The following is a 55503-nucleotide window of genomic DNA, read 5'->3' on the forward strand; positions in this document are numbered from 1 at the left end:
AACGGGGGCGGACCGGCTCTTCGGCCGTGGCTGCGGCGGCCGATGGCCGACGGCCGATATGCGCGGCGCGGGCGCGGAGCGGTAGCGCGATCCAGCTGCGGTCGAGCACGGTCCGACGGTGCCGCAGTACTCCTGCCTCGAACTCCTCGACCAGCGGCCGGGCCTGTCCAACGCCGAGCTCGACCGCATGGCGGAGGCCCTCGACGGCTGATCCGGCCTCAGTCGGTCGCGGTCGTGGGGAAGTCGGGTGGAGTCAGTCGCGGGGGAGCAGGGTGCCCAGGGGGCCGAGGTCCAGGTTGAGGTCCTCCGGGGTCAGGCCGTGCTGGTCGCACAGCTCCGCCATGCGCTGGTCGAGCAGCATCAGCGTGGTGCCGATGCGCTCGATCTGGTCCTCGCTCAGGCCGCCCGCGTCGATGCGGCGGATGGCCTGGCGCTCCATCAGCTGGCGGAGGAGTTCGACGACCGTCAGCACCAGTGCTACCAGGTCGCGGCCGACCGAGTCGCGGTCGATGTCGACGCGGGACGGGGGCGCGGGGGCGGCGGGGTCCGAGGGGGTCATAGCGGGCCGCTGTCGGTCCATGGGGCCTGGACCCGTTCGTTCACGGAGGAGAGGAGGGCGTGCAGGGAGAGGCGGACGAGGGGGACCTCGGCGATCGCGATGACCAGGTCGCCGGTGATGACGACGCCCGTGGCGAGCACCCGGTCGAGGAGGTCCACCAGGGGCACGCCGAGCGGTCCGAGGGATTCGGCGGGGGTGGTGCCCCAGTCGGGAGCCGCCTTGCGGGCGGTGGCGGCGGGGGCCGCTTCCCACAGCGCTTTTGCCGGGGCGGTTTCCCAGGAGGCTCCGGTCATGGGGTCGTCCCGGCGTCGGCGAAGGAGTAGGGCGCCCATGGGCCGGAGAGCTCGATCTGGATGTCCGTCTCGTCGTGGCGCAGCGATGCGAGGGCGGCGCGCAGTTCGCGCTCCCGGCCCAGGTCGAGGAGGTAGGCCGCGTTCAGCACATGCGTACGGTGCTTCCCGGTCACCTCGACGCCGTGCGGGCGCAGCCGTCGCGCGGCCACGGCCAGGCCCCGGACGGCGGTGTCCACCCGCTCGGCGGCCCGCAGCGTCTGGGTGTGGCGCTGTTCGCGGCTCTGCCGGCGGGTGCGGACCCGGTCCAGATAGGTGCGGCCGCTGCCGGAGCTGTCTGTCGACGGGGCCTCCGGCGCGGGTGGCGGTCCCGTGGGCGCGTAGACCTTGACGCCCCATTCGGCCCGGCCCGCGATCCGGTCCAGGGCGGTCAGGAAGGACGTCTGCCGTTCGTCCAGGGCCTCTTGGACGCGTCGGTCGTCGAGGTAGAGGGTGGCCAGGGGCAGCGGGACGGTGGGGGCGAGCACCGATGCCGCCGTGATCACCGCGTGGTGGGCGCGGGCGCAGCGCTCCAGCTCGGCGCGGTCGGACAGCCGCCGTCGCAGCGCCTCCTCGCCGAACCCGGCCGCGGGCACGTCCTGGACCACGGCGGTGAGCGGGCCCGCCGGGAGCGTACGGACGGGGGTGCCGGTGCCGAGCCCGGGGAGTTCCGCCAAACCTTCTGCCAGCCTTTCCGCAGGCCGTTCGGCCGATTCGGTGGGCCCGCCGCCGCGGCAGACCGCGAAGACGTAGCTGAGGGTGGGGACTTGGGACGGGGTCATCGGTCGCTCCGCTCCTGCGCGGTGGCGCCGACCGCGCTCAGCTCCTCTGAGCCGATGCGCGACTCCAGGGCGTGGAGCCGCTCGCGCAGTTCCGCGTTCTCCTGGGTGAGGGCGTCCCGCGCGGCGCGCGAGGAGAGCGCTGGGTCGGTTTCCCACCAGTCGATTCCGGCCTTGCGGGCGGTGTCCACGGAGGAGACGAACAACCGCAGCCGGATGGTGAGCAGTTCGATGTCCAGCAGGTCGATCTTGATGTCCCCGGCGATCACGATGCCCTTGTCCAGCACACGCTCCAGGACCTCGGCGAGGTCGGAGGGGTGCCGCTCGGCGACCGGGGGAGCGGGGTACGCCAGCTCGCGTTCAATCACGGTGTCTCACCCTTGCCTTCCCTTCTCGGCCGCCGGATCGCTCCAGCAGGTCCAGCAGCCGGTCCTCCTCCCGGTCGAACTCTTCGGGGCCGATCGCCCCCGACTCCAGCGCCTCGTTCAGCGCGGCGAGCCGGGCGCGCAGCACCGACGGATGGCACAGCTCCTCCTCGGCGACGTCCCTCATGCGCTCCGCGATCCACGCCACCCCTCGCACCGGCGCCAGCGGGAAGAGCACGACCTGGCTCAGCACGCCCATGTCAGATTCGGCCTTCCGTGAAGCTGTAGCAGGGCAGCGGGCCGGTGAGCAGCAGCTCCACCCGGTCGCGGTGGCCGGTCGCGAAGCGCTCCACCACACCGTGGAACCGCCGCTCCTCGCGCCGGTGCAGCAGGAAGGAGACGTTCAGCACGCACCCCTCGACCTCCGGGCCGCGCACCTCGGCGTCCGCCACGGCGGAGAGCTCCGCGAGCACCGTGGCCGCGGCGGCCGCCGCTCTGCGCTCGAGCCCGCGCGCCACGGCCTCGCCCAGCCGCACGCTCGCCTCGTACCCCGGGGCCCGGCGGGCGGCGCTGCGCAACCGGCTCACCTCGGGGTCCTCCCGTACCAGCGAGCCCAGGCCGGTCTCGGTGGGCATGGCCTTGAGGTTCATCTCGACCCGGCCGTCGACGCGTTCGAGCGCGGCCAGGCAGTCGTGCTGCGCGGACAGCAGCTGCTGCCGCACCGACTCCTCGTCGGGGGCGACCATCCCGAAGCGCGTCGGCAGCACCGGTCCGTCCTTCCCCAGCGTCAGGGCGAGGTCCTGGTGGGCGAGGAGGTCGCGGCGCTTGGCGCGCAGCCGGGCCGGGGCGTCGCTGATCACCGCGGCCAGCGCTCCGGCCCGGAGGGTACGGACCGGGGCGGGCCGCTCGCCCACGCCGGTATGGCCGGGCGACACCGTGTGGGAGGCGCGGACGACGCCGTAGACGTACACGCTCCGGGGCGCGGTCATGGATCAGTCCTCCTCGGAAGCGGAGCCGGAGGGCGGAGCGGAACGGCGGCGGGGGCGGGCGGCGGTGGACGCGGTACCCCGCCGGGAGCGGCCCTCCCGCGCCTCCTGCTCCTCTTCCTCCTCCTCGTCGTCGTCACCGGCCCCGACGGCCCTCTTGACCTTCTCTCCCACCCCTGCCACCGCCTTCTTGGCCTTCTTCTTGCCGAGGCCGGCGGCCATCTGCCCGGCCGGGCTCCCGCCGCCGCCCGCGACCCCGCCCAGCAGTTCGGGAACGGTCTTGCTGCGGTCGAATTCGAGGTCCATGCGGTTGCAGGCTTCGGCGAAGCGGAGGTAGGTGTCCACGCTGGCCACCACGATGCGGGCGTCGATCTTCAAGATCTCGATGCCCACGAGGGAGACCCGGATGAAGACGTCGATCACCATGCCCCGGTCGAGGATGAGTTCCAGGCAGTCGTAGAGGGTGCCGGTCCGCTGGATGCGGACGACCTCTTCCGTATAGGTGCCAGTGGGCATCGCGGGGCGTCCTTTCGGCAGTCGTCTCAGCAGTCGTCGGCCGCACCGCGCCGGTAGCGGCGGACCCTCCGGTATTCCTGGAGTTCGCCCCGCTGGTCGATGTGCACCTCGTACGTGGCCAGCAGGCTGGTGGTGTCGGGGATCCGGGCGACCTCGAGGACGTCCACGCTGACGACCCAGCCGTCCTCGTGACGGGTCACGCCGCTGACGCCCTCGGTCTCATGGACGAGCAGCGAGTCGAGCTGTTCACACGCGCGCCGGGCGGCCTCGGCCGGCTTGGGCGGCCGGGGCCGGGTACTCGTCCTGGTGGCCGACGGGCGCGGTTCTCGCTCTGCCATGTGCATCAGGTGATCACAGGACGTGTCCGGCCGCCCGCCGGGATGGGCCGGACGCGGGACCGCCAGGCGGCTGCCGCCGGGGATCGGAGGCGCCCTGAAGGGGCGCGGGGCCGTGTCGAAATGCGGCTCCGCCGCGCGGGCGCGACCGGCCACGACGGTGCCGCGGACGATCGACGGCAGCTCGGAGAGGTTCCGGCGAGCTCAGCGCACTTCCGGCGGAGCGCTCAGGCCCCCTCCGCCTCATCCCGCTCCTCCGTGCTCAGCGAGGACCACAGCCGCTCGCTCGCACAGTGCATATGCTCCGCCATGGCCCGCTCGGCGGCCTCCGGGTCGCGGTCGCGGATGGCCTGGAGGATCGCGGCGTGTTCCTTGAGCGTGCCCGCCACCGTGCCCTCGATGTCGCCAGCGCGCTCCATCCAGACCTGGAGGAGCGAGCGGATGCTGTGCAGGATGTCGCTGAGCACGGAGTTGCGGGCGATGGTCGCCGTCTCCAGGTGGAAGGCGATGTCGGCGTCGATGAAGGACGTGACGTCGCCGCCCGCCTCGCGCATGTGCTCCAGATGGGCCTCGAGGCGGTCCACGTCCGCTGGTTCGGCGCGTTCGGCGGCGAGGCGGGCGGACATGCCCTCCATGAAGGTGCGCACCTCGACCAGGTCATGGGTGCGGCGCTGCCCCAGCATCAGGCCCCAGTTGATGGCGCGGGGCAGGAACTCGGAGGTGCCGGCCCGGACGTACGACCCGGAGCCGGGGCGGATCTCGATGATGCCGAGGACGTCGAGGGCGGACAGCGCGCCACGGACGCTGGACCGGGCCACGTTCAGCGCCTCGGCGAGCTGGCGCTCCGCGGGGAGCCGCATACCGGGCTGTAGATGACCTTCGGAGAGATGGTCGAGCAGCCGCTTGGCCACCTCGCTCACCGACGACTCCCGGACGACGGGGCGCAGCAGGGCGGTGAAGTTCGGCTGGTCGGACTCAGCGCTCACGTGGCGTTCCCCTCAGCGGTCTGGGCTGGACACACCAGTACATCACCAGTGGCCGGAGTGGAAATCCCCGGCTATCGCTTAAGCGCTCGGCGGGAGTCTGTCAAGAGGCCATTGGCCTGCGATAAAAGCGACGCTCATCACTTTGGTTAATTGGTGACCAATTTTCGACGAGTGGCTAGCGTGAGGCTCACTCCACCGGACAACGCCGTCCCGCCCCGTGAGGAGCCGCCATGGGCACCCCTGTTGTCACCCCGGTCACGACGGACGTCGAAAGATCGGCGATCAGGAAGATCTCGATCCGACTCGTCCCGTTCGTCGCCCTGATGTTCTTCGTGAACTTCCTCGACCGAACCGCGGTCTCTTTCGCGGAGCCCAACGGCATGGGCGAGGACCTGGGCCTCAGCGCCGCTCAGTTCGGGCTCGCCTCGGGCGTCTTCTTCATCGGCTACATCCTGCTGGAAGTGCCCAGCAACATGGCGCTGCACCGGTTCGGCGCCCGCCGCTGGCTGGCTCGGATCATGGTCACCTGGGGAATCGTTTCTCTGCTTTTCACCTGGGTGAACTCCACCGAGCAGCTGTATGCGCTGCGCTTCCTGCTGGGTGTCGCCGAGGCCGGGTTCTTCCCCGGTGCGATCCTCTTCCTCAGCCAGTGGGTGCCGGCCCGCCACCGCACCCGGATCCTGGCGCTGTTCTACCTCGCCCAGCCGCTCACCACGGTGATCGGGGCGCCGCTGGCCGGGCTGCTGATCAACCAGCACGGCTCGTTCCTCGGCCTCGACGGCTGGCGCTTCATGTTCCTCGGCGTCTCGGTGCCCGCGATCCTGCTCGGCGTCATCGCCTGGTTCTATCTGATCGACCGCCCGGCCGACGCCAAGTGGCTCACCGGCGAGGAGAAGAACTGGCTGACCGGCGCGCTGGCACGGGAGGAGAGCGAGAAGACGGCCGGCCACGGCGGGCATGAGGGGCTGAAGGCCGCGTTCGCCAGCGGCCGGGTGTGGGTCCTCGCCCTCATCTACTTCGGCTTCATCTACGGCCTGTACGCCCTGGCGTTCTTCCTGCCCACCATCATCAGCGGCTTCGAGGACCAGTTCGGGACCCACTTCAGCGTGATGGACAAGGGGCTGATCACCGCCATCCCCTATCTGCCCGCCGCGATCGTCCTGTTCTTCTGGTCCCGGCACGCCACCCGGCACGGGGTGCGCGCCTGGCATGTGGCCGGGCCCGCGGTGGTCGGCGGCGTCAGCATCCCGCTGGCCCTGTCCATGGGCTCGCCGACCGCGACCGTCGCCGTGATCACCGTCACCGCCTGCTCGATCTTCGCGGCGCTGCCCGCCTTCTGGTCGCTGCCCTCGCGGTTCCTCACCGGAGGCGCCGCGGCCGCCGGTATCGCCCTGATCAACACCGCCGGGAACGTGGCGGGCTTCGCCGCGAGCTACATCACCGGCTGGCTGCGGGACCTCAGTGGCTCCTACTACGCGCCGCTGTTCCTCGTCGGCGGCTTCATGCTCCTGTCCGCCGTGCTGATGGTGCTGCTCGCCGCCCGCCGCGGACCCACGGCCCCCGCCCCCGAACAGGAGCTGATCACCGCCGGGCACTGACCCCCCGCCCGCCGTCCAGCCCCAGCACCGAGCACCCCCCGCGGCCCCGGGAGACCGCCAGTCATGACACGACTCTTCAACAACCCAGCCGCCTTCGCGGACGAGGCCCTGGAGGGCTTCGCCGCCGCCCACCGGCGCCTGGTCCGGCGCGTCCCCGGTGGCGTCGTCCGGGCCACCGCCACCGCCCCCGGCCAGGTGGCCGTGGTCGTCGGCGGCGGTTCCGGCCACTACCCGGCCTTCTCCGGTCTGGTGGGGCAGGGCCTGGCGCACGGTGCCGCCGTCGGCAATGTCTTCGCCTCGCCCTCGGCCCAGCAGGTGCACCAGGTGGCCAGGGCGGCGCAGTCCGGCGGCGGGGTGCTGCTGGCCTTCGGCAACTACGCGGGCGATGTCCTGCACTTCGGCCAGGCCGCGGAGCGCCTCACCGCCGAGGGCGTCCCCTGCGCGACGCTCGCCGTGACCGACGACGTCTCCAGCGCCGCGGCCGGGGAGTCGCAGAAGCGGCGCGGGGTCGCGGGCGACCTCGCGGTGTTCAAGACCGCCGCCGCGGCGGCCGAGGCGGGGCTGCCCCTGGCGGAGGTGGTCCGGCTCGCGAGGCTGGCCAACGCCAGGACCCGCTCGTTCGGCATCGCCTTCTCCGGCTGCACCCTGCCCGGTGCGGACGCCCCGCTGTTCACGGTCCCGGCGGGCCGGATGGCGGTGGGCCTGGGCATCCACGGCGAACCGGGGCTGGCCGAGCGCCCGGTGCCCAGCGCCGACGAGGCCGCCGAGCTGCTGGTCTCCACCCTGCTCCACGAGCTGCCGGAGGGGGTGGAAAGCCCCCGCGGACAGCGGGCGGGCGTGATCCTCAACGGTCTGGGCTCGGTCAAGTACGAGGAGTTGTTCGTCGTCTACCGCCAGGTGGCGCGGCTGCTCGCCGAGGCGGGGGTCGAAACGGTCGACCCCGAGGTGGGCGAGCTGGTCACCAGCTTCGACATGGCGGGCGTCTCGCTCACCCTCTTCTGGCTGACCGATGAGCTGGAGCCGCTGTGGACGGCCCCGGCCGACGCCCCCGCGTACCGCAAGGGGACGGTCGCACCGGTCGCGGCCGACGAACCGTCCACGACCGGCGAAGCACCCGAGGCCGCGGACCCGGACCCCGTTGAGAACACCGCAGTCCCCGAGGCGAGCGAGCCCTCCCGCGCCGCGGCCCGCACCGCGCTGGCGGCGCTCGGCGCCATCGAGGCGACCGTCCGGGCCCACGCCGATGAGCTCGGCCGCATCGACGCGGTCGCGGGCGACGGCGACCACGGCATCGGCATGCGGCGCGGCTCCGAGGCCGCGCACGCGGCCGGACGCGGGGCCCTGGAGCGGGGCGCGGGCGCGGGCACCCTGCTGCACCACGCCGCCGACGCCTGGGCCGACCGGGCCGGTGGCACCTCCGGGGCGCTGTGGGGGGTCATCCTGCGGGCGCTCGGCACGGCACTCGGCGACACCGAACGGCCCGACGCGCACGCCGTCAGCGTCGGCGTGGACGCCGCCGCCGACGGGGTGATGCGGCTCGGCAAGGCGGAGACCGGCGACAAGACGATGGTCGACGCCCTGGTCCCGTTCGCCGACGCGCTGAGCGACGCGGTCGGCGGGGGAGCGCCGCTGGCCGCCGCCTGGGACACCGCGGCCACCGCCGCCGACGCCGCCGCCGAGGCCACCGCCGGGCTCCTGCCCCGGCTGGGCCGTGCCCGGCCGCACGCCGAGAAGTCGCTGGGCACCCCCGACGCCGGTGCGGTGTCCCTCGCCCTGATCGTCCGCGCCGTGCACGGCGCCCTCTCCGGTTCCACCGCCTGAGCGCTCCGCCGGAAGTGCCCCTGACCCGCCGTCGATCGTCCGCGGCGCAGCCCACCGCCAAGAAAGGCTGAGATGAACGACAAGCTCCGTATCGTCGTCGGATCCGATGACGCCGGATACGACTACAAGGAGGTTCTGAAGCGGGACCTGGAGGCCAGCGAGCTCGTCGCGGCCGTGACGGACGTGGGCGTGGACGCCGATGGGCACACCGCCTACCCGAAGGTCGCGATCGCCGCCGCCGAACTCGTGGCCGCGGGCGAGGCCGACCGGGCGCTGCTGGTGTGCGGCACCGGACTCGGGGTCGCCATCGCGGCCAACAAGGTCAAGGGCATCAGGGCCGTCACCGCCCACGACAGCTTCTCCGTCGAACGCGCCATCCTCAGCAACAACGCGCAGGTGCTCACCTTCGGCCAGCGCGTCGTGGGGCTCGAACTCGCCCGCCGCCTCGCCCGGGAGTGGCTCACCTACCGCTTCGACACCTCCTCGGCCTCGGCCGCCAAGGTCGAGCTGATGTGTGCCTACGAAGAGGGCACGGCCGCCTGATGTCCGCCCCGCATCTCCCGTCCGTCACCATCGGCGTCAGCCTGAAGATGTACTTCGGGCACCATCGGACGCTCAACTGGTGCCGTCGCATCGCGGCGATCGCCGAGCGGCACCCGGCCGTCACCGGCGGCCTCGCCGAGACGTTCGTCCTGCCCTCCTTCCCGACGCTGGTCCCGGCCGCCGGGCTGCTCGCCGGGACCGGGGTCCGGATCGGCGCACAGGACCTGAGCGCCGAGGAACCCGGCGCGTTCACCGGCGAGGTGAGCGGCGCCCAGCTCAAGGAGATCGGCTGTGCCTACGCCGAGGTGGGCCATGCCGAGCGGCGCCGGCTCTTCCACGAGGACGAGACGATCGTCGCGGCCAAGACCGCCGCCGCGCTGCGCCACGGCCTCACCCCCGTGCTGTGCGTCGGTGAGCCGGAGCGCACCGACGCCGGGCGGGCGGCCGAGCGCTGCGCCGCCGAGGTCGAGTCCGCCCTCGCGGCGGCCGGACGGGCCGGGGTGCTCGGCCCGGTGGTCGTGGCGTACGAGCCGCAGTGGGCCATCGGCGCCCCCGAGCCCGCCTCGCCCGAGCACATCCGCGCCGTGTGCACCGCTCTGAGCACCCGGCTGGTGGAGCGGGCGGAACTCGCGGGCAGCCGGGTGGTCTACGGCGGCAGCGCCGGACCGGGGCTGCTCACCCGGCTCGGCCCCGAGGTCGGCGGGCTCTTCCTGGGCCGTTTCGCCCATGACCCGGGCGCGTTCGAGGCGGTCCTGGACGAGGCCGTGGCCCTGCACGGGACGACTGTGGCGGGGGTGGGGTGAGATGGCCCTGGGACTGAGCACCTACGCCTTCTTCTGGCAGATCTCCTCCGGGGCGCCCCGGCCGCTGACGCTGGCGGACATGCTCCGGCGCACCCATGAGCTGGACGCCGACGTCTTCCAGATCTGCGACTACCCGCTGATCGAGACCTTCTCCGACGAACTGCTCGCGGAGGTGCGCGCCACCGCCGACTCCCTCGGCATCCGGCTGGAGCTGGGCACGCGCGGGGTCCGCCCCGCGCATCTGCTGACCTATCTGGACCTCGCGGAGAAGCTGGGCGCCCGCTTCGTCCGATCCATGCTGAACACCGCCGACCACCGGCCGGCCGTCCGCGAGGCGGTCGGGCTGCTGCGCGAGGCGGTGCCCGCCTACGCCGAGCGCGGCGTCACCCTCGGTCTCGAGACGTATGAACAAGTCTCGACGGACGACCTGCTGGCGGTCGTCACCGGCGTGGACAGCCCGCACCTCGGCGTCTGCCTGGACCCGGGCAACAGCGTGGCCCGCCTGGAGCGGCCGGCCGATGTGATCGGCCGCACCGCCCCGTACGTGGTCAACATCCACGTCAAGGACTTCGCCTTCACCCGCCGGGACGGCTGGGTCGGCTTCACCCTCGCCGGCTGCCCGCTCGGCGAGGGGCTGCTCGACTACGACGGCATGATCGCCGCGGTCGGCCCGGAGGAGAAGGGCGTCAGCCAGATCGTGGAGCACTGGCTCCCGTGGCAGGGCGGCTTCGAGGAGACCGCCCGGCTCGAGGACCAGTGGACACAGCACAGTGTCCGCACCCTGAACACCCTGATGAGGAGCACCTGATGGCCACCCCCGCCACAAAGCCCACGACCGTCGCCGTCATCGGCGCCGCCGGAAAGATGGGCCTGCGCGTCTCGGCGAACCTGGAGCAGAGCGACTTCCGCGTCCTGTTCAGCGAGAACTCCCCCAAGGGCCAGGAGGTCCTGGCCGAGCTGGGCCGCGAGGTCATCGACTCCGCCAAGGCGGCGGCCGAGGCGGACGTGGTCGTCCTCGCCGTCCCCGACCGCGTCCTCGGCGCGGTGTCCGAGGCGCTGGTGCCGGTGATGAAGCCCGGCTCGGTCGTCCTCACCCTGGACCCGGCCGCCGCGTACGCGGGGCTGCTCGCCCGGCGCGACGACGTCGCCAACGCCTGTGCGCACCCCTGCCACCCGTCGGTCTTCCTGGAGCGCACCACCAAGGAGGAGTGGGCCGACACCTTCGGCGGGATCGCCGCGCCGCAGGAGGTCGTCGCCGCGTTCGAGTCCGCGGACGCGGCGGCGCGCGAGCTGACCGAGACCGTGATCCGCACGATGTACGCCCCGGTCGTGGACGTCCACTGGGTGACCGTGAAGCAGCTGGCCGTGCTGGAGCCCACCCTCGTGGAGACCATCGCCTGCATGGTCGGCGCGCTGCTGACGGAGGCCCTGCACGAGACCGTCCACACGGTGGGCGTCCCGGAGCCGGCCGCCCGTGCGATGCTCCTCGGCCACACCCAGGTAGCCCTCGCCAACACCCTCAAGGGCGACAACCCGTTCTCCGACGCCTGCCTGATCGCGATGGACTACGGACGGGAGTCGATCGTGCGGGACGACTGGAAGAAGGTCTTCCAGGACGAGGAGCTCGACAAGGTCATCACCCGCATGCTCAAGATCAAGGAGATCCGCCGCACGGCGTGACGCCGAACGCTGTGCGGTACGCCCCCGGTCACGGTGCGCTCACGGGGGAGCGCACCGCGATCGGGGGCTTCGTCGGCTCGGCCCGCCGTGGCGTCCGGGATGCGTTCGGGATGAGTGAGGCCCGAGGGCGTACTCACGCGGTGGACGCATGGAGGGCGGGCGCGTGAGGTGTGGGGGCCTTCGGGTGTCCCGGGCGGCGCTTTTCGGTGTCCCGGCCGGACCCGGCGCGGGCTGTCGGCGGGTGGCCGTACTCTGGAAGACCCCCGGCCCGTGACACGTGTCGGGTCGTTCGCGTTGTCCGCCTCCGGGATGGAATACCCCTTTATGAGCCTCACCGGTCTGCTCGACGTCGTCGTAAGGGACCCCGCGCTCGCCGAGGCGGTGCGCGGTGCCGCCGACGGCCGTCGTCCCCACGTCGATCTGGTCGGCCCGCCGGCCGCCCGCCCGTTCGCCATCGCCGCGCTGGCGCGCTCCGCGGGCCGTCCCGTGCTCGCCGTGACCGCCACCGGCCGGGAGGCGGAGGATCTGGCGGCGGCGCTGCGCTCGCTGCTGCCCCCGGACGGGATCGTGGAGTACCCGTCCTGGGAGACGCTGCCGCATGAGCGGCTCTCGCCGCGCTCGGACACGGTCGGGCGGCGCCTCGCGGTGCTGCGCAGGCTGGCCCATCCGCGCCAGGACGATCCGGCGGCCGGCCCCGTCTCGGTTGTGGTCGCGCCCGTGCGGTCCGTGCTCCAGCCGCAGGTCAAGGGGCTCGGGGACCTGGAGCCTGTGAGTCTGCGGGCCGGGCGGACCGCCGATCTGGAGGAGATCGTGGACGGGCTCGCGGCCGCCGCGTACTCCCGGGTCGAGCTGGTCGAGAAGCGCGGCGAGTTCGCCGTGCGCGGCGGCATCCTGGACGTCTTCCCGCCCACCGAGGAGCATCCGCTCCGGATCGAGTTCTGGGGCGACGACGTCGAGGAGATCCGCTACTTCAAGGTGGCCGACCAGCGCTCCCTGGAGGTCGCCGAGCACGGGCTGTGGGCGCCGCCCTGCCGGGAGCTGCTGCTGACCGACGAGGTGCGGGAGCGGGCCGCGGCCCTCGCCGAGGCCCACCCCGAGCTGGGCGAACTGCTCGGCAAGATCGCCGAGGGGATCGCGGTCGAGGGCATGGAGTCCCTGGCCCCGGTGCTGGTGGACGACATGGAGCTGCTGCTTGACGTCCTCCCGGCGGGCAGTATGACGGTCGTCTGCGAGCCGGAGCGGGTGCGTACCCGGGCGGCGGACCTGGTGGCCACCAGCCAGGAGTTCCTCCGGGCGTCCTGGGCGGCCACCGCCGGGGGAGGGGAGGCCCCGATCGACGTCGGCGCGGCCTCCCTGTGGAGCATCGCGGACGTTCGCGACCGCGCCCGTGAGCTGGGCATGATGTGGTGGTCGGTGAGCCCCTTCGCGGCCGATGAGGAGCTCGCCGAGGACACCGTCAAGCTGGGGATGCACGCCACCGAGAGCTACCGTGGCGACACCGCCCGGGCGCTGGCCGACACCAAGGGCTGGCTCGCCGAGGGCTGGCGCACGGTCTATGTGACCGAGGGCCACGGCCCCGCCTCCCGCACCGTCGAGGTGCTCGGCGGCGAGGGGATCGCGGCCCGGCTGGACGGCGACCTCACCGAGATCAAGCCGTCCGTGGTGCATGTGGCCTGCGGTTCGATCGACTACGGCTTCGTCGACTCGGGCCTGAAGCTGGCCGTGCTGACCGAGACGGATCTGTCCGGGCAGAAGGCCGCGGGCAAGGACGGGGCGCGGATGCCCGCGCGCCGCCGTAAGACCATCGATCCGCTCACCCTCGAGGCGGGCGACTTCATCGTCCATGAGCAGCACGGCGTCGGGCGCTACATCGAGATGGTGCAGCGCACCGTCCAGGGCGCCACCCGCGAGTATCTGGTGGTCGAGTACGCCCCGGCCAAGCGCGGCCAGCCCGGCGACCGGCTCTTCGTCCCCACCGACCAGCTGGAGCAGGTCACCAAGTACGTGGGCGGGGAGGCGCCGACCCTGCACCGGCTCGGCGGGGCCGACTGGACCAAGACCAAGGCGCGCGCCAAGAAGGCCGTCAAGGAGATCGCCGCCGACCTGATCAAGCTCTACTCGGCGCGGATGGCGGCGCCCGGCCATGCCTTCGGCGCGGACACCCCCTGGCAGCGGGAGCTGGAGGACGCCTTCCCGTATGTGGAGACCCCCGACCAGCTCACCACCATCGCCGAGGTCAAGGAGGACATGGAGAAGTCGGTTCCGATGGACCGGCTGATCTGCGGCGACGTCGGCTACGGCAAGACCGAGATCGCGGTCCGCGCGGCCTTCAAGGCGGTCCAGGACGGCAAGCAGGTCGCGGTGCTCGTGCCCACGACCCTGCTGGTGCAGCAGCACTTCGGCACCTTCGGCGAGCGGTACGGCCAGTTCCCGGTCAACGTCAAGGCGCTCTCCCGCTTCCAGACCGACACCGAGGCCAAGGCGGTGCTGGAGGGGCTGCGGGACGGGGCCGTCGACATCGTCATCGGCACCCACCGGCTCTTCTCCTCCGAAACCAAGTTCAAGGACCTGGGCCTGGTCATCGTGGACGAGGAGCAGCGCTTCGGCGTCGAGCACAAGGAGCAGCTGAAGAAGCTCCGCGCCAATGTGGACGTGCTGACCATGTCCGCCACCCCCATCCCGCGCACCCTGGAGATGGCGGTCACCGGCATCCGCGAGATGTCCACCATCACCACCCCGCCGGAGGAGCGCCATCCGGTGCTGACCTTCGTCGGGCCGTACGAGCAGAAGCAGATCGGCGCCGCCATCCGGCGTGAGCTGCTCCGCGAGGGCCAGGTCTTCTACATCCACAACCGGGTGGAGTCCATCGACCGGGCGGCCGCCCGGCTGCGCGAGATCGTCCCCGAGGCACGGATCGCCACCGCCCACGGACAGATGTCGGAGAGCGCCCTGGAGCAGGTCGTGGTCGACTTCTGGGAGAAGAAGTTCGACGTCCTGGTCTCCACGACCATCGTCGAATCCGGTATCGACATCTCCAACGCCAACACCCTGATCGTCGAGCGCGGCGACAACTTCGGCCTCTCCCAGCTGCACCAGCTGCGCGGCCGGGTCGGCCGTGGCCGCGAGCGCGGTTACGCGTACTTCCTCTACCCGCCCGAGAAGCCGCTTACGGAGACCGCCCATGAGCGGCTGGCCACGATCGCCCAGCACACCGAGATGGGCGCGGGCATGTATGTGGCGATGAAGGACCTGGAGATCCGCGGCGCGGGCAATCTGCTCGGCGGTGAGCAGTCCGGCCATATCGCGGGCGTCGGCTTCGACCTCTACGTACGGATGGTCGGCGAGGCCGTCGCCGACTACCGCGCCTCGATCGAGGCGGGCGACGGCGAGGTCGCGGAGGCGCCGCTGGAGGTCAAGATCGAGCTTCCGGTCGACGCGCACGTCCCGCACGACTACGCCCCGGGCGAGCGTCTGCGCCTCCAGGCGTACCGCGCCATCGCCACCGCCACCAGCGAGGACGACATCCGCGCCGTCCGCGAGGAGCTCACCGACCGCTACGGCAAGCTCCCCGAACCCGTGGAGAACCTCCTCCTGGTCGCCGGGCTGCGCCTGCTGGCCCGCGCCTGCGGCGTCACCGACATCACCCTCCAGGGCGCCAACATCCGCTTCTCCCCGGTGGAGCTCCGCGAATCCCAGGAGCTGCGCCTCAAGCGCCTCTACCAGCGTTCGGTGATCAAGCCGGCCACCAAGCAGGTCCTGGTACCCCGCCCCGCCACCGCCAGAATCGGCGGAAAGCCGCTGGTGGGACGGGAGCTGCTGGCCTGGACCGGGGAGTTCCTGACGACGATCCTGGGGTCGTGACCGACGGCGATCCCGGGCGGCGTTCTCAATCGGCTTGTCTTTGCAGCCGCCGTGCATGGAAAATGCATGCATGGTGGCTCTTCAGATTCGGGATGTGCCGGACGAGGTACGCGACATACTGGCCGAACGGGCGAGACAGCTGGGCCAGTCCCTCCAGGGGTATCTGCTGGACCTGGTCAGGAGTGAGGCCGAGCGGGCGGGCAATATCGCGCTCTTGCAGCGGTTCGAGGGGCGATCGGACGGCGCCGGGACCTCCATGGGCGAGACGGTGCGCGAGCTCGACGCGGACCGCGCGGACCGCGCCGCCGAATTCGGCCTCTCGCCAGGAGAACCGGGGGCGACCGCGTGATCATTGTGGATGCGAGCGTCCTCATCGAAGCGCTCACCGGGGACGCCGCCGCCGGGAAGGTGGCCCGTGCGCGCCTCGCCCAGGACCCGCATTGGGCAGCGCCCGGCCATCTCGTCGTCGAGACCTTCCACGCGGTACGCGGTCGGCTCCTCGGCGGGAAGATCACCCAAGCTCGTGCCGAGGACGCTGTTGCAGCGTTGACCGGTGCGTCGATCGAGGTGATCGCCATCCAGCCGCTCCTGATACGCATGTGGGAGCTGCGAGGCCAGGTGACGGGCTACGACGCGGCGTACATCGCGGCGGCGGAGGTGTACCGGGCTCCGCTGATCACCGGTGACGCCAGGCTGAGTCGCTGCACCCTGGCGCGCTGTGCGATCGAGGTCATCGGCTGACCACTCGGGGCAGGGGACAGGGGCGGGCCGCGCGCAACACCCCCGTCGTCGCGCGGCGGCCTACCCCGGCTCGTCAAGGACATTAGGCGGGCGGGGCCGCGGCGGCGAGGAACGATATGCACAGTGAGGGCGCCGCGTGGTTCCCGTTCGAACGGTGAATGCTCTGGTGAACGGTGAGTACGGAAGCGAATGGTGGGTGCAGCGGCGGGACCGTTGAGCGCACCCCTTCGGCCGCGGGGCTTCCGGTCTCAGAGCGAGCCCAGCGCCCGCATCGCCAGCCACAGCTCGTACTTCGCGCTCGGCGCGGTCAGCAGGGAGCGTCCCAGTACGTCCTCCGCCCTGGTCAGCCGCTTGCGGGCACCCGGTAGCGAGATCCCCAGGGCGGCGGCCGCGGCGGGCAGCCGGGCGTCGGCGCGCAGCCAGGTCCGTACGGTCTCCAGGGCGGCCGTCGGTCTGGCCTGCTCCAGCGGGCGCAGCTGGACGCGTGCCCAGGTCCCGGCGGCGGAGGTGCCCAGCACCGCGTCCAGCGTGGCGGTGCGCCCCGGCGGGGCCAGGGCGCGGGCGGCCGCGGCCTGGGGTGCCGTGTGCAGCCGCAGTGCGAGCCAGGCGGCCGACTGCGCGGGCAGGCTGCGGCTGACCTCCACGCCCAGCAGCTCATCGAGATGGCGTATCCGCGCGGCGAGCGTATTGCGGTGGATCTTCAGATGGCGGCTGGCCGCCCCGCCGAAGCTGAGCCATGAGCCGAGGGTGCCCAGCAGCTCCTGCGGGCCGGGGTCGGCGCGGCGGGCCGGTGCGTACCGCAGACAGGGCGCCAGGAGTTCGCTCGCCCACAGATAGCCCTCGGGGCCCGCCAGGACGGTCACATCCACGTCGCCGCCGAAGCCGGCGCGGTGCTCGGGCGCGTTACGGGCCACCGCCAGCGCGTGGATGGCCTGCTCATAGGCGGTCGGAGTGTCCCGCAGCGCGACCGCCGCGCTCACCCCGACCCGGCACTCGGGCACCAGCCGGACGATCAGCAGGTCCAGTGGCTCCTGGGACGGGCCCGTTCCGGTAACCGGCCCGGCGACGGCGGCCGGGGCCGTGCCGGGTGGCGAGGCGGTTCCGGGTGGCGGGGCCGTTCCGGGTGGTACGAGCGCTATGAGGTGGTTGGGGCGTACCGGACACGGCACGATCCACGCCCCGCCCCCGGCCTCACGGTCGATCCGCTGGGCGATCTCGCGCCGCCGGGGCTGCGGACACTCGATCACATACACCTGGATCACCGAGGGCAGCGCCGCCCGCAGCGCCCCGGCGATCCGCTGCGCCGCCGGCACGCTGCCCACCATCAGCAGATGCAGCACCGCTTCCCGGCTGTGGCCCTCGGCCGACTCGATCCGCCGCCGCTCCCGCTCGGCCCGCTCCAGCCGCCAGCACAGGCCGAGGGTGCGGGCGGCGTCGGCGAGCAGCATTCCGCAGCGCGGATCGTCGGGACCGACGACGACCAGATACGTCCTCGGGTCGGCGTCGAGCGCGATCAGATGCACCGGCGGCCCCTCGCCCCCGCCCAGCACCGCGGACGGCGCCCCGCGCCGGTGCAGCTCCACGGCGGCCTCGGCGGCGAGCCGCGCGACCGAGGGGTCGCTCTCCCCGCCCGGCCTGGCCAGCACCCGGCCCGTGTCCCCGACCAGCGCGGCCGGGCCGCCGGTGCGCCAGGTCAGCCAGCCGAGTATGTCCCGTATCGCCCCGCGCCTGGTGGCCAGCCGGGCGAGGGCGAGAACGTCGTCAGCGCGGTCCGCGCGGTCGGCGCGCACATCGGATGGCGAGGCGGGCATGAAACAGCACATTAGTTCCGATCGCATGGGTTTCCGAAGTGCGCGGCCCGGCCTGTGGAAACCTGTGGAAAAGGCGGAGATCACAGGAGGGCGGGCACGGGCGGACGCGGCTCAGCGGATCGGCGGACGTCGGCTGCGGTTCGAGGCGCCGCAAAGGGGCGCGGGGCCGGGCCGATGTGCGGCTCCGCCGCGGCTGTGTCGATATGCGGCTCCGCCGCGTGGGACCGGCCACGACGGCGCCGCGGACGATCGACGGCAGCTCAGCCCACTTCCAGCGGAGCGCTTAGGCTCGGCCGGTGTCCACCGTCATAGCCGCCATGATCACCGCCGTCGTCGGCATCCTCGGGACCCTCTTCGCGCCCCTCCTCCAGCAGCGCATGACGGCACGTCAACGGGTCGAGGACGCGCTGACCGAGGACCGGCGGCGCCGCTTCGAGGAGCGCCGGGCCGCGTACACCGCGATGAACCGCGCCTCCCGGCAGTTCCACACGCTCCTCAAGGACGCGCTGCACCGGATCCGCGACGATGTGTACACCGACGAGGACCGCGTCCGGCTGGAGGAGGCCCGCCGCGACTACCGGGACCGCTACGCCGAGGCGCAGATGATCGTCCCCGAGCGGGTCCTGGAGGCGTCCCGTGAGCTCAATACGGTGCTCGCCGGGATCGACGCCCTGGCCAAGCGGATCGACCGGGGCCTCCAGAACGACGGCAAGACGGCGGCGGACGCGCTGCTGGAGCTGAAGGAGGCCGAGCCCCGGCTGTCGGCGATGCGCCGGATCATGCGGGAGGACCTGGGCATCTTCGACTGAGGCCCGGGGCCGCGCGGCCATGACCTCACAGGTAATCGACGGCCTGGGCAGGGCCCGGCAGGCTGATCCGTGTCCGCCGATCTGCCCGGAGCACCTGGAGGAGCCATGCCCGCCGCCTATGCGCTCGCGCATCTGTACGGCCGCAGTCCGCACCCCGACGTCATCGAGTACCTGGAGCGGATCCAGGCCACCCTCGACCCCTTCCACGGCCGCTTCGTCATCCATGGCGACGGGCTGGAGGTGGTCGAGGGGGAGTGGCCGGGCAGCGTGGTGCTGATCGAGTTCCCGGGCGGGATGGCGGACGCCCGCGCCTGGTACGCGTCGCCCGCCTATCAGGACATCCTGCCGCTGCGCACCGATCACATCCAGGGCGATGTGATCCTGGCTGACGGCGTCGGCCCCGGGTACGACCCGCTGAAGCGAGCCGAGAAGCTACGGTCCGCGGACCCCAGCGGCTACGCCCACTAGCGCCCGCCGCCCGGCGGATCTGTCCCCTCCCCGCCCCTTCCCGAAACTGGGGCCCCGCCCCAGACCCGGAGGGGTGACGGGTTGGCCGTCGTTGTTGTGAGCACTTGGATCGGTGGGCTGATCGTGGGCGGGACGTTGGTGTGGTGGATGGCTTGGCGGGCTGGTCCTCTTCCCGCTGCCAAGGGCTTCGCCTCTGGGCCCCGGGGGTGGTGAGTTGGCCGTCGCTGTTGTGAGCACTTGGATCGGCGGGCTGATCGTGGGTGGGACGTTGGTGTGGTGGATGGCTGGGTGGGCTGGTCCTCTTCCCGCTGCCAAGGGCTTCGCCTCTGGGCCCCGGGGGTGGTGAGTTGGCCGTCGCTGTTGTGAGCACTTGGATCGGTGGGCTGATCGTGGGTGGGACGTCGGCGCGGTGGATGGCTTGGCGGGCGACCGCGCACATTCGGGGCGTCCGGTCGGGGTCTGGGGCGGAGCACCAGTTGTGGGAAGGGGCGGGGAGGGGAGTAGCTCGCCGCAGGCGTCACGATCCGTCGGGCACCCTTGGCCGGCCGGCGCGCCCGCCACCCCGCAGCGGTCACCGCCCCACCGCGTACCCCTGCGCGCCCCGCGGATTCGCGGCGGCCAGTAGCACGCCCGTCTCCGGGTCGCGGGCGACCGCGCACAGGCGTCCCTCCGACCAGGGGGCGCCGATCACCACATCGTGGCCGCGGCGGCGCAGTTCCGCGATGGCGGCCTCGCCGATCCGGGACTCCACGACTACCCGTCCCGCCGTCATCGCCCGTGGGTGGAAGGAGCCGGGGAAGGACTCCTGGTGCCAGTTGGGGGCGTCGATGGCGCCCTGGAGGTCCAGCCCGGAGCGCACCGGGGCCCGCAGCGCGACCCCGAGGAAGAAGTGCGTGCTCCACTGGTCCTGCTGATCGCCGCCCGGGGTGCCGAACGCCATGACGGGGGTGTCGCCGCGCAGCGCGAGCGAGGGGGTGAGCGTGGTGCGGGGACGGCGGCCGGGGGTGAGGGAGTTCGGCAGCCCGGGGTCCAGCCAGGTCATCTGGAGCCGGGTGCCGAGCGGGAAGCCCAGCGCGGGGATGGCGGGGTTGGACTGGAGCCAGCCGCCGCTGGGCGTGGCCGCGATCATGTTGCCCCAGCGGTCCACGACGTCGAGATGGCAGGTGTCGCCCCGCGTCACCCCGTCCCGCCCGACGTCCGGTTCCCCGGCGGCCGGTCCGCCGACCGTCGGCTCCCCGCCGCCCGGCCCGGCGGCCGGTCCGCTCTCCCCGGAGGCCGCGCGGGCCACGGCGGCCAGCGCCTGCTTGCTCAACCGCGGTGTACGGCCCCCGGGTTGCCCGGGGCGCAGCTCGTACGAGGCGCGTTCGCCGATCAGCGTCCGCCGCTCATCGTTGTACGGGCGGGAGAGCAACTCCGTCAGCGGTACGTCGGCGGCGTCCCCGTACCACGCCTCGCGGTCGGCCATGGCCAGCTTGCCGCCCTCGACGAGGGTGTGCAGGAACTCGGGTGTGCCCAGGTCGTCCTCGCCCAGTCCGTCCGGCAGCAGCGCGAGTTGCTGGAGCAGCACCGGCCCCTGGCTCCAGGGCCCGGCCTTGCACACGGTCCAGCCGTTCCAGGAGTGGCGGACCGGCGGTTCGTACGTGGCCTCGAAGGCGGCCAGATCGTCCCCGGTGAGCGTCCCGGCGTTGCGCTGCCCGGACGAGTCCATCGCGGGCCGGGCCGCCGCGTCGGCCAGCTCCTGCGCGATGAAGCCCTCGCGCCAGACCCGGCGGGCCGCCTCGATCTGGGTCTCGCGCCCCGGCCCGGCCGCCTCCGCCTCGGCGACCAGCCGCCGCCAGGTGGCGGCCAGCGCGGGGTTGGTGAGCAGCCGTCCGGCGACGGGGGACTTCCCGTCCGGCAGATACAGCTCGGCCGAGGTCGTCCACTCGGTCTCGAACAGCTCCCGCACCGTCTCGACCGTCTCGCCGATCCGTTCGACCGCGGGATGGCCGTGCTCGGCGTAGCCGATCGCGTACCGCAGCACCTCGGCGAGCGGCTTGGTCCCGTGGTCGCGCAGCAGCACCATCCAGGCGTCGAACGCGCCGGGCACCGCCGCCGCGAGCGGGCCGGTGCCGGGGACGAGGTCGAGGCCGAGCGAGGTGTAGTGGTTGATCGTGGCCCCGGCGGGGGCCGGGCCCTGTCCGCACAGCACGGTGGGTTCGCCGCCCGCCGGGGCGAGGATGATCGGCACCTCGCCGCCGGGCCCGTTGAGATGGGGTTCGACCACATGCAGGACGAACCCGGCAGCCACGGCCGCGTCGAAGGCGTTGCCGCCGTCCTCCAGGACGGCCATGGCGGATTGTGAGGCCAGCCAGTGGGTTGAGGACACCATGCCATGGGTGCCCTGAAGGGTGGGCCGGGTGGTGAACATGCGGCGGGCTCCTGGTCTCGTACGGGGTGCGGGCGGGTGCGGGCGGGTGTCTCGGGAGGGCGGCCTCAAGGAGCGTCTCGGGAGGGCGCCCTCAAGGAAGGCCGAGGGAGCCTCAGGGCCGATTGATCGTCACGGGGCAGGGCGCCGCGGCGTCCGGCGCGGTGCCGTCGTCCGCCACCAGATGGCAGGACACCTGCCGCCCGCCGCCCTCCGCAAGCCGCCGCAGCGCGGGCGGCTCCGTGCGACAGCGGTCGACGGCGAGCGGACAGCGGGTGTGGAAGCGGCAGCCCCCGGGCGGATCCAGCGGGCTGGGCAGCTCCCCGCTGAGCACGATCCTGGCGCGCGACCGCTGCGCGGCCGGGTTCGGCACCGGGGCCGCGGACAGCAGCGCCTGGGTGTACGGATGCTTGGGGTCGGCGAACAGCTCGGCGGCCGGGGCCTGCTCCACCAGCTGTCCCAGATACATCACGGCGATCCGGTCGGCGAGGTATTCGACGGCGGCCAGGTCATGGGTGATGAACAGACAGCCGAAGTGCCGCTCCCGCTGGAGGTCCACCAGCAGATTGAGCACGGACGCCTGGACGGAGACGTCCAGCGCCGACGTCGGTTCGTCGGCCACCAGCAGTTGGGGATCGACCGACAGCGCGCGGGCGATCGAGACCCGCTGCCGCTGCCCGCCGGAGAGTTCATGGGGCCGCCGCCGCGCCAGTTCGGGCCGCAGCCCCACCTGGGCCAGCAGCGTGGCCACCCGGTCGCGCAGCGCGTCGCCGGACGCCAGGCGGTGCAGCCGCAGCGGCTGGGCGACGATGGCGCCCACGGTCATCCGGGGGTCGAGCGAGGAGGACGGGTCCTGGAAGACCAGGTGGAAGTCCTTGCGCAGCGGACGCAGCGCCCGCTTCGAAAGACGGGTCACATCGCGGCCGTTGATCGTCACACTGCCCGCGGTCGGCCGGTCCAGCCGTACGGCGCACCGCCCCACCGTGGACTTGCCGCTGCCGGACTCCCCGACCAGGCCGACGATCTCGCCGCGGCCGATGCTGAGGCTGACCCCGTCGACCGCCCTGACGGTGCCGGCGGGCCCGGTGAAGTGGCGGACCAGGCCGCTGATGTCGAGCACGGTGTCATCCCGGGACGCCTCCGGGGGCGCGATGGCGGCGGTCATGAGCGGGCCTCCTGTCCGGGACGTTCGGGTTGTCGGGGGTGGACCGGCACCGGATACCAGCATGCGGCCTCGTGCCGCTCGTGCCCTGCACCCCGCTCGTGCCCTTCACCCCGTCCACGCGGCTCGCCTCGCGCACCCGGTTCACCCTGCTCGGCACGTTCGCCCCGCTCCCGCAACGGCCGTTCCCGCAACGGCCGTTCCCGCAACGGCCCCAGCGCGGGCCGCTGCGCGCCGCACCGTTCGTCGGCGTAGGAGCAGCGGGGCTGGAAGGTGCAGCGGTCGGGCTGTTCGGTGAGGCTCGGCACCAGTCCGGGGATCTCCCGGAGCCGCCCCCGCTCGCCCTCCGCCCGCCGCCGGCCGGGCACCGGCACCGCGCCGAGCAGCCCGTGGGTCGGCGCACGAAACCGGAGGCGGCGAAGACCGGGACGGCGATGGCGAAGGCGAGGACGAGCACGATGCCGAGCCAGAAGGCGGGCACCGAGAGCCCCAGCAGCGCCACCGCGTTGACCAGCCACTCCTCGGGCCTGCCGCGCCGGACCGCCGCCACCACCCCGGCGCCCACGCCGACCACGACCGCGAGCAGCAGGGCCAGCGCGGACAGTTCGAGGGTGACGGGCAGCGCCTCCAGGACCGAGTCGAGGACGGGCAGCCCGGTGCGGGAGGAGACGCCGAGGTCGCCGGTGGCGGCGTGCCGCACATAGCGCACGTACTGCACCACGATGTTGTCGTCGAGCCCGTAGCTCTCACGGATCTGGGCGATCGCCTCGGGGGTGGGCTCCTCCCCGGCCAGTGCGGTGGCGGTGTCGCCGGGCAGGGCCCGTACGCCGGCGAAGACCACGACGCTGACCAGGAAGAGGGTGATCAGCGATTCGCCGAGACGGCGGATCGGATACGACATCAGCTCCCTCCCTTCGCGTACCCGGCGTCCTTCACCCGGATCAGCCCGTCGCCGAAGACCTTCAGCCCGGCGACCTTCTTCGTCACGGACACGTAGTTCGTGGGCTGGATCAGATAGAGCACGGTGTGCTGGGCGCGGACGCGCTCGACGAGCTCTGCGTAGATCTTCTTGCGGGCGGCCTTGTCCGCGGTGGCGCCGCCCTCGGCGATCAGCCGGTCGATGGCGGGGTCGGAGAGGCCGCCGTAGTTCTGGGCGCCGCCGGTGCCGGCGAACACGTCGATGTTGCCCGCCGGGTCCAGCCGTCCGGACCAGTTGGTGGTCGCGGCCTGGAAGTCGCCCGCGCGGGAGTGCTCCAGGCCGGTGGCGAACTCGGTCGGCGCCAGGCTCACCGCGAACCCCGCCTCCTTGGCCATGGCCTGGATGACCTGGCCCAGCCGGTTGTCCTCCGGAGTGGTGCTGATCTGGAGCCGCACCCGGACCGGGGTGGCCACCTTGGCGGCCTTGAGCAGCCGCCTGGCCCTGGCCGGATCGCGGGCCGGGCAGTGGGCCCCGGTGGCGTACGGGGTGCCGGAGGGGAGCGGACCGCAGGTGGGCCGGTAGCGGTCCTGGAAGACGATGGTGTTGATGAGGTCGCGGTCCAGGGACAGGTCGAACGCCTCGCGCACCCGCACCTCCCGCGCGATCGGGGTGTCGATCCGGCCCGGCGGCGCCCCGGCGCCCTTGGTGTTGCCGATGTTGAGGGTCAGTCCGTAGTAGCCCAGCGAGGGGGAGTTGAACAGCTGGAGCCCGGGTTCGGTGAGCGCCCTGCCCACCTGCACCGGGTCCATCTGGTCGCCCACCTGGATGTCACCGGACTGGAGATTCGCCAGCCGTACGTTGCCGTCGGTGATGGTGCGGTAGATCACGCGCCGCAGATGGACGGCGTCGGCGTCGTAGTAGTTCGGGTCCTTGTCCAGCACGATGCGGTCGCCCACCACACGCTCGGCGTAGCGGAACGGGCCGACGCAGGTGGGGTGGCTCGCGAAGCCGTTGCCGTAGCGCTTCAGCGCCGTCGGGGACATCACCATGCCCGCGCGGTCGGCGAGCAGCGCGAGCAGCGGGACGTACGGCTTCTTCAGCCGCAGCCGCACCGTGTCGTCGCCGACCGCCTCCACGGCCGTGACGGGCTTCAGCTCGCTCGCGCGGACGGATCCGGTCAGCGTGCGGTGCCGGTCGAGGGAGGTCTTGACCGCCTTCGCGTCCATCCGGGTGCCGTCGGCGAACCGGACGCCGTGCCGCAGCCTGATGGTCACGGTGCGGCCCCCGTCGCTCGTCGTGGGCGGGGCGGCGGCGAGCTGCGGTACGAACCGGTTCCGGGCGTCGACGTCGTAGAGCTTCTCGCACATCGCGGCGAACACCGTCCGGCCCACGGCGGTGCTGGCCAGGGTGGGGTCCAGCTTGTCCGGGTCCGATTTGAGGGCGATGGAGAGCGTTCCGCCGTCGCGGACGGCCCGGGGGTCGGTCATCCGGTCGGCGCCCACCTCGGCCGCGGGGGAGGCCAGGGAGGCGCAGCCGGCGGTGGCACCGGCGATCAGCACGCACAGCCCCCGGGCGGCGAGGGCCGCGGCGCGCGGTCGGTGGCGGGTGGGTGGTGGGGGCCGGTCGCTGGGTCCGCTCGTTCTTTGGCGCATGGCGGGATGCCTCACTGCTGGGGACGTGGTGCGCGCGCTGCGGTGCGGCCAGGATGGCGCAGGGGACAGCGATTGGTCCACTGGTCGGACCAACTTGATGTCGGCAGCCGCTAGTGGGAGGAGCCCGCGGCTCTGGTTGCCCGCCCGTCACCACCTGGTTAAATCCGGTCGCGCCGGCGGCCGGGAGTACGGCGGGGGAGCCGCTCGGCGGATATGAGACTCTGGACCACCGGCGGGAACGGAAAAGGCCACAGGAAAGCCCGGGAAGCTCGGGAAAGTCTGGGAAAGGCCCGGGAAAGCTGAAGAAGGCGGAGGAAAGCCAGGAGATGGACTGGCGGCAACTGCGGCACTCCACCCTGTCGAGGCCGGACGCCCTGGCCGTCGGCCTGGAGCGGCTGATCCTGAGCGGAGAGCTGGCACCCGGTTCCCGCGTCCCGCCGGAGCGGGAGCTCGCGGAGAGCCTCGGCGTCTCCCGGGGCTCGGTCCGAGAGGCGCTGCGCGCCCTCGCCGCACGCGGACTGGTCGCCCGGCGCCCCGGCTCCGGCACCGTCGTGCTCGACCCGGGGGCCACACCGCGCGGCGACATCCTGGCCTCGGGGCTCGACGCCACGGCGGAACTGCTTCAGGTCATGGAGGTGCGCGCGTGCATCGAGCCCTCGGTGACCGCGCGGGCCGCCCGGCGCGCCACCCCCTCCGACATCGTCCAACTGCACGCCCTGCTGGACGCGATGCGACGGGAGCCCACGCGCCAGGAGTTCACCGAGCTGGACCGCACCTTCCACCGGGCCATCGCCCAGTACACCCGCAACCCGCTGCTGCTGCGGCTGCTGGACCGGGTCTACGAGATCGGCGAGCCGGGGCGGCGCAAGACCTCGCTGTCCGCCGCCCGCCGCCGCGCCACGATCGAGGAGCACCAGGCCATCCTGCGGGCGATCGAGGCCCGCGACCCGGAGGCGGCCCGCGCGGCCTCCGAGGCACATCTGGACTCGGTGCTGCACCGGATCGAGGAGCAGCGGCGGCGTACGGAGGCGCGGGGCGGGGAGGGTTGAGCCCGGCCGTCCGGGCGGGGCTCGGGGCGGACGTACGGGGCGGGCCCAGGGGCGGACGTGGCGATTGGCCCAGGGGCGGACGTAGCGGTCCGGTCAGGGGCGGACGTGCCGGTCGGCCTACGGGCGGACGTAGCGGTCGGGCTTGCCCTGGGGCCAGTTGACGGTGAGGCGCTGTCCGCCGTCGCTGACCACGGCCTGGCCGCCGGAGATCGTCTCGCCCTGGCAGGTCATGGTGACGGCCATGCCGGCGCTGATGGTCCCGGGGCAGGACTTGCCCTGGTACCCCACGGTCAGGGAACCGCCGGTCACGGTCATGACGAGCGCGTTGCCGTTCGGGTCACGCACCTCGGAGTACCACGTGCCCTGAACGCTGGCCGGGGCGCCCGCGCGGGTCGGCGCGGGGGCCTGCGTCCTGGGGGCCGTGCGGCGGGGGGCCGGGGTGGTGCCGTCGGCGGTGCGGGTGGCCCGGGGGCTGCTCGGGCTCGCACCGGGGCTCTTCTCGGCGGGCTTCGTACGGCTCGGGCCGGGGCTCGCACTGGTGGGGGTGGCGGACGGGGTGCCGCGTTCCGCGTCGTCGGCCTGCTTGGCGGCCGCGGTCCTGTCGGAGGTGCCGGACGACTGGTCGCCCTTGTCGTCGTCCTTGCCGCAGCCGGTCAGCGCCAGAGCCAGCACCGCGACGGCCACGGTGGCGGCCGCATTTATTTTCCGCACGAGAATCCCTGATATTCCTGAGTGAACGGGGAAGGCATGAGGGAAGATCTTGACAGGCGGGTCTGATGCATTTCCATGGGTTCAGGCAATGTTCTCCAGGAAATGTGAACTGGAATCCGGATCAGTTTCCGCCGTGCCCCGGCGCGTTCCCCTGCCCCGATCCCGGCTCCGCTGCCGCCGATGTTCTCCCCGATGCCGAAACGGGCCGCGCCCGAGGCGAGAAACACGATGACTTCGGCGACCTCCCTCATCGCCTCCGGGCGGGCGTTGGCCATCTCACCGGCCCGGCGCCGAGCGCGCCGGTGGCGTCGGCCACTCGGTGAACAAAGAGTTAAGCACCTCAAAAGACGGGGTTGCCGAGTTGGTCGTTTTCTATGTGAAACTACGTTCGATCAAGGCGATGACCTGTGGTTGCCGGAAACTAGGGAAATCTCGGCGCAACCGCTCATCAGGAATCACGGTCTACCGGGGCGATCGGAAACACCAATTCGCCGATGGCCGGTACCCGGTGACTGAAACCGCGTTTTTCCACCGGCCCGATCGGCACTGATCGCACGAAGGGCAATACCCCTATGCGCATGTACCGGACCATGGCCGCCAGCGCGACGGCGAGCCCTCCGGCGATGACCGTCCACGGAAGGCTGACGAGCACGAACGCGGGCACCCATGCGCCTACGGCGGAGAAGAGACCGAGAACAAGCGCGATGGGACCGAGCGCGACACCAGGCGAATCACTCCGACCGGCCGCGGACCCGGCCGCGGAAACGGACCTGGACACGGTCGACTCAGCCATGACCTGCTCCCCGTGGGACGAATTCCCGTTCTGTACTGATCGTACCGACCGGCGCGCCACCGCTCGATGGGGACGTCCGCCTAGACGCTTCGGAACGGCGGCATGATGCGGACGACCACGATCAGTTTGTCTCGCGGCGTCACCAGAAAGAAGAACCATCCCCCTGCCGCGTCCATGCGACGCAGACCGCCCGGCCGGGGGCCATTGCCTACGGTGCCGATATCGACCCCCATTCCGGCCAGGTCGACCAACTGTCCTGCGAGACGCTCCACTTCGGCCACCACGTGAGCGGGGATGCCGCCTGTTACGTGAGCGTGATCGGGGTCGTACTCCCAGCGCCAGTCGGAGCTCACCGCGGCGCGAGGCCGAGCGCGGCATGCGCGTCGTCCAGGATCCGGCCGATGGCGGAAGCGGCGCGCCGGCCCTGTGCCGCGTCACCGGTCTCGGCGGCATCCTCCCAGCGGCGGAACTCTTTCGCGAGATTCGGCTGCCGCTGGATGTGGACGTGGACAGCCCACTGGGCGATGAACCGCTGGAGGGGGGCAAGATCGGAAGCCTGACGGGACTGATCGGCGGCCAGATCCAGTTCCCGTGTGAAGGCGGGCAGGGCGGCAGGGGTGATCTGCGCGACGGCTTGGCGGAGGGCCGTGACGGTGGCAGGAGGCTGAGGGATGAGTGGCTGCCCGTCGCCGGAGGTGGTCATTGGTGCTCCCATGGGCGAGATTCTGATCCCTGGGAGCAGCGTATCGAGTCCAGGATCGATCACATCGCCCGAATGAGTGAGGCGGCCCGGCCTTCGCCGGGCCGGGGGCGCGAGAAACCGTTGCCGCTGAGGGCATCGGACGGTGCCGCGAGGCCGGGGACCACCGCGGATGTGACCATCCCCGGCAGGCGGCGTCCCCGGATGGTCAACACCAAGGGTCCGCGGATGACCTCTCAGTCTTTCAGGATCCCGGCGGAGCGGGCGGCGGTGAGCCACTGTGGGAACTCTTGGAGCAGCTGGTCGTAGAGGGCGGCGTCGGAGAGGGCCTTCGGGGTCGGTCCGGCGGCGAAGAATCCGGCGTTGTCGACGATGCGCCGGTCCGGGACCGGCAGGTCGTCGAGCCGGTGCAGAAAGCGGAACTCGTCGTCGCCGAACCCTACGAACTGCCAGAAGATGGGCAGGCTCGCGGCCGTGCACAGCACATGCTCAGCCGCGGCCTTGGACGTGGGGGAGCCATCGGTCTGGAAGACGACGAACGCCGGGTCGTCGGCCCCGGACGACTGGTAGTGGTCGATGACGGCCTGCATGGCGACGTGGTAGTCGGTGCGGCCCATGTGCCCCATCGAGTCGTGCAGGGGGTTGATCCGGTCCCGGTAGGCATCGAGGCCGATCTCGGCGGTGCCGTCGATACCCGTGGAGAAGAAGACGACCGGCACGACCCCGTCGTCATCGAGGTTCGCCGCGAGGGCGAGCGTCTGCTCCGCCAAGTGCTGCACGGAGCCGTTCCGGTAGTACCTGCGCATGCTTCCGGAGCGGTCCAGGACCAGATACACCGCGGCCCGCTGCCCACCGGCATTGTGTTTGGCCAGGGAGACCGCAGCGGTCTTGTAGAGGCTGACCAGCTCGGGAGCCTGGGCGGCGACCTTTTCCAGACTGATCGCGGGAGCGGGTGCCTTGGGGCGCTTACGGTAATCGATGGCCATAGCCGGTGATTCTCTCCCAGCCGATGCATCTCGTCATGGTCTTGGCGGATGCCTCCGATGAACCTCTGGCTACTGGCGGGAGAGCACCCGGGTGACGCCCGCGGCGAGGGCCGTGGCCAGCAGCCACCCGGCGCCGATCAGGAGCCAGGCGACCCACTGGGGCGGCCCCATCGGCTGGAACGCCCGCTCCTGGCCGAAGTCGACCACGGGGAGGAGCAGGTCCAGGCTGTACATGACGGGATGGAACACCGGATGGGGCGTACCGCCCAGCGGGTGGGGCCGGTACAGGCCGAAGACGGTGGCGCCCGTGGCGAGCAGGGCCAGCAGCCACACCGCGGCACGTTCCGGCAGATAGCCGTATCCGACGGTGGCATCCTGCACATACCCCCAGGCACGGGCGTACCAGGGGAGGGTCGTACGGCGGCGACGCTGGCGGGTCAGAAGCACGGTCCGGGCGTCCCGGTCCTGGCCGATGGACTGATGGACGGTGGCGAGTTGCTGGTACGGCTGGGGCCGGTACCCGTCGGGATCACGGCTCAGCAGCTCGAGGTGGTGGTCGACGGGGTGGTGCGGTTCCAGCGAACGGTAGACCAGCCCGTCGAGTCGCAGAGGCGGCTGCTCATGAGGGTCGTCATGGAGCCGGAGCACACCGATGGCGGCATGCCGCAGATCCACACCTCCCGAGGCCGGCGCCGGTCGCAGAAGCAGCTCTCCGGCCTGGAGATGAGCGCAGGAGAGGGCGTTTCCCCGGGTGGGGGTGAGGGACGCCGTGTCGAAGCTGACCGTCCCGCCGACGGTGGCGCTGGTCAGCGTTATGGCTCCGGCCGCGCGGAACCCCTCGCCGCAGTCGATGTCCGTGGGGACCTGGATGCCCGTGGCGGAGAGGGCCTCACCGCCAGGATGACGCAGCGTGGCCCCGCGCAGGTGCAGCCCTTCACCGAGGCGCGCCTGGAACAGCCGCAACTCCCCGTCGGCGCGGAACCCCTCGGTTCCGACGATGCCCTTCGTCTCGACACGGGTCGCGTTCAGCGCCACACCGTCGGCATGGGAGAGGTGCGCGCCCTGGAGGAGCAGACTCCCGCTGATACGGGCGTCGTGCACGCTGACCCCGCCCTGGACACGGCAGTTCATGAGGTCGAGGTTCCCGTCGACCGTCGTGGCGCCCATCCCGAGCCCCGGTAAGTACGAGCCGCCGAAGCTGGTCACCCGCAGTTTGGCCCCGTACAGCTGGGGCGCCTCCTCGAACCAGCACTTCTCCAGCCACAGCACACAGCACACCTCGGCGAAGACCAGGCGCAGCTTTCCCAAGACCCGGGCGCCCACCAGGTGGACCATGGGCGTTTCACCGCTGACGGAGTCGGCGGCGCCCAGCAGCAACGAGCGGATCACCGAGGCCCGCACCTGCCGCTCCGGGCCCCAACCGCGGCCGTTCATCACGGGCCCGCCGTCAGCGCCGCCGTCCGTTTCGCCGTCAGCGCCGCCGTCAGCGCCGCCGTCCGTTTCGCCGTCAGCGCCGCCGTCAGCGCCGCCGTCCGTGTCGCCCGGACGCAGGTCGACTTCGTCCCCCGCGGCGAACGCCTCCCAGAGCCGGAGTTCCGGGCCGGTGAGGTCATCAGGGCGCATCCGGGGTCCTCCGGGGGTCGGGAGGTCGTAGAGCCAGATCTTCCGCGACGGCGGTCCACGCTGTCCATGGCCGCGCGCCCGCATCGGCCGTCGCCACGGCGACGGGGGAGCGCGTGGCGCGGAGGAGGCCCAACTCATCGAGCCCAGGCGTGGACGGCCGCACGGGACGTACTACCGGCGGGGGCTCGCCCGGACGCCGCTCAGGGCCGTGGCTCCGGCCGCCATCAGGTGCTTCAACCTGGCCTCATCCGCACTGCCGGGCGCGGCGCTCAGGATTACGATCTTGAAGTATGAAGCGGCACACAGTCGCACTCCAGCCGTCTCCACGCCGACGAGCCTCTATGACCGGGTCGTGTCGAGCGGGAGAGCGACGAGGGCCCCGGTGCCATCGGCACCGGGGTTCGTGATCGATGCCAGGGATGCGCGACCCGGCCGGAGGACTTGAAGCGGCAGCTCAAGCAGACCGTCTTTGCCAGGATGTAGACCGCACCCCGGTGCGGGACCGACCCGCCAGCCATCTGACGCCCTACTCACTCGGCCCCTTACCCGTCTGAGCCGGTCCGTCGCTCTCGCACTCGCCCGGTCCAGGAAGACGCCCGCCGCGACTCTCGGCGATCCGGAGCGCGTCTTGCAGCGCTTCGATCAGGCGGTTCGAGAGGTAGCGGAGCTCTTGGGCAGCCGCCTTCCGGTCGTGGAGCAGTAGGCGGGCGTGGCCGATGAGTTCGGAGCCCATCTGGAGCTGAACGGCTTCCATGTCGTCGGCCAGCCGCGACAGGTACCCCGCACCGTCCGTATCCGACACCAGGTAGCACGGCTTCCCGGCAGGGCCGGGCCATGGCAGCAAGCGCGGTTGCGCACTCACCTGACCATCACCATCCCGTGCGGCGCGCACAACAGCTCCACGCGAGACACGTCCTTCCTGCGTCGTTCCCGCCGCCGATCCGACCCCTGATGTACACGCGGAAGTCGCAGGGTCGGTGCGTTCGCACAGGGCACCGAAGCGCATGTCTCATCGGCGCGATGACGACCGGCGCCGGGCGCCAGTAGTCGCCACAGCCGGCGCACGAATCGAGGGATATGGTCTGGCACGTTGACGCTCCTATGCGGCGTTGATCACGCCCCCGGGCCGCTCGCATCGGTCGCGAGGGTCTCTTGTGTCTGCCAACTGTGCTGCGGAGGAACGACGGTGGCTTCCCGCCGGTGGCTATCCCCATCGTGGGTAGCCTCCGCGGCGCGCGTCTCCGAGTGGCTGAGCTGGAAGACGGCGAGCGCCGGGTCGTCGGAGCGGTCACCTGCATCCCGCGCCGGGTACACTCGGTGCGGGATGATCAACGCTCAGTAAGATCGCAACACTGGGGGTGCCTCTTTGGCCGGGTCCGTCGCACCCAACGTCCTCCCGGAACGACTGTTCGCTCGCGAGGACGTGCGCGCGGCGCTGATGCGGCACGACTTCGGCGCTTTCTTCGCGCTCGCTCGCAAATGGTCTGGCATCAGCTACATGCGGATCGCCGATGCCTGTGACATGAAGCCTGAGCGCGTCGGCAAGCTGGCACGCGGCGAAGGTCGGGTGACGAGCGTGGAGAAGATGGAGCAGATCGCAGATGGGCTGCGTGTCCCTGGTGGGTTGATGCGGCTGGCTCCCCGTCCTTGGGAGGGCCGCGCAGTACGGCGTGTTGTGGCCGCTCGGGAAGGGCGCAGCCAGCCCATGCCGTGCTCGAAAGCAAACCCTGACGTGGCGGCGGTGGAATCCTTTCGGGCGGCGGATCGGCAACTGGGCGGTGGCCATCTGTACGCCTCCGTCCTCCACTACCTCCACCACACGCTGGGGCCACGGGTCTTCGGCGGCGAGACCGGCCGTGACTCCGCTCGGACGTTCCAGGCGGCCGCCGCGCTCACGGAAATGGCCGGATGGATGGCTCATGACACCGGGCAAAACCGGCGGGCCGGCGACCACTTCACCAAGGCTCTTTCGCTGGCGAAGGCCGGAGAGGATCAGGCCCTGGGTGCGAACATCATGGCCAGCATGAGTCATCTCGCCTTACAGATGGGGCACCTGGACAAGGCCGTATCCATGGCGAGGGCGGGACGCGACCACGTAACCGGTGGGTCCCGCGTCCCTACGCTGATCGCGAGACTCCATGCCATGGAGGCGCGAGCGCTCGCCCAGCTCGGGGAAGGCGAAACGGCCCGCCGCGCACTGACTGTGGCGCAGAAGGAGATCGCCAAGATGTCGGATATCCCGTCATCTCCATGGGTCAGCTCCTTCGACATGCCCGCATTGGCGAGTGAGACGGCGCTGTCCTTGCAGGACGCGGGCGACTTGCCCGCTGCTGTGGAAGCGGCCGAAGAAGCGATCGCCCTCCGCTCCGGCGACCGTGCGAGGAGCCGGGTGTTCAGCCAGATCACCTTGGCACTGATCCGTACGCGACGCGGCGAGCCGGAGGCCGCGTGTGAGGTCGGGCGTGCGCTCCTCGGTGAGTGTGTGACGCTCGGATCGTTGCGCATCACTCAGCAACTCGACCTTTTGGGACACGCCTTGGCTCGCTACCGCGCCGAACCGATCGTGCGGGACTTCCTGGACTGCCTGGCCGAGACGAGGCGGCAACGGGCACTCCTCCTGGCCGGGATCGCCACGCCCATCGCCGCGGGAGGTGCCGTCATATGACCACCCACCCCCGGCCGGGCACAGCCGAATGGGACGCCTACCTGGCGGAGGGCAACGCCAAGCAGGCACGCAAACGTGTATCGGCCGACGTTCTCCTGCGCGATGCCGCCGGGCGCCTGCTGGTGGTCAAGCCGACGTACAAGGAGGCGTGGGATCTGCCCGGCGGGATGGCCGAAGCGAACGAGTCACCCGAGGACGCGGCGCGACGCGAACTGAGCGAAGAGCTGGGCCTTGCCGTCGCTCTACGAGGACTCCTGTGCGTCGACTGGGTCGCACCTCATGGCCCCTGGGACGACCAACTCGCGTTCATCTTCGATGGCGGAACCCTCTCACCTGGCCAGATCAGCGGCTTGTACCCGCACGATCACGAGCTCTCGGCCTGCGAGTTCTCCCCATCGGACGAGGCCCTGACCATGCTCCCGCCCCGCACCCGCCAACGGGCCGCCCATGCGCTCCGAGCCCTGGCCGAGCAGCGGCCCGTGTACCTGGAGAACGGTGAACGCTCCGTTCCATAGCCTCGATCGCCGCTGAGGGGTGTCATACGGCAACTGACGCCCGTGCCGCGGGCGTGTGTTGCCATGCGGTCCCTCGAAGGGGTGTGTGCCGTTCCGGTGGCGGATCGGGCAGCTTCTCGGGTCCGGCGCGGGCTGCCGGGAGTGAGCGGATTCAGAGGAAGTTCAGAACTTCGCGTGGCAGTCTGGCGCGCCGCACAGGCCGGCACACGGGGCGCCCGTGCGCGCGCCGACTTCTCATGGTCACTTCTGGAGGAAAACCTGATGAGCGTCACCGTTGTGAACGGCCTGCCCGTACATGTCCTGGTCGTGCACTTCGTCATCGTGCTCGTTCCGCTGAGCGCCCTGGCGGTGGTGGTCGGCGCGATATGGCCGAGTGCCGCCCGGCGGATGGGGATTGCGCTTCCGCTGCTGGCCCTTGTGACGCTGGCGAGCGTGCCCGTGGCGACGAACGCCGGTGAGTGGCTGGAGGGGCACGTCGACAGCGACGCCTTGGTGCGCAGGCACGCTGAACTGGGCGATGGGTTGCTTCCCTGGGCCGCGGGTCTGTTCGTGCTGGCGACGGCGGTGTGGTGGACGACCCGCAGGTCGGCGTCGGTGGAGGCGGCCCCCGGGGAGCGGACCCGGGCGGGCATGCCCCGGTCCGCGCTGGTGGTCCGTGTCGCTGCGGTGGTGCTCTCCGTCGTGGTGGCCGCGGGCGCCGTCGTGGACGTGTACCGGATCGGCGACTCCGGAGCGAAGGCCGCCTGGCACGACGGCTTCTCCAAGACCGCCGATGGCGGCGGCCATGGCGACAACGACTGACCCGCGTCGGCCGGTCGCCCTCGCTGTAGCCCGGTCGATGAAGGCGTCGCGCAGTCGCATCCGTGTTGTCGGCCAGGGCTGGTAGGCGAGGGCGTCAAGCGGCGTGCGGCACGAATGAGACGTGATAGCTGGACTGCGGCGGCGTGCGATCCCTCGCATTCCTTCTGGACTCAGAGCCGCTGGACCTGTCGATCTTCGCGCATCCGAGTTTTGCGGAAGACAGTCAAGAACTCGATACGGCGGCCCGGTGCGAGCCAGTAGGAAGGCGTACCGCCCCGTCGCCCAGGTGAAAGCGAAGCTCGCGGGCGGGCCCGCTCAATGGCGCACATTCGGTTCGCCGATTGTCGTCCGCTCTTGCGCCAAGCCGTCGGCGCGACGCTCCACCGCGCCCCAAGTTCCGCGAGTTACTTGTAGCAGGTCAGGGCGGCGGCCATGGCCTGGCCTCGGCTCTGCCGGTCGTTGCGGACCACGTACCGGATCTTGAGACCACGAGCAGCCCATGGCAGGCTCATTCCGCATGATCGATGAATTCGCGAAAGACAACTTGCACGGGAGACTGCGGCGGGACCGCAAGGCGCTGCTCTGGAAACTCGACGGCTTGTCCGAATACGACGCCCGCCGACCTTTGACAGCGACCGGGACCAACCTCCTCGGCCTGGTCAAACATGTGGCCACCGTGGAGGCCAGGTACTTCGGCGAGGTCTTCGACCGCCCTTCTCCGGAACCACTGTGCCGGTGGCAGGACTCCGACGGCAGCGATCAGTGGGCGGCCGAGGACGAGACCCGCGATCAGATCATCGGGTTCTACCGGCGCACGTGGGAGCACTCGGACGCGACGATCAACGAGCTTCCCCTCGACGCCCCCGGCCACGTGCCATGGTGGTCGGAGCCTTCTCCCAACACGAACCTGTTCGCCGTCATGCTCCATGTCCTCAGCGAGACCATCCGGCATGCCGGGCACGCCGATATCCTGCGCGAGGGCCTCGACGGCCGGACCGGGTTGCGCGCCGAACACGAGAAGCGGATCGACGAGGAAGCCCGTGCGGCCTACTGCGCGAAGATCGAGCAGGCCGCCAGGACGGCCGCACCGATCAAGGCGGGCGGGGGCCGCGCCGAACAGATGCAGCGCCTCCAGCATGCGGAAGGGCCGTTCGCGAGTTCTCAGCCCTCCGCCTTGGCCACCCCGATCGGGCAGGAGACGCCCGTGCCGCCGATGCCGCAGTAGCCGGCTGGGTTTTTGTCCAGGTACTGCTGGTGGTATGCCTCGGCCGCGTAGAAGGGGCCGGCGGGGAGGATTTCGGTGGTGATCTCGCCGTAGCCGGAGCCGGTCAGGACGGACTGGTAGGCGGCGCGGGAGGACTCGGCCTCGGACTGCTGCTCGGGGGAGTGGGTGTAGATCGCCGAGCGGTACTGGGTGCCGACGTCGTTGCCCTGGCGGAAGCCCTGGGTGGGGTCGTGGGACTCCCAGAAGAGCTTCAGGAGGGCGGCGTAGGAGGTGACGGCCGGGTCGAAGACGACGCGGACGGCCTCGGTGTGGCCGGTGAGGCCGCTGCACACCTCTTCGTAGGTGGGGTTCTCGGTGTGGCCGCCCTGGTAGCCGACGAGCGTGGTCCACACGCCCGGGGCCTGCCAGAACTTCCGCTCCGCGCCCCAGAAGCAGCCCAGGCCGAAGTCGGCGACGACCAGGCCCTCCGGGTACGGGCCGGTCAGGGGGTTGCCGAGGACCGTGTGGCGGTCGGGGACGGCGAAACCCGGTTCGGGGCGGCCCTTCAGCGCCTCCTCGGGGGTGGGGAGGTGGGTCCTGTGGCGGCTGAACAGCATTTTCGGGCTCCTCGCGTAACGGGTACGGCGGCTGCGGCATTCGTCGTATACGGGTGCGCGGCGCTATCACGACAACGGATACGGGGCGGAGGGAATTCCGGCCCCGCCGGCGCGGGGGCCGTTCAGCGCGGCAGGCGTTCAGCGCGGCAGCGTCGCCGGGGTGCCGCCGCCGCCCTCCCAGCCCGCCACCGCGAGCGCCCGGTAGACCGTGTACTCGGCCGCCGGATCCACTCCGTACGACCACGGGACCGCGCCCACATGGCCGTCCACATGGCGCAGCTGCTCCAGCGCCTCCGCGTACCGCTCCGACCGGACCAGGAAGAAGACCAGCAGGTGGCGGACGTGCGGCAGTACCGGGTGGTCGGCGGGGGCCTGGCGAACGGCGTAGAGGGCGCCCTCGACGGCCTTCGTGATCACCTCGCTGCGGTAGAGGGTGCGCACGAGATTGGCCTCCGGCAGGTGCTCGAAGACGCCGAAGAGGGGCAGGGCGGGCAGCAGGCTCTTCTCGGGGGCGGAGGCGGCGGCCGCGTGGGTGAAGGCGTCGGCGAGGTCCTGGGAGCCGTGCCACTTCTCGCACCAGTAGTGGAGGGCGGCCAGGTGGGCGCCCATATGGTGCGGGGCGAGCTGGGTGACCTTGGTCCACAGCTCCTCGAAGTCGGCCTGCCGGTAGGCCATACCGCGGGCCACGCCGAGCTCGATGATGTGCGGCACCGGGTCCTTCGGGGCCAGCCGGGCCGCCTCGTGGCAGACGTCCCGGGCCTCCTCCAGGATCATCCGGAAGTCCTGCGAGGATGGGTCGAGCAGCGCCTGCCGGACCAGGAACTCCGCCTGTACCGCCGCCGCGCCCGGGTCCTCCGGGGCCGCCACCCGCCAGGTGCGCAGCCACATTCCGCCCTGGCCGGGCGCCTGGGCGAGCTCGAATGCCGCCGCCCCGGCCAGCGTCTGCACCCGCTGCCAGCGCAGCTCCGAGGTGGCCTCGGTGAGCGCGAGCAGACGGGCGGCCGGCTGCCAGTCCTGCCGGGCCTGGACTTCCTCCAGCGTGTCGATCAGCTGCCGGTCCGGTCCGGGCAGCCGTACGTCCAGCCGTTCGCGCGGTACGAAGCCGTACTCCTGCGGATCCGAGGCGCGCATCGCGCCCTGTACGGCCCCGCGGCCTCCGCGCAACCGCCGCAGGGCCGGTACGACGATCAGCCCGCCGATCATGACGATGGCGATGAGGAAGATCAGAAGCTCCATGAGGTGTCCCCGTGTGGAAGTCCCGTAACGGCTTGTGGTCCAGAACGGCTTGTGGTCCAGCCTATGCGCCCCGGCGGTCGTTCCCATGCGCCCCGGCGGTCGGTGAATCCAGCAGGGCCGTGCCGGGCGTTACGCTCGGCCCCATGAGCCACCAGCACCCCCAGGGGCATCCTCAGAGTTTCGAGACGCTCGCGATCCACGCGGGCCAGGAGGCGGACTCCCTCACCGGCGCCGTCGTCCCCCCGATCTACCAGGTCTCCACCTATAAGCAGGACGGTGTCGGCGGTCTGCGGGGCGGCTATGAGTACAGCCGTTCCGCCAACCCCACCCGCACCGCGCTTGAGGAGAACCTGGCGGCGCTGGAGGGCGGCCGCCGCGGCCTCGCCTTCGCCTCCGGCCTCGCCGCCGAGGACTGCCTGCTGCGCACGCTTCTGGTGCCGGGCGACCACGTCGTCATCCCGGACGACGCCTACGGCGGTACGTTCCGCCTGTTCGCCAAGGTCGTGGAGCGCTGGGGGGTGGAGTGGTCGGTCGCCGACACCTCCGACCCGGCGGCGGTACGGGCCGCGCTCCGCCCCCGTACGAAGGTGATCTGGGTCGAGACCCCGAGCAACCCGCTGCTCGGCATCACCGACATCGCCGCCGTCGCCGACATCGCCCGCACCGCGGGGGCCCGGCTGGTGGTGGACAACACCTTCGCCAGCCCCTACCTCCAGCAGCCGCTCGCGCTCGGCGCGGACGTCGTGGTGCACTCCACCACCAAGTACATGGGCGGGCACTCGGACGTCGTCGGCGGTGCGCTGATCGTCTCCGACACCGGCCTCGGGGACGAACTCGCCTTCCACCAGAACGCGATGGGCGCCATCGCCGGGCCCTTCGACGCCTGGCTGGTGATGCGCGGCATCAAGACCCTCGCCGTGCGCATGGACCGGCACAGTGCCAACGCCACGCGGATCGCGGAGATGCTCATCGCCCACCCCAAGGTGACCCAGGTCTACTACCCGGGGCTGCCGGAGCACGCGGGGCACGAGATCGCGGCCAAGCAGATGCGGGCCTTCGGCGGCATGGTGTCCTTCCAGGTCGCGGGCGGTGAGGAGGCGGCGGTCGAGGTGTGCGACCGGGCGCGGCTGTTCACGCTCGGGGAGTCCCTCGGCGGCGTCGAGTCGCTGATCGAGCACCCGGGGCGGATGACGCACGCCTCGGCGGCGGGCTCGGCGCTCGAGGTGCCGGCCGATCTCGTACGGCTGTCGGTCGGCATCGAGTCGGTCGACGATCTGCTGATGGATCTGGGCCAGGCGCTGGGCTGACGCGGCGCTGGGGCAGGCTCTGGGCTGGTGCCTTGGGTTGGGCGTTGGGCTCGTGCGGCGCTGGGGCAGGCTCTGGGCTGGTGCCTTGGGTTGGGCGTTGGGCTCGTGCGGCGCTGGGGCAGGCTCTGGGCTGGTGCCTTGGGTTGGGCGTTGGGCTCGTGCGGCGCTGGGGCAGGCTCTGGGCTGGTGCCTTGGGTTGGGCGTTGGGCTCGTGCCGCTCTGGGCCAGGTTCTGGGTTGACGCCGTGGGTCAGGCTCCGGGCTGGCGCCCGGATCGCCGGTCCGGTCCGGGGTTTTGAGGGGCGTCACCATCCTTCGAGGGGAGGGGTGGTGTCGGTGGGCGGCGGTGCGGTCCACGGTTCGACGATCGCCGCCCAGACGGCGAAGGCGACGACCGCGGCGAGCAGCAGCAGCCAGCCGACGGTGCGCACCACCTGGTGGCGGCGGAGCATCCGCCGCCCCCGCTCGGCCGCCCGGCCCGCCAGATCCGGCGGCAGCGCCGGATGCGGGCCCTCCAGCATCCGGCGGACCTCGGTCTCCTTGCGGTCCGGGAAGCTCATGGTGCGACCCCGGCTCCGGCTTCGGCTCCTGATCCGGTTCCGGCCGCGGCTCCGGTTCCGGCCGCGCCGGTGGCCGCCGGGCGACCGGTGGACGAAGGCGTTCCAGCGGATGGGGACGTTCCGGCGGACGGTGGCGTTCCGGCGGACGGTGGCGTTCCGGTGGCGCCGCGCCGGGGTGCGGCGCTCCGCATCGCCGTGACCGCGCGGGTGCAGATCGCCCGGACCCGCTCGGCCGGGAGCCCGAGTGCCGCCGCCGTCTGCTCCTCCGCGACCCCCTCGTACAGCCGCAGCACCAGCACCAGCCGCTCCTGCGGGGTGAGCCGGGCCAGGGTGCCGCCGCGCGGGTGCCGGTAGCGGTGGCCCCGGTGGGCGAAGAGGGCGGCCAGCGTCCGGCGGGTGTGGTCGTACGGATCCTCGCCGCGCAGCCGGTCCCAGCGGGCGTACGTGCGCGCGAGCGCGGCGGTCAGCAGGCGCTCGGCGGCTTCGGTGTCCCCCGTCGGCTCCCCCGTGAGCAGTGCGGCGGCATGCAGCAAACGGCCACCCGCGCCCGCGACGAATGCCTCGAACTCCCGGGCCCGGCGGCCATCCCGTGCTGCCCGCCGATCTCGCACCACGCCCTCCGCCTCCCGTTCCTTTAGGACACGGCAGGCACAGGCGAGTGGTCAAGAGGTCTGCAACGGGGTCAGGTGGCGGGCGCCGCCTGGGGCACCGTGGCGTGCGCGGCGGAGAGTGCGACGTTGAAACGGGTCAGCAGATCGCAGAAGATGTCACGCTCCTCCGCTGTCCAGTCCCCAGTCACGCGGGCCATCAGGTCGCGCCGTGAGGAGCGCACCTCCTCCAGGCGGGCCTTGCCGCGCGGGGAGAGCTGGAGCACGACCGCACGGCCGTCCTCGGGGTGCGAGGTCCGCTTGACCATGCCGGAGTCGACCAGCGGGGCGACCTGGCGGGTCACGGTGGACGAGTCGATGCCCATGCTCCCCGCAAGCGCTTTGACCCCCATCGGGCCTTCTTGGTCGAGCCGGTTGAGCAGCAGATACGCGGCTCGGTCCATGGAGTTGCGGGCCTGGCCGACGCCGCCGAGCCGGGTCTGTTCCGCACGGCGGGCGAAGACGGCGACCTGATGCTGGAGCGTGTCCAGTACGCCGGTGTCGAGTTGAGTCGTCATGTCCGATTGGGTGGGCATGGCCTAGGGCTCACTTCATGCGGTGGTCTGTGGGATGTGGCACAGAGTACGCGGCTGGGGCCCCGCCCGTACGGGGGCTGTAAAAACCTGACGGGCCCCGAGCCACAACCTGCCGTTCTGAGTCGTTTCCTGTTGCCATAGCCGGGCCGGTGGGCTCCACGCCCGGAACCCACCCGACCACGCCCGGAACCGACTCGGACCACGTCCGGAACCGACCCGACCACGTCCGGAACCCACCCGGGCCTCGCCCGGGCCCCGGCCGGCCCTCGCTCGTGCACCGGCACCGGCACCGGCACCGGCACCGCGTCGGCTCGGCCCGCGGCGGCCCGCGGCGGCCTACCAGGGGTGAGCTGCCAGACTGGGGACCATGGCTGCACGACTCGGCGACGAGGACGGGCCCGGCTCCGGATCCGGCCCGGCCTCGCACCTCACCTCCTCCCCTGCCCCTGCTTCCGCTGCCGGGGGCGCGGTCTCCGAAGGCTCCGTTTCCGATTCCGCTTCGGAGGGTTCCGGCCCCGTTGCTCCCGCCCCGAAGGGTTCCGCCCTGGAGGATTCCGCCTCCGAGGGAGCGCGGACGGTCACTCTCGACGATGTCCGCAGCGCGCAGAAGACGCTCTCGGGGATCTCCCGGCTCACCGCCCTGGAGGGCAGCCGCTATCTGTCCGGTCTGGTCGGCTCTCCGGTCCACTTCAAATGCGAGAACCTCCAGCGCACCGGGTCGTTCAAGCTGCGCGGCGGCTATGTGCGGATCGCGGGGCTCAGCCCCGAGGAGCGGGCGGCCGGGGTGGTCGCGGCCAGCGCCGGGAACCACGCCCAGGGCGTCGCCCTCGCGGCCTCGCTGCTGGGGGTGCGTTCGACGGTCTTCATGCCCGAGGGCGCACCGCTGCCGAAGATCGCGGCCACCCGGGACTACGGCGCCGAGGTGCGGCTGTGCGGTCAGATCGTGGACGAGACGATGCGGGCGGCGCAGGAGTACGCCGAGCGCACGGGCGCGGTCTTCATCCACCCCTTCGACCACCCGGACATCATCGCCGGGCAGGGCACGGTGGGGCTGGAGATCCTGGAGCAGTGCCCCGAGGTGCGCACCGTGGTGGTGGGCATCGGCGGGGGCGGGCTGGCCGCCGGGATCGCGGTGGCGGTGAAGGCGCTGCGGCCGGATGTGCGGGTGGTGGGGGTGCAGGCGGAGGGTGCCGCGGCGTATCCGCCGTCGCTGGCGGCCGGGCGGCCGGTCACGATCGACGCGCCCGTGACGATGGCGGACGGCATCAAGGTGGGGCGGCCGGGCGAGGTGCCGTTCCGGATCATCGAGGAACTCGTCGACGAGGTCCGTACGGTCACCGAGGACGAGCTGTCCAGCGCGTTGCTGCTGTGCCTGGAGCGGGCGAAGCTGGTGGTGGAGCCGGCGGGCGCGAGCCCGGTGGCGGCGCTGCTGTCGGATCCGAAGTCCTTCGAGGGGCCGGTGGTCGCGGTGCTCTCGGGCGGCAACGTCGATCCGCTGCTGATGCAGCGCATCCTGCGGCACGGCATGGCCGCGGCGGGGCGCTATCTGTCGCTGCGGCTGCGGCTCACCGACCGACCGGGGGCGCTGGCCACGCTGCTGGGCGTGCTGTCGACGCTGGACGCCAATGTGCTCGACGTCAGCCATGTACGCACCAATCCGCGGCTCGGGCTGAGCGAGGCCGAGGTGGAGCTGCACCTGGAGACGAAGGGGACGGACCACTGCGAGGACGTACGGGAGGCGCTGCGCGGGGCTGGATACACGGTGATGGCCGACGTGATGGTCTGACGTGGTGGCCCGCGTAACGGGCTGACGACGGGAGGGGCCCGCACCTCGGCGCTTGGCGCTCGGGGCTCAGCGCTCGGCGCTCGTAGCTGACGCCATGCCCACCCGGGGCCGACGGCCGCTCGGGGGCCGACGTGTGCCCAGGAATCGACGGCAGGCCACCCTTTCTTTGGTTCACATATATCGCGATGTATCGCGTCCCCGATACCTTTGCCGTCCAGTTGCTGCCGTGCGCTGCCTATTTGGGCGGACTTATGCCTTGATTGAGTGGAACCGACCCAACCCCGGGGAGTGCCAACATGCCAGGCGCTATTCACGCCGAGGGTCTGGTGAAGACCTTCGGCGACGTAAGGGCTCTGGACGGCGTCGATCTCGACGTACCGGAAGGAACCGTTCTAGGACTGCTCGGCCCCAATGGCGCCGGCAAGACCACAGCGGTGCGCGTGCTCACCACGCTGCTGCGCCCGGACAGCGGGAGGGCGGTGGTCGCGGGTGTGGACGTACTGAAGAACCCCGACGAGGTCCGTCGTTCCATCGGGCTGTCCGGCCAATTCGCCGCCGTGGACGAGTACTTGACCGGCCGTGAGAACCTCCGGATGGTCGGCCAGCTCTACCAGATGGGAGCGCGGGCGGCCAGGGCCCGCGCGAGTGAGCTGCTGGAGCGGTTCAGCCTCGCCGAGGCGGCCGACCGCACCGCCAAGACGTACTCCGGCGGAATGCGGCGGAGGCTGGACCTCGCCGCGGCGCTGGTGGTCAGGCCGCCTGTGATGTTCATGGACGAGCCGACCACCGGTCTGGACCCGCGCAACCGGCAGGCGCTGTGGGAGGTCATCCAGGAGCTGGTGGCCGGCGGTACGACGCTGCTGCTGACCACGCAGTATCTGGAGGAGGCGGACCATCTGGCGCATGACATCTGCGTGATCGACCGCGGCCGGGTCATCGCCCGCGGCACCTCCGACCAGCTCAAGGCCCGTACGGGCGGGGAGCGCGTGGAGGTCGTGGTGCATGAGCGCGAGCACATCGCGGCCGCCGATGAGGTGCTGCGGGTCCTGGGCAAGGGCGAGACGACCGTGCAGGAGCACACCCGTAAGGTCACCGTCCCGGTCGTGGGCGGCGCCAAGCTGCTCGCCGAGGTGATCCGCGAACTGGACAGCCGCGGTGTCGAGATCGACGACATCGGGCTGCGCAGACCGACCCTGGACGATGTGTTCATCTCGCTCACCGGCCGTGGGACCGAGGACGGACTCCGGGGTGGCGGCGGGACCGAGGACGGACTCCGGGGTGGCGGCGGGGCCGAGGGCGGGGGAGGCGAGTGATGGCGGTTGTCGAGGAGACCGGTGCCGCCGTCGCCGCGGCGCCCCGGCCGCGCGGCGGACCGCTGCGGTCCGTCCGGGATTCGCTGGTGGTCGCCAAGCGCAATCTGATCCGGATGATGCGCATTCCGGAGATGGTGGTGTTCGGCCTGGTGCAGCCGATCATGTTCGTGGTGCTGTTCAGCTATGTGTTCGGCGGCGCGATCATGGTTCCGGGGCAGTCCGGCGCGGATGCCACGGTGTATCGCGAGTTCCTGATGGCCGGGATCTTCGCGCAGACCGTGACCTTCGCCACGGCGGGCGCGGGCGCGGGGATCGCCGACGATATGCACAAGGGGCTGATCGACCGCTTCCGCTCGCTGCCGATGGCGCGCGGTGCGGTGCTCACCGGCCGTACGCTCGCGGATCTCGTCCAGACGGCGCTGACGCTGGTGGTGCTGGCGATCGTCGCGGTCATCGTGGGCTGGCGGATCCATGACGGTGTGCCGAAGGCGCTGGCCGCGTTCGGGCTGCTGCTTCTGCTCGGCTACGCCTTCTCGTGGATCGGCGCGCTGATCGGTCTCTCGGTGCGGACGCCGGAGGCGGCCACCTCGGGCGGGCTGATCTGGCTGTTCCCGCTGACGTTCATCTCGAACGCCTTCGTGCCGTCCAGCAAGATGCCCGCCGCGCTGGGCCATATCGCCGACTGGAACCCCTTCAGCGCGACGGTGCAGGCGTCCCGGCAGCTGTTCGGCAATCCGGAGGGCGTGGTCTCGGACGCCTGGCCGATGCGGCATCCGGCGCTGGCGTCGATCCTCTGGTCGCTGCTGATCATCCTGGTCTTCCGGACGCTGGCGGTGCGCAAGTACCGCTCGGCGACCGCCTGAGCGGCCCTTCCGGGAGCACGGAGATCGAGGGGGAGCCCCGGCCGTCCGGCCGGGGCTCCCCACCAGGCGTTCGGCTCAGCCCTGGTACGGCTTGGCCTCGAGGATCCGCACCGAGGCGGTACGGCCGTTGGGCAGCTCGTACTCCGCGTCCTGGCCCACCTTCTTGCCGTTCACACCCGAGCCCAGCGGGGACTGCGGCGAGTAGGTCTCGACGCCCGCGCTCGCGTACTCACGAGAGGCGAGCAGGAAGGTCAGGGTGTCGTCCGGGTCGCCGTCGAAGGCGATGGTGACGACCATGCCGGGGGCGACCACGCCGGTGTCCGCGGGGGCCTCGCCGACCTTCGCGTGCTGGAGGAGCTGCGTCAGCTGGCGGACGCGGAGCTCCTGCTTGCCCTGCTCTTCCTTGGCGGCGTGGTAACCCCCGTTCTCCCGGAGGTCACCCTCCTCCCGGGCAGCCTCGATCTTCTTCGCGATCTCGACACGTGCGGGACCCGACAGGTACTCCAGCTCGGCCTTGAGCTGGTCGTACGCCTCCTGGGTCAGCCAGGTGACGTTCTCGCTGGTCTGGGTCACAGGTGCTCCTCGTCGGTGCTGGGAATACAAATGAACGCCCTACTCAGAAGGGTGCGCCTTCGAAGCCGGGCGAAACCACGAGCCTAACAATTCCGGCAAGAAACGGGGAGGAGGGAACTGGGCGTAATGCGTAGGAAACCCGTCAGCGCTGGTCAGATCGGGTCCGTTGCTCCGACACGTCCAGTTCGATTATCGAACAGGTTCGCAGCCGATCAGCTCGGCGCTGGTCGCCCGGGCCGTGGTGCGCACCGTCACCACCTTGACCAGGTCGTCCTGGCGCTGGTCGAAGGTGAAGTCCTTCCGGCCCACCTCGGCGTGGTACTGGTCCAGGGTGCGCACCGTGCAGACACCGGTGGCGCCCTTGTCCTTGGTGACCTCCAGCCGCACATCGACGGCGTCGTCGGCGACCACCTTGAAACCGGTCAACCGGCCGCTGACGTCCTGACCGGTGATGTAGTCGTACCCGAACCACGAGATCAGGGCCAGCAGCCCGGCACCGAGCACCGCGCCGACGATCTTCAGCGTACGGTCCGCACGCGCGTCCGCGGACCGGCCGTAACGCCCGTCGGGCAGACCCTCGCGCACCGCGGCCATGGGCGTTCCTCCTGCTGGGGGAGAGATCGGAATTATTCGTCCCCGGTTTAGGTCACTATAGAAGCCGTCTCCCACGACGAATCACTGAGGATCGAACTTGACTGAGCAGCTGCGTTTGATGGCCGTGCACGCGCATCCCGATGACGAGTCGAGCAAGGGCGCGGCCACCATGGCCAAGTACGTGTCCGAGGGGGTGGACGTGCTGGTCGCCACCTGCACAGGCGGGGAGCGCGGCTCCATCCTGAACCCCAAGCTCCAGGGTGATCCCTACATCGAGGAGCACATCCACGAGGTCCGCGCCAAGGAGATGGACGAGGCGCGCCAGATCCTCGGCGTCAAGCAGGAGTGGCTGGGCTTCGTGGACTCCGGACTGCCCGAGGGCGATCCGCTGCCGCCACTGCCCGAGGGCTGCTTCGCGCTCCAGGACGTCGAGGCGGCCGCGGAGCCGCTGGTGAGGCTGATCCGCTCGTTCAAGCCGCAGGTGATCACCACCTATGACGAGAACGGCGGTTATCCGCACCCCGACCACATCATGACCCACAAGATCACGATGGTGGCCTTCGAGGCGGCTGGTGACCCCGGGAAGTACCCGGAGGCGGGGGAGCCCTGGCAGCCGCAGAAGGTCTACTACAACCAGGGCTTCAACCGGGCGCGCACCGTCGCGCTGCACGAGGCGCTGCTGGCCCGCGGGATGGACTCGCCGTACGGGGAGTGGCTGGAGCGCTGGAAGACGTTCGACCGGCCCGAGCGCACGCTGACCACCTATGTGCCCTGCGCCGACTTCTTCGAGATCCGCGACAAGGCGCTGATCGCGCACCGTACGCAGATCGACCCCGACGGCGGCTGGTTCCGGGTGCCGATGGACATCCAGAAGGAGATCTGGCCCACCGAGGAGTACGAGCTCGCCAAGTCGCTCGTGGACACCTCCCTCCCCGAGGACGACCTCTTCGCGGGCATCCGCAACAATTGAGCCCATGATGAGCCCCACCAGCACCCTCGCCATGACTCATCTCGTCCCGCTCGCCAAGGACCTGGACGAGAACAAGGTGACCCCGGGCGTCCTCGGTTTCATCGTCTTCGCCGTGATCGGCGCGGCGGTGTGGCTGCTGATGAAGTCCATGAACAAGCACATGAAGCGGGTGAACTTCGAGGAGGCGCCGGAGCCGGGCAAAGCTCCGGCGGCGGCTTCCGCCGAAGGCACCAAGAGCGAGGAGCGCACGGCCTGAGCCCTGACCGCGTGCCCCGCAGCACGAGCGGGACCCCGACGGCGTCTCGGCGCACTCCCTGCGGAGCGCTCAGGCGCGGGGCCGGTCCGGCAGCACGGCCATGACCTCGCGCGAGTGGCGGCTCGGCACCATGCCGAGCTGCCATGCCTGCCACCCCGTCTCCGGCTCGACGCCGCGCGCCAGCACCAGCGCGAACGCCTCCGCGCACCCCTCCAGCCGGGAATCCCCCGCCGTGCCGTCCTCGCGCATCTCCCGCATCAGCTCCGCCAGCTCCTCCTGGGCCACCGCCGTGCCGATGACCGAGCCGCCCGCGGAGGCGAACGGCAGCAGGGTGCAGCGCAGGAACCGGGCCCAGGAGCGGCCGCGCCGGTCCCCGTACCCGGCGAACAGCACCGCCGCCTCGTCCACCAGCTCCAGGGCCTGCGCCGCCTTGCCGTTTCCCGCGTCGATCACCGCCAGCTCGATACAGGACCATGCCTCGCCATGGGCCACGCCCACCCGGCGGAAGTCCTGCCGCGCGTCCTGGAGCAGCTGCCTCGCGAAGCCGCTGTTGCGCAGCGAACCGGTCTGCGCCGCCCGCAGATCGCGGGTGACCCGCGCGGAGTGGTGACGGGCACACGCCAGCCCGTACACATCCCGCATCCGGCTGAACATCGTGCGGGCCCGCTCCAGCTCACGCACCGCCGAGTCGTGGTCGCCGCGCTCCTCCAGCGCCTGGCCCAGGTAGTACAGCGTCCATGCCTCACCGCGCGCGTCCTCGTTCTCCCGGTGGCGGGCGAGGGCCTGGCGCAGCTGGTCGGCGGCCGTCGACGCCTCCCCGGCCACCAGCTGGGCCCGGGCCAGCTGGGTGAGCGCCCATGCCTCGCCGCGCTGGTCATGGGTGCGGCTATAGGCGTCCAGCGCGCCCCGCAGCTCGGCCTCGGCGCGCGGCACATCGCCCATCCGCAGACATGCCTGGCCCAGCTGGAAGTGGGCCCACGCCTGGCCGTGCAGGCTCTCGCTCTCCTGATGCAGCTCCAGGGCCTCGCCCAGCAGCTCCAGCGCCTCCGCCAGCCCGCCGCGGTCGCGCTCCACCGCCGCCAGGGCGTGCATCGTCCAGGCCCGGTCGCCGCGCAGCTCCTCGGCCCGCTGGAGCTCCAGCGCCTCGCGCAGCTTCGCCGCGGCCTCCACGAGATTGCCCTGGTGGTGCAGGGTGATGCCCAGACTGCACAGCGCACGGGCCGCGCCCGCCTGGTGCTGCGCCTCGAAATACAGGTCCACCACCGAGGACAGTGTGGTGCGCGCCTGGTCCAGCTCGCCGAGCTGGCGGGCCGCGATACCGGTGCGCCACTGCACGGACCGCATCAGCAGCCCCTGGTCGACGGCCTGGGTGAGCTCGCTGATCTCACCCAGCCGATAGAGATCGCCGCGCAGCAGGCAGTAGTCGCACAGCGCGCCCAGCAGATGGAGCACCGCGGCCTGGTCCACACCCTCCGCATGGCGCAGCGCGGCGGTGATGAAGCTCGATTCGTCGTCCAGCCAGCGCAGCGCCGCGTCCAGCGAGGTGAAGCCATGGCCGCCCGCCGCGCCCTTGCCGAAGATGTCGGCACGGGTGGACGTCTTGCCGTCGACCAGCCGGATCACCGAGTCCGCGAGCTCGGCGTAGCTGCGGATCAGCCGCTCCTGCGCGGCGGTGCGCTGCTCCGGCTGCTCCTCGTCGAGCAGCCGGGCGTGGGCGAAGGAGCGCACCAGGTCATGGAGGCGGTAACGGCTGCCGCGCACATGCTGGATCAGCCCGGCCCGGCCGAGCGCCTTCAGATGGCGGCCGGCCTCCTGCTCATCGGCGTCCAGCAGCGCCGCGGCGGCCGCGCCGCCCAGGCTGGCCCGCCCGGCCAGCGCCAGCCGGCGCAGCAGCCGCCGGGCGCCGTCCTGCTGGTCGGTGTAGCGCAGCCACAGGGCGCGCTCGATCGCGCCCACCGGGCCGTACGCCTCCAGCTCGGTGACCAGGGCGGCGGGGGTGCGGGGGCCGAGCGAGGAGCCCGCGATCCGCAGCGCCAGCGGCAGCCGCCCGCACAGCTCGGCGATCCGCTCCATGGACTGCCCGTCGTAGGGCCCGGCGCCGGTGGGCTCCTCGGCCGAGGCCCGCAGCAGCTCCTCGGCGCCCGGCTCGTCCAGCGGGCCCACCTCCACCCGGTGCACCCGGGCGGCGAGGTTGTCCGGGAGGCTGAGCGGGGTGCGCGAGGTGATCAGGACCAGGCTGTCGGACCGCTCGGGGATCAGCGTGCGCACCTGCTCGGCGTCGCGGGCGTCGTCGAGCACGATGGTGACCGGCAGCCCGGTCAGATACTGGTGATACAGCTCGGTGAGCCGCCTGATGTGCTGGTCCTGCGAGGACCGCTCCCGGAAGAGCAACTGATCGCGGGGTGCGCCGAGCCGGTTCAGCAGATGCAGCAGCGCGTCCCGGGTCGGCAGCGGGGCCTGCTCGGGGCTGTCGCCACGCAGATCGACCAGGCACGCACCGCGGAACTCGTCGTGCAGATGGTGGGCCGCCCGCACCGCCAGCATGGTGCGGCCGGAGCCCGGCGGGCCCTCCAGCAGCACCACCGTGGGCTTGGTCTCGGTGGACGCGCGGGCCTGCCGCACCCACTGCGCGATCTGGGTGATCTGCGCATGCCGCCCGGCGAACGGGCCGTCCGCCTCGGGCAGATGGGCGAAGGACTGCTCCAGCACGGTGCGCCTGCGGGCCGCCTGGCTGCGGTCCGCGCCGCGCAGCTTCGGCAGCTGACCGGTGGCGGAGGCCGAGCGCTTCGCCGAACCGCCGCCCTGGCGGGTGGCGGCCGCGGTCATCCGGTGCTGATCGATGAACGGCCGGATGCCCCGCACCTCGACCGCCGTGAGCCACTGGAGCCGCAGCTGCTCGGGCCCGCCGGGCTGGTTGCGCAGCGCGGCCTGGCGGTGGGCGGCGGGCCAGTGGCTCGCGGTGAGCTTGACGACGGCCGCCGCCGATCCGGCCACCGCGGCCGTCACCCCCGCGCCCAGCGCCGTGCCCGCCGACGTGCCGTAGGTGAGATCCGCGCCGAAGGCCGCTGCCGCGGCGACCGTCGCGGCCAGCGCCGGAGTGCCCAGCTGCCCGCGCGACAGGCGCGAAGAGAGCGGTCTGCTGCCCGCGCCGGATTCGTCCAGCGCGCGCACATACGCCCCGTACTCCTCCGCGGCGGCCGCGGCCATCTCGTCCAGCGCGCCCCGCGCCCGGCCGAGCAGCACTCCGCCGTCGGTGCGCCCGCCCGAGCGGCGCACCTCCTCCTCCACGGCGCGCGACAGCAGCCGCTCGACCTCGGTCCGGTGGCTTTCCCGCAGCACCGCCAGTGATCCCGGCATGTGATCCCCCTCCTGCGCAGCAGTGCCATCAGTCTTCCGCTTCTGGCTCTTATCCGGCAGTCCTGTGGATAACTCCCCTGTGGATAACTTCGTCTGTCTCGCCGGGTGGGGGAGGATGGAGCCATGCCGAACCGTCTGGCGCATGAGACGTCCCCCTATCTGCTTCAACACGCCGAGAACCCCGTCGATTGGTGGCCGTGGTCGGACGAGGCGTTCGAGGAAGCGCGGCGCCGCGGGGTGCCCGTGCTGCTGAGCGTCGGCTATTCGAGCTGCCACTGGTGCCATGTCATGGCGCACGAGTCGTTCGAGGACAAGGCGACGGCCGACTACCTCAACGCCCACTTCGTCTCCGTGAAGGTCGACCGCGAGGAGCGGCCGGACGTCGACGCGGTGTACATGGAGGCGGTGCAGGCCGCGACCGGCCAGGGCGGCTGGCCCATGACGGTCTTTCTGACCCCCGAGGCCCAGCCGTTCTACTTCGGCACCTACTTCCCGCCCCGGCCCCGGCCCGGAATGCCGTCCTTCCGGCAGGTGCTGGAGGGGGTGGGCGCCGCCTGGGAGGAGCGCCGCGAGGAGGTGCGGGACGTCGCCGGCCGGATCGTGGAGGACCTGGCCCGGCGCAGCGACATCGCCCTGGGCCCGGGGGCGCCCCAGCCGCCCGGCGCGGAGGATCTGCACACCGCGCTCATGGCCCTGACCCGCGAATTCGACGCCACGCGCGGCGGTTTCGGCGGTGCGCCGAAGTTCCCGCCGTCCATGGCGCTGGAGTTCCTGCTGCGCCACCACGCCCGCACCGGCTCCGAGGGCGCGTTGCAGATGGTGGCGGCCACCTGCGAGGCGATGGCCCGCGGCGGTGTCTACGACCAGCTCGGCGGCGGTTTCGCCCGCTATGCCGTCGACGCCGCCTGGACCGTGCCGCACTTCGAGAAGATGCTGTACGACAATGCGCTGCTGTGCCGGGTCTACGCCCATCTGTGGCGGGCCACCGGCTCGGACCTCGCCCGCCGTGTCGCCCTGGAGACGGCGGACTTCATGGTCCGCGAGCTGCGCACCGCACAGGGCGGCTTCGCCTCCGCGCTGGACGCCGACAGCGACGACGGCACCGGCAGGCATGTCGAGGGCGCGTACTACGCGTGGACGCCCGAGCAGCTGCGCGAGGTGCTGGGGGAGGCCGACGCGGAGTTCGCCGCCGGGTATTTCGGGGTCACGGAGGAGGGCACCTTCGAGGAGGGCGCCTCCGTGCTCCAGCTGCCCGACGGGGAGCGGCTGACGGACGCGTCCCGGGTCGCCTCCGTACGGGAGCGGCTGCTGGCCGCCAGGGGGCTCCGGGCCCGCCCCGGCCGCGACGACAAGATCGTCGCCGCCTGGAACGGGCTGGCCGTGGCGGCTCTCGCCGAGACCGGTGCCTATTTCGACCGCCCCGACCTGGTGGACGCCGCGACCGAGACCGCCGAGCTGTTGGTGCGCATCCACATGGACCAGCGCGGGCGGCTGGCCCGTACCTCGCTCGACGGCATCGCGGGCGGCCACGCGGGCGTGCTGGAGGACTACGGTGATGTGGCCGAGGGCTTCCTCGCTCTCGCCGCCGTCACCGGCGACGGTGCGTGGGTGGACTTCGCCGGGCTGCTCCTGGACACCGTGCTGAGCCGGTTCACCGCCGAGGACGGCACGCTGTTCGACACCGCCGACGACGCCGAGGCGCTCATCCGCCGCCCCCAGGACCCGACGGACAACGCGGCGCCCTCCGGCTGGACGGCCGCCGCCGGGGCCCTGCTGTCCTATGCCGCCATCACCGGCAGCACCGGCCACCGTGAGGCCGCCGAGCGCGCCCTCGCCGTGGTGCGCGCCCTCGGCCCCCGGGTGCCCCGCTTCATCGGCTGGGGCCTGGCGGTGGCCGAGGCCCGGCTCGACGGGCCGCGCGAGGTGGCCGTGGTCGGCCCCGGCGACGACCCGGCGACCCGCGCCCTGCACCGCGCCGCGCTCCTGGCCACCGCCCCCGGAGCGGTCGTCGCGGTCGGCGAGCCCGGCTCCGGGGAGGTCCCGCTGCTCCAGGACCGCCCCCTGCTGGAAGGACGCCCGGCGGCATACGTCTGCCGCGGCTTCACCTGCGACGCGCCCACGGCCGACGTCGAGGCGCTGACGGCCAAGCTGGGGGGTTGAGCGAAGGGGGGCGGCGGCCGCTCGCCCTGGCTCTGGTCGGGCGGTCGGGCCGGCCCCGGGCCGGCCCCGGTCCGGCCTGGCCGGTACCTGGGCAGCCTGTGGCTGGTCTCGGTCCGGCCTGGCTTGCCTCGGGCCGGTTGCGGGGCAGCCTTGGCTGATGCCGGTCCGGCCCTCGGCTGAGCCCTGGCCGAGCTCCGGTTCAGCTCGGCCGGTCGCTGGCCGGCCTCGGGCTGGTTCCGGGTCAGCTTCGGGCCGGTTCCGGGCCAGCTTCGGGCCGGCTTCGGTCGATGTCCGGACCGCCCCCGGCTAGCCCAGCCGAGTCCCGACTACCCCGGGCCAGCCCCAGTCGAGCCCCCGACCAACCCCAGGGCCAGCTCCGGTGGGCCCCCGGGTCAGCCCGGGGGCCGATGGCAGGGCGCAGAGGCAGGGGCGTTCCCCGGGCAGATCACAGCGGTACGCCTCGGCTGAGCAGGTCCAGGGCTCGGTCGATGGCCGTCGCCAGGTCGTCGGCGCCTCGCCTGGCGGCCCTGGGGGCGCCCGACGGGCTTCCCGGCGTTCCCGGAGTTCCCGGCGTTCCCGGTGTCTTCGGTTCCTTCGTTCCCGCCGTTCCCGTCGGCCCGTCGGCCAGGCTTTCGTCCAGGCCGTTGCCCAGGCTCCCGTCCAGGCCGTTGCCCAGGCTTTCATCCAGGCCGTCGTCCGGGCTTTCATCCAGGCCGTTGCCCAGGCTCCCGTCCAGGCCGTTGTCCAGGCTCCCGTCCAGGCCGTCGTCCGGGTTTCCATCCAGGCCATCGCCCAGGCTCTCGTCCAGGCCGCAGGCCAGACCGTGGTCCAGGCAGTGGAAGACGGCCTCCCGCAGGGCGCCGAGGACGGCGCCCACCGCGACCCGCACCTCGAAGTCGTCCGGGGCCCGGCCGCTGCGCTCGGCCAGAGCCTCGCCCAGCAGGGCGCCGCTGTCGGCCAGGCAGCCGCTCATCCGAGCGCGCAGCGCCGGGACCTGCCGGACGAGGGCCAGCCGGGCCAGCAGTTCCTCGCGTTCCGCGCCCGCCGAGGGGCCCAGCAGCTCGGCGACGGCATGGCGCAGGGAGGCGGTCGGGGGTTCGTCCCGCGGGCGCTCGCGGATCGCCTCCGCCATGAGCGCGTCGTACTCGTCGGTGAGGACGATGTCCTCCTTGGTCGGGAAGTACCGGAAGACGGTGCTGGACGAGACATCGGCGGCGCGTGCGATCCGGTCCACCGGAGTGGCCTCGTAGCCCTGCTCCGCGAAGAGCCGGAGGGCGGCGCGCCGGATCGCCTGCCGGGTTTTGATCTTCTTCCGTTCGCGCAGCCCGGGGCCGGGCCCGCGTTCGGGCTGGGGGGTGGTGGCCTTGGGCATCAGGGGTGCTGGTACGCCACCAAGGAGATGCCGACGTAGTGCACGACGAAGGCGGCCAGCGTGAAGCTGTGGAACACCTCGTGGAAGCCGAACCAGCGGGGTGAGGGGTTGGGGCGCTTGGTGCCGTAGATCACCGCGCCCACGCTGTAGAGCAGCCCGCCGACCACGATCAGCGTCATCACGGCGATGCCGCCGGTGCGCAGGAAGTCGGGCAGGAAGAAGATGGCCGCCCAGCCCAGCGCGATATAGCACGGGGTGTACAGCCAGCGCGGGGCGCCGACCCAGAAGACCCGGAAGGCGATTCCGGCGAGCGCTCCGGCCCACACCAGCCACAGCAGCAATTGCTTCTTGCCGTGTGGCAGAAGCAGCAGCGTGAAGGGCGTGTAGGTGCCCGCGATGATCAGGAAGATATTGGCGTGGTCCAGCCGCCGCAGCACCGCGGCGGTGCGCGGGCCCCAATTGCCGCGGTGGTAAAGGGCGCTGGTGCCGAACAGCGCACATGCGGTGAGCGTGTAGATGGCACAGGCCAGCCGCCCGCGCGGACTGTCGGCGAGGGCTGTCAGCACCACACCCGAGATCAGGGCCGCGGGAAACATGCCGGCGTGCAGCCAGCCGCGCAGCATCGGCTTCAGGGGGAGCGGCGGGGCCGCTTTGGGCCCTGGGGGGTTCTCAACGGCGGCATCGGGCGCGGCGGCAGTCATGGCGCTCATGCTACCTACGCCACCGTAAGTTACCGATCCATGTCGAGTGGTGATGGTCACCAAGGCGCCCACTGGACAGATGGCCTACACAGTCGGATGATCAAATGAGCGCGGTTGGCACCGGATGAGCTGAGCATCCGGGTCGCAGCCCCCAAGGGGTAGCTGTCTCCATAATCGGATATGAGTGCACATATCCGTCCAAAACCCTCAATCAAGACGCCGGAGCGAGTGCGGCTCCGGCGGGATGGAGCGATCGTGGCGCCCAGCAATGTGGCTTCCTCCCTCACCACCCCGAGCCCCACGAGCCACCAGGAGCTCGTCTCCTGGGTCGGCGAGATCGCCGCCCTCACCGAGCCCGACCAAGTGGTGTGGTGCGATGGCTCGGAGGCGGAGTACGACCGCCTGTGCGCGGAACTCGTCGAGAAGGGCACCTTCAAGCGCCTTGACTCGATCAAGCGCCCCAACTCGTACTACGCCGC

The 55503-nt window shown here is 71.8% G+C and carries 54 protein-coding genes and 3 pseudogenes (1 of these 57 only partly in view); 25 read left to right on the forward strand and 32 right to left on the reverse strand.

All coding sequences use genetic code 11. The annotated features are described in order from the left end of the window. Positions 1 to 118 precede the first annotated feature (118 nt). Positions 119 to 193: pseudogene (locus NQU54_RS37225) on the forward strand (MarR family transcriptional regulator); the annotation flags it as partial. Between the two features lie 60 nt (positions 194 to 253). Here NQU54_RS37225 and NQU54_RS37230 read toward each other — a convergent pair. From NQU54_RS37230 to NQU54_RS37270, 9 genes are all read right to left on the reverse strand, one after another. Next, positions 254 to 559: a gas vesicle protein K gene (locus NQU54_RS37230; protein WP_069864698.1), complete on the reverse strand. Its 306-nt coding sequence runs from the start codon at positions 557 to 559 to the stop codon at positions 254 to 256. After that, positions 556 to 726, reverse strand: a complete 171-nt coding sequence (locus NQU54_RS37235; RefSeq protein ID WP_257634905.1) for a gas vesicle protein — start codon at positions 724 to 726, stop codon at positions 556 to 558. The genes NQU54_RS37230 and NQU54_RS37235 overlap by 4 nt, the downstream gene beginning before the upstream one ends. 122 nt (positions 727 to 848) lie before the next feature. Further along, positions 849 to 1670: a GvpL/GvpF family gas vesicle protein gene (locus NQU54_RS37240; RefSeq protein WP_257634863.1), complete on the reverse strand. Its 822-nt coding sequence runs from the start codon at positions 1668 to 1670 to the stop codon at positions 849 to 851. Further along, on the reverse strand, positions 1667 to 2035 hold the full coding sequence (locus tag NQU54_RS37245; protein ID WP_257634864.1) for a gas vesicle protein: 369 nt from the start codon (positions 2033 to 2035) through the stop codon (positions 1667 to 1669). The genes NQU54_RS37240 and NQU54_RS37245 overlap by 4 nt, the downstream gene beginning before the upstream one ends. Next, positions 2028 to 2291: a gas vesicle protein GvpG gene (locus NQU54_RS37250; RefSeq protein ID WP_257634865.1), complete on the reverse strand. Its 264-nt coding sequence runs from the start codon at positions 2289 to 2291 to the stop codon at positions 2028 to 2030. Before NQU54_RS37250 ends, NQU54_RS37245 begins: the two co-directional genes overlap by 8 nt. Position 2292: 1 nt before the next feature. Next, complete coding sequence (locus NQU54_RS37255; protein WP_257634866.1) at positions 2293 to 3021, reverse strand: GvpL/GvpF family gas vesicle protein; 729 nt, start codon at positions 3019 to 3021, stop codon at positions 2293 to 2295. 3 nt (positions 3022 to 3024) lie between these two features. Next, positions 3025 to 3534 carry a gas vesicle protein GvpJ gene (gene gvpJ, locus NQU54_RS37260; protein ID WP_257634867.1) on the reverse strand — a complete coding sequence of 170 codons (510 nt, stop codon included), beginning with the start codon at positions 3532 to 3534 and terminating at the stop codon, positions 3025 to 3027. Between the two features lie 26 nt (positions 3535 to 3560). Then, positions 3561 to 3872 carry a gas vesicle protein GvpO gene (locus tag NQU54_RS37265; protein WP_257634868.1) on the reverse strand — a complete coding sequence of 104 codons (312 nt, stop codon included), beginning with the start codon at positions 3870 to 3872 and terminating at the stop codon, positions 3561 to 3563. A gap of 224 nt (positions 3873 to 4096) precedes the next feature. Beyond that, positions 4097 to 4855, reverse strand: a complete 759-nt coding sequence (locus tag NQU54_RS37270) for a FadR/GntR family transcriptional regulator (RefSeq protein WP_069864686.1) — start codon at positions 4853 to 4855, stop codon at positions 4097 to 4099. 230 nt (positions 4856 to 5085) lie between these two features. On the opposite strand from NQU54_RS37270, the gene NQU54_RS37275 reads away from it, so the two are divergent. From NQU54_RS37275 to NQU54_RS37315, 9 genes are all read left to right on the forward strand, one after another. Then, on the forward strand, positions 5086 to 6453 hold the full coding sequence (locus tag NQU54_RS37275; protein ID WP_257634869.1) for an MFS transporter: 1368 nt from the start codon (positions 5086 to 5088) through the stop codon (positions 6451 to 6453). 63 nt (positions 6454 to 6516) lie between these two features. Beyond that, positions 6517 to 8274, forward strand: coding sequence for a dihydroxyacetone kinase family protein (locus NQU54_RS37280; protein WP_257634870.1), 1758 nt, complete (start codon positions 6517 to 6519; stop codon positions 8272 to 8274). A gap of 72 nt (positions 8275 to 8346) precedes the next feature. Next, a complete protein-coding gene (locus NQU54_RS37285; protein WP_100806380.1) occupies positions 8347 to 8817 on the forward strand; it encodes a ribose-5-phosphate isomerase in 471 nt (156 codons plus the stop codon). Then, positions 8817 to 9620 carry a triose-phosphate isomerase family protein gene (locus NQU54_RS37290; protein ID WP_257634871.1) on the forward strand — a complete coding sequence of 268 codons (804 nt, stop codon included), beginning with the start codon at positions 8817 to 8819 and terminating at the stop codon, positions 9618 to 9620. The genes NQU54_RS37285 and NQU54_RS37290 overlap by 1 nt, the downstream gene beginning before the upstream one ends. 1 nt (position 9621) lies before the next feature. Then, positions 9622 to 10428 carry a sugar phosphate isomerase/epimerase family protein gene (locus NQU54_RS37295; RefSeq protein WP_257634872.1) on the forward strand — a complete coding sequence of 269 codons (807 nt, stop codon included), beginning with the start codon at positions 9622 to 9624 and terminating at the stop codon, positions 10426 to 10428. After that, positions 10428 to 11300 carry a phosphogluconate dehydrogenase C-terminal domain-containing protein gene (locus tag NQU54_RS37300; RefSeq protein ID WP_257634873.1) on the forward strand — a complete coding sequence of 291 codons (873 nt, stop codon included), beginning with the start codon at positions 10428 to 10430 and terminating at the stop codon, positions 11298 to 11300. The genes NQU54_RS37295 and NQU54_RS37300 overlap by 1 nt, the downstream gene beginning before the upstream one ends. A gap of 324 nt (positions 11301 to 11624) precedes the next feature. After that, positions 11625 to 15161, forward strand: coding sequence for a transcription-repair coupling factor (gene mfd, locus NQU54_RS37305; RefSeq protein WP_257634874.1), 3537 nt, complete (start codon positions 11625 to 11627; stop codon positions 15159 to 15161). A gap of 70 nt (positions 15162 to 15231) precedes the next feature. After that, on the forward strand, positions 15232 to 15510 hold the full coding sequence (locus NQU54_RS37310; RefSeq protein ID WP_102937446.1) for a hypothetical protein: 279 nt from the start codon (positions 15232 to 15234) through the stop codon (positions 15508 to 15510). Beyond that, positions 15507 to 15902: a type II toxin-antitoxin system VapC family toxin gene (locus NQU54_RS37315; RefSeq protein WP_257634875.1), complete on the forward strand. Its 396-nt coding sequence runs from the start codon at positions 15507 to 15509 to the stop codon at positions 15900 to 15902. Before NQU54_RS37310 ends, NQU54_RS37315 begins: the two co-directional genes overlap by 4 nt. Before the next feature lie 248 nt (positions 15903 to 16150). Here NQU54_RS37315 and NQU54_RS37320 read toward each other — a convergent pair whose 3' ends face one another. Further along, entirely contained in the window at positions 16151 to 17713 is a 1563-nt protein-coding gene (locus NQU54_RS37320) for a helix-turn-helix domain-containing protein (RefSeq protein WP_257634876.1), read from the reverse strand. A 296-nt stretch (positions 17714 to 18009) separates the two neighbouring features. Between NQU54_RS37320 and NQU54_RS37325 the strand changes: the two genes are divergently transcribed. After that, positions 18010 to 18522, forward strand: a complete 513-nt coding sequence (locus tag NQU54_RS37325) for a hypothetical protein (RefSeq protein ID WP_257634877.1) — start codon at positions 18010 to 18012, stop codon at positions 18520 to 18522. 105 nt (positions 18523 to 18627) lie between these two features. Then, complete coding sequence (locus NQU54_RS37330) at positions 18628 to 18990, forward strand: DUF1330 domain-containing protein (RefSeq protein ID WP_167502954.1); 363 nt, start codon at positions 18628 to 18630, stop codon at positions 18988 to 18990. A gap of 571 nt (positions 18991 to 19561) precedes the next feature. Here the strand turns inward: NQU54_RS37330 and NQU54_RS37335 are convergent. The 5 genes and pseudogenes from NQU54_RS37335 to NQU54_RS37355 form a co-directional block, all read right to left on the reverse strand. Further along, complete coding sequence (locus NQU54_RS37335; protein ID WP_257634878.1) at positions 19562 to 21400, reverse strand: gamma-glutamyltransferase family protein; 1839 nt, start codon at positions 21398 to 21400, stop codon at positions 19562 to 19564. Positions 21401 to 21512: 112 nt separating this feature from the next. Further along, entirely contained in the window at positions 21513 to 22562 is a 1050-nt protein-coding gene (locus NQU54_RS37340; RefSeq protein WP_257634879.1) for an ABC transporter ATP-binding protein, read from the reverse strand. Next, on the reverse strand, positions 22559 to 23077 hold the full coding sequence (locus tag NQU54_RS37345; protein ID WP_308408529.1) for an oligopeptide/dipeptide ABC transporter ATP-binding protein: 519 nt from the start codon (positions 23075 to 23077) through the stop codon (positions 22559 to 22561). Before NQU54_RS37345 ends, NQU54_RS37340 begins: the two co-directional genes overlap by 4 nt. Then, positions 22960 to 23460: pseudogene (locus NQU54_RS49495) on the reverse strand (ABC transporter permease); the annotation flags it as partial. The pseudogene NQU54_RS49495 and the gene NQU54_RS37345, both read right to left, overlap by 118 nt. Further along, entirely contained in the window at positions 23460 to 25130 is a 1671-nt protein-coding gene (locus NQU54_RS37355) for an ABC transporter substrate-binding protein (protein WP_257634880.1), read from the reverse strand. The pseudogene NQU54_RS49495 and the gene NQU54_RS37355, both read right to left, overlap by 1 nt. A 326-nt stretch (positions 25131 to 25456) precedes the next feature. On the opposite strand from NQU54_RS37355, the gene NQU54_RS37360 reads away from it, so the two are divergent. Next, on the forward strand, positions 25457 to 26179 hold the full coding sequence (locus NQU54_RS37360; protein WP_257634881.1) for a FadR/GntR family transcriptional regulator: 723 nt from the start codon (positions 25457 to 25459) through the stop codon (positions 26177 to 26179). Positions 26180 to 26296: 117 nt separating this feature from the next. Here NQU54_RS37360 and NQU54_RS37365 read toward each other — a convergent pair whose 3' ends face one another. The 7 genes from NQU54_RS37365 to NQU54_RS37395 form a co-directional block, all read right to left on the reverse strand. Next, positions 26297 to 26890, reverse strand: a complete 594-nt coding sequence (locus tag NQU54_RS37365; RefSeq protein WP_257634882.1) for a hypothetical protein — start codon at positions 26888 to 26890, stop codon at positions 26297 to 26299. A gap of 448 nt (positions 26891 to 27338) precedes the next feature. Next, a complete protein-coding gene (locus NQU54_RS37370) occupies positions 27339 to 27683 on the reverse strand; it encodes a hypothetical protein (RefSeq protein ID WP_257634883.1) in 345 nt (114 codons plus the stop codon). Positions 27684 to 27763: 80 nt separating this feature from the next. Continuing rightward, positions 27764 to 27967: a hypothetical protein gene (locus NQU54_RS37375; protein WP_306279452.1), complete on the reverse strand. Its 204-nt coding sequence runs from the start codon at positions 27965 to 27967 to the stop codon at positions 27764 to 27766. Positions 27968 to 28032: 65 nt separating this feature from the next. Beyond that, positions 28033 to 28386, reverse strand: a complete 354-nt coding sequence (locus NQU54_RS37380) for a hypothetical protein (RefSeq protein ID WP_257634907.1) — start codon at positions 28384 to 28386, stop codon at positions 28033 to 28035. Positions 28387 to 28619: 233 nt separating this feature from the next. Continuing rightward, positions 28620 to 29369: a vWA domain-containing protein gene (locus tag NQU54_RS37385; RefSeq protein WP_257634885.1), complete on the reverse strand. Its 750-nt coding sequence runs from the start codon at positions 29367 to 29369 to the stop codon at positions 28620 to 28622. A gap of 69 nt (positions 29370 to 29438) precedes the next feature. After that, on the reverse strand, positions 29439 to 30992 hold the full coding sequence (locus NQU54_RS37390; RefSeq protein WP_257634886.1) for a membrane-associated oxidoreductase: 1554 nt from the start codon (positions 30990 to 30992) through the stop codon (positions 29439 to 29441). A gap of 526 nt (positions 30993 to 31518) precedes the next feature. Next, the gene (locus NQU54_RS37395) at positions 31519 to 31854 is read right to left on the reverse strand and encodes a hypothetical protein (RefSeq protein WP_257634887.1); all 336 of its coding nucleotides are present in this window, start codon (positions 31852 to 31854) and stop codon (positions 31519 to 31521) included. A 561-nt stretch (positions 31855 to 32415) separates the two neighbouring features. Between NQU54_RS37395 and NQU54_RS37400 the strand changes: the two genes are divergently transcribed. The 4 genes and pseudogenes from NQU54_RS37400 to NQU54_RS37415 form a co-directional block, all read left to right on the forward strand. Then, complete coding sequence (locus NQU54_RS37400; protein WP_257634888.1) at positions 32416 to 33657, forward strand: NsdA family TPR-like regulatory protein; 1242 nt, start codon at positions 32416 to 32418, stop codon at positions 33655 to 33657. Continuing rightward, complete coding sequence (locus tag NQU54_RS37405) at positions 33654 to 34172, forward strand: NUDIX domain-containing protein (RefSeq protein ID WP_257634889.1); 519 nt, start codon at positions 33654 to 33656, stop codon at positions 34170 to 34172. Before NQU54_RS37400 ends, NQU54_RS37405 begins: the two co-directional genes overlap by 4 nt. Before the next feature lie 261 nt (positions 34173 to 34433). Further along, positions 34434 to 34973 (forward strand): DUF2231 domain-containing protein, encoded by a 540-nt coding sequence (locus NQU54_RS37410; protein ID WP_257634890.1) that lies wholly within the window; start codon positions 34434 to 34436, stop codon positions 34971 to 34973. Between the two features lie 517 nt (positions 34974 to 35490). Next, positions 35491 to 36072 (forward strand): annotated as a pseudogene (locus tag NQU54_RS37415) (DinB family protein); the annotation flags it as partial. 62 nt (positions 36073 to 36134) lie between these two features. On the opposite strand, the gene msrA reads toward NQU54_RS37415, so the two are convergent. After that, positions 36135 to 36794, reverse strand: coding sequence for a peptide-methionine (S)-S-oxide reductase MsrA (gene msrA / locus NQU54_RS37420; RefSeq protein WP_257634891.1), 660 nt, complete (start codon positions 36792 to 36794; stop codon positions 36135 to 36137). Positions 36795 to 36932: 138 nt separating this feature from the next. Beyond that, positions 36933 to 38030, reverse strand: a complete 1098-nt coding sequence (locus tag NQU54_RS37425; RefSeq protein ID WP_257634892.1) for a hypothetical protein — start codon at positions 38028 to 38030, stop codon at positions 36933 to 36935. Between the two features lie 143 nt (positions 38031 to 38173). Here NQU54_RS37425 and NQU54_RS37430 point away from each other — a divergent pair, with 143 nt between their 5' ends. Further along, positions 38174 to 39337: a cystathionine gamma-synthase gene (locus NQU54_RS37430; protein ID WP_099014736.1), complete on the forward strand. Its 1164-nt coding sequence runs from the start codon at positions 38174 to 38176 to the stop codon at positions 39335 to 39337. Between the two features lie 304 nt (positions 39338 to 39641). On the opposite strand, the gene NQU54_RS37435 is transcribed toward NQU54_RS37430, so the two are convergent. The 3 genes from NQU54_RS37435 to NQU54_RS37445 form a co-directional block, all read right to left on the reverse strand. Continuing rightward, positions 39642 to 39896 (reverse strand): hypothetical protein, encoded by a 255-nt coding sequence (locus NQU54_RS37435; protein WP_257634893.1) that lies wholly within the window; start codon positions 39894 to 39896, stop codon positions 39642 to 39644. Continuing rightward, on the reverse strand, positions 39893 to 40507 hold the full coding sequence (locus NQU54_RS37440) for a sigma factor-like helix-turn-helix DNA-binding protein (protein ID WP_257634908.1): 615 nt from the start codon (positions 40505 to 40507) through the stop codon (positions 39893 to 39895). The genes NQU54_RS37435 and NQU54_RS37440 overlap by 4 nt, the downstream gene beginning before the upstream one ends. Positions 40508 to 40578: 71 nt before the next feature. After that, the gene (locus tag NQU54_RS37445) at positions 40579 to 41079 is read right to left on the reverse strand and encodes a MarR family winged helix-turn-helix transcriptional regulator (RefSeq protein ID WP_173963230.1); all 501 of its coding nucleotides are present in this window, start codon (positions 41077 to 41079) and stop codon (positions 40579 to 40581) included. A 367-nt stretch (positions 41080 to 41446) separates the two neighbouring features. Between NQU54_RS37445 and ilvA the strand changes: the two genes are divergently transcribed. The 3 genes from ilvA (at position 41447) to NQU54_RS37460 (ending at position 45041) form a co-directional block, all read left to right on the forward strand. Then, entirely contained in the window at positions 41447 to 42865 is a 1419-nt protein-coding gene (gene ilvA / locus NQU54_RS37450; protein ID WP_372506199.1) for a threonine ammonia-lyase, read from the forward strand. A 296-nt stretch (positions 42866 to 43161) separates the two neighbouring features. Beyond that, the gene (locus tag NQU54_RS37455) at positions 43162 to 44178 is read left to right on the forward strand and encodes an ATP-binding cassette domain-containing protein (protein WP_257634894.1); all 1017 of its coding nucleotides are present in this window, start codon (positions 43162 to 43164) and stop codon (positions 44176 to 44178) included. Continuing rightward, a complete protein-coding gene (locus tag NQU54_RS37460; RefSeq protein ID WP_257634895.1) occupies positions 44178 to 45041 on the forward strand; it encodes an ABC transporter permease in 864 nt (287 codons plus the stop codon). Before NQU54_RS37455 ends, NQU54_RS37460 begins: the two co-directional genes overlap by 1 nt. 75 nt (positions 45042 to 45116) lie before the next feature. Here NQU54_RS37460 and greA read toward each other — a convergent pair whose 3' ends face one another. Together greA and NQU54_RS37470 are read right to left on the reverse strand one after the other, a co-directional pair. Continuing rightward, positions 45117 to 45614, reverse strand: coding sequence for a transcription elongation factor GreA (gene greA / locus NQU54_RS37465; RefSeq protein WP_069864618.1), 498 nt, complete (start codon positions 45612 to 45614; stop codon positions 45117 to 45119). 189 nt (positions 45615 to 45803) lie between these two features. After that, a complete protein-coding gene (locus NQU54_RS37470) occupies positions 45804 to 46208 on the reverse strand; it encodes a DUF4307 domain-containing protein (RefSeq protein ID WP_069864616.1) in 405 nt (134 codons plus the stop codon). 97 nt (positions 46209 to 46305) lie between these two features. Between NQU54_RS37470 and mca the strand changes: the two genes are divergently transcribed. Further along, on the forward strand, positions 46306 to 47178 hold the full coding sequence (gene mca / locus NQU54_RS37475; protein WP_174884624.1) for a mycothiol conjugate amidase Mca: 873 nt from the start codon (positions 46306 to 46308) through the stop codon (positions 47176 to 47178). 7 nt (positions 47179 to 47185) lie between these two features. Further along, positions 47186 to 47434: a hypothetical protein gene (locus NQU54_RS37480; RefSeq protein WP_257634910.1), complete on the forward strand. Its 249-nt coding sequence runs from the start codon at positions 47186 to 47188 to the stop codon at positions 47432 to 47434. Between the two features lie 69 nt (positions 47435 to 47503). Here NQU54_RS37480 and NQU54_RS37485 read toward each other — a convergent pair whose 3' ends face one another. Continuing rightward, positions 47504 to 50791 (reverse strand): tetratricopeptide repeat protein, encoded by a 3288-nt coding sequence (locus NQU54_RS37485; protein ID WP_257634896.1) that lies wholly within the window; start codon positions 50789 to 50791, stop codon positions 47504 to 47506. 123 nt (positions 50792 to 50914) lie between these two features. On the opposite strand from NQU54_RS37485, the gene NQU54_RS37490 reads away from it, so the two are divergent. Next, entirely contained in the window at positions 50915 to 52951 is a 2037-nt protein-coding gene (locus NQU54_RS37490; RefSeq protein ID WP_257634897.1) for a thioredoxin domain-containing protein, read from the forward strand. Positions 52952 to 53396: 445 nt separating this feature from the next. Here NQU54_RS37490 and NQU54_RS50300 read toward each other — a convergent pair whose 3' ends face one another. Together NQU54_RS50300 and trhA are read right to left on the reverse strand one after the other, a co-directional pair. Then, complete coding sequence (locus NQU54_RS50300; RefSeq protein WP_372506202.1) at positions 53397 to 54323, reverse strand: TetR/AcrR family transcriptional regulator; 927 nt, start codon at positions 54321 to 54323, stop codon at positions 53397 to 53399. Further along, positions 54323 to 55033 (reverse strand): PAQR family membrane homeostasis protein TrhA, encoded by a 711-nt coding sequence (gene trhA, locus NQU54_RS37505; protein ID WP_100806356.1) that lies wholly within the window; start codon positions 55031 to 55033, stop codon positions 54323 to 54325. The genes NQU54_RS50300 and trhA overlap by 1 nt, the downstream gene beginning before the upstream one ends. Positions 55034 to 55279: 246 nt before the next feature. Between trhA and NQU54_RS37510 the strand changes: the two genes are divergently transcribed. Next, positions 55280 to 55503, forward strand: partial view of a phosphoenolpyruvate carboxykinase (GTP) gene (locus NQU54_RS37510; RefSeq protein ID WP_257634898.1) — the 5' portion only. Its footprint extends 1609 nt past the window's final position; the window shows 224 of its 1833 coding nt (coding positions 1–224); it begins with the start codon at positions 55280 to 55282; its stop codon lies beyond the right edge, outside the window.

Origin of the sequence: Streptomyces malaysiensis subsp. samsunensis (genome assembly GCF_024519315.1) — a bacterium.
GTDB lineage: Bacteria > Actinomycetota > Actinomycetes > Streptomycetales > Streptomycetaceae > Streptomyces > Streptomyces malaysiensis.

Excerpts from the sequence above, each read along its gene's own strand:
- NQU54_RS37230 (WP_069864698.1), bottom strand. The coding sequence starts at position 559 with ATGACCCCCTCGGACCCCGCCGCCCCCGCGCCCCCGTCCCGCGTCGAC.
- NQU54_RS37240 (WP_257634863.1), bottom strand. The coding sequence starts at position 1,670 with ATGACCCCGTCCCAAGTCCCCACCCTCAGCTACGTCTTCGCGGTCTGC.
- NQU54_RS37250 (WP_257634865.1), bottom strand. The coding sequence starts at position 2,291 with ATGGGCGTGCTGAGCCAGGTCGTGCTCTTCCCGCTGGCGCCGGTGCGA.
- NQU54_RS37255 (WP_257634866.1), bottom strand. The coding sequence starts at position 3,021 with ATGACCGCGCCCCGGAGCGTGTACGTCTACGGCGTCGTCCGCGCCTCC.
- gvpJ (WP_257634867.1), bottom strand. The coding sequence starts at position 3,534 with ATGCCCACTGGCACCTATACGGAAGAGGTCGTCCGCATCCAGCGGACC.
- NQU54_RS37265 (WP_257634868.1), bottom strand. The coding sequence starts at position 3,872 with ATGGCAGAGCGAGAACCGCGCCCGTCGGCCACCAGGACGAGTACCCGG.
- NQU54_RS37275 (WP_257634869.1), top strand. The coding sequence starts at position 5,086 with ATGGGCACCCCTGTTGTCACCCCGGTCACGACGGACGTCGAAAGATCG.
- NQU54_RS37280 (WP_257634870.1), top strand. The coding sequence starts at position 6,517 with ATGACACGACTCTTCAACAACCCAGCCGCCTTCGCGGACGAGGCCCTG.
- NQU54_RS37285 (WP_100806380.1), top strand. The coding sequence starts at position 8,347 with ATGAACGACAAGCTCCGTATCGTCGTCGGATCCGATGACGCCGGATAC.
- NQU54_RS37290 (WP_257634871.1), top strand. The coding sequence starts at position 8,817 with ATGTCCGCCCCGCATCTCCCGTCCGTCACCATCGGCGTCAGCCTGAAG.
- NQU54_RS37295 (WP_257634872.1), top strand. The coding sequence starts at position 9,622 with ATGGCCCTGGGACTGAGCACCTACGCCTTCTTCTGGCAGATCTCCTCC.
- NQU54_RS37300 (WP_257634873.1), top strand. The coding sequence starts at position 10,428 with ATGGCCACCCCCGCCACAAAGCCCACGACCGTCGCCGTCATCGGCGCC.
- mfd (WP_257634874.1), top strand. The coding sequence starts at position 11,625 with ATGAGCCTCACCGGTCTGCTCGACGTCGTCGTAAGGGACCCCGCGCTC.
- NQU54_RS37310 (WP_102937446.1), top strand. The coding sequence starts at position 15,232 with ATGGTGGCTCTTCAGATTCGGGATGTGCCGGACGAGGTACGCGACATA.
- NQU54_RS37320 (WP_257634876.1), bottom strand. The coding sequence starts at position 17,713 with ATGCCCGCCTCGCCATCCGATGTGCGCGCCGACCGCGCGGACCGCGCT.
- NQU54_RS37330 (WP_167502954.1), top strand. The coding sequence starts at position 18,628 with ATGCCCGCCGCCTATGCGCTCGCGCATCTGTACGGCCGCAGTCCGCAC.
- NQU54_RS37335 (WP_257634878.1), bottom strand. The coding sequence starts at position 21,400 with ATGTTCACCACCCGGCCCACCCTTCAGGGCACCCATGGCATGGTGTCC.
- NQU54_RS37340 (WP_257634879.1), bottom strand. The coding sequence starts at position 22,562 with ATGACCGCCGCCATCGCGCCCCCGGAGGCGTCCCGGGATGACACCGTG.
- NQU54_RS37355 (WP_257634880.1), bottom strand. The coding sequence starts at position 25,130 with ATGCGCCAAAGAACGAGCGGACCCAGCGACCGGCCCCCACCACCCACC.
- NQU54_RS37360 (WP_257634881.1), top strand. The coding sequence starts at position 25,457 with ATGGACTGGCGGCAACTGCGGCACTCCACCCTGTCGAGGCCGGACGCC.
- NQU54_RS37370 (WP_257634883.1), bottom strand. The coding sequence starts at position 27,683 with ATGGCTGAGTCGACCGTGTCCAGGTCCGTTTCCGCGGCCGGGTCCGCG.
- NQU54_RS37380 (WP_257634907.1), bottom strand. The coding sequence starts at position 28,386 with ATGACCACCTCCGGCGACGGGCAGCCACTCATCCCTCAGCCTCCTGCC.
- NQU54_RS37385 (WP_257634885.1), bottom strand. The coding sequence starts at position 29,369 with ATGGCCATCGATTACCGTAAGCGCCCCAAGGCACCCGCTCCCGCGATC.
- NQU54_RS37390 (WP_257634886.1), bottom strand. The coding sequence starts at position 30,992 with ATGCGCCCTGATGACCTCACCGGCCCGGAACTCCGGCTCTGGGAGGCG.
- NQU54_RS37405 (WP_257634889.1), top strand. The coding sequence starts at position 33,654 with ATGACCACCCACCCCCGGCCGGGCACAGCCGAATGGGACGCCTACCTG.
- NQU54_RS37410 (WP_257634890.1), top strand. The coding sequence starts at position 34,434 with ATGAGCGTCACCGTTGTGAACGGCCTGCCCGTACATGTCCTGGTCGTG.
- msrA (WP_257634891.1), bottom strand. The coding sequence starts at position 36,794 with ATGCTGTTCAGCCGCCACAGGACCCACCTCCCCACCCCCGAGGAGGCG.
- NQU54_RS37425 (WP_257634892.1), bottom strand. The coding sequence starts at position 38,030 with ATGGAGCTTCTGATCTTCCTCATCGCCATCGTCATGATCGGCGGGCTG.
- NQU54_RS37430 (WP_099014736.1), top strand. The coding sequence starts at position 38,174 with ATGAGCCACCAGCACCCCCAGGGGCATCCTCAGAGTTTCGAGACGCTC.
- NQU54_RS37435 (WP_257634893.1), bottom strand. The coding sequence starts at position 39,896 with ATGAGCTTCCCGGACCGCAAGGAGACCGAGGTCCGCCGGATGCTGGAG.
- NQU54_RS37445 (WP_173963230.1), bottom strand. The coding sequence starts at position 41,079 with ATGCCCACCCAATCGGACATGACGACTCAACTCGACACCGGCGTACTG.
- ilvA (WP_372506199.1), top strand. The coding sequence starts at position 41,447 with ATGGCTGCACGACTCGGCGACGAGGACGGGCCCGGCTCCGGATCCGGC.
- NQU54_RS37455 (WP_257634894.1), top strand. The coding sequence starts at position 43,162 with ATGCCAGGCGCTATTCACGCCGAGGGTCTGGTGAAGACCTTCGGCGAC.
- NQU54_RS37460 (WP_257634895.1), top strand. The coding sequence starts at position 44,178 with ATGGCGGTTGTCGAGGAGACCGGTGCCGCCGTCGCCGCGGCGCCCCGG.
- NQU54_RS37470 (WP_069864616.1), bottom strand. The coding sequence starts at position 46,208 with ATGGCCGCGGTGCGCGAGGGTCTGCCCGACGGGCGTTACGGCCGGTCC.
- NQU54_RS37480 (WP_257634910.1), top strand. The coding sequence starts at position 47,186 with ATGAGCCCCACCAGCACCCTCGCCATGACTCATCTCGTCCCGCTCGCC.
- NQU54_RS37485 (WP_257634896.1), bottom strand. The coding sequence starts at position 50,791 with ATGCCGGGATCACTGGCGGTGCTGCGGGAAAGCCACCGGACCGAGGTC.
- NQU54_RS37490 (WP_257634897.1), top strand. The coding sequence starts at position 50,915 with ATGCCGAACCGTCTGGCGCATGAGACGTCCCCCTATCTGCTTCAACAC.
- NQU54_RS50300 (WP_372506202.1), bottom strand. The coding sequence starts at position 54,323 with ATGCCCAAGGCCACCACCCCCCAGCCCGAACGCGGGCCCGGCCCCGGG.
- trhA (WP_100806356.1), bottom strand. The coding sequence starts at position 55,033 with ATGAGCGCCATGACTGCCGCCGCGCCCGATGCCGCCGTTGAGAACCCC.